This is a genomic window from Streptomyces sp. NPDC051183 (genome assembly GCF_040682455.1).
Lineage (GTDB): Bacteria > Actinomycetota > Actinomycetes > Streptomycetales > Streptomycetaceae > Streptomyces.
Window position 1 is genome coordinate 56,596 of record NZ_JBFBBA010000023.1, and the last position, 57,671, is coordinate 114,266.

Consider the following 57,671-nt stretch of genomic DNA (forward strand, 5'->3'; position numbering starts at 1 on the left):
GGCTGGTCGCCCAGGGCAAGGTGCGCTACCTGGGGCTGTGCGAGGCCAGCGAGAGCACCATCCGCCGCGCCCACGCCGTGCACCCGCTGTCCGTCGTCCAGAGCGAGTTCTCCGTCTGGGAGCGCAACCTGGAGGACGGCGTCCTGCCGCTGCTGCGCGAACTCGGCATCGGGCTCGTCGGGTTCTGCCCGCTCGGACGCGGTTTCCTGACCGGCTCGGTCGACCGGGCCGAGAGCTACCCGGAGACGGACTTCCGCAGCCACGACCCGCGCCTCCAGGGCTCGAACTACGACCAGAACATGGCCATCGCCGGACGCATCCGCGCCCTCGCCGAGGAGCACGGCCTCACTCCGGCGCAGCTCGCCATCGCGTGGGTGCTGCACCAGGGCGAGGACATCGTGCCGATCCCGGGCACCAAGCGCCGTACCTACCTGGAGGACAACCTCCGGGCCGCCTCGGTCGTGCTGGACGCCGAACTGCTCGCCCGGATCGAGGAGGTCGCGGCGCCCGGCAAGGTCGCCGGCCCCCGCTACAACGACCGGATGATGGCGCTCATCGACCGCTGAGCGGCGCCCACCCGCGCCGCGCACCCCTCCCCAACGCACCCTCCACCACACATCGGAGTGCATCGCAACCATGGCCACACTCAACGGGGCACCCTGGCAGGAACACTGGTCCGACCGCCAGGGACCGTTCGCCGAGGAATGCCGGCGGGCCCGCGCCGACCTCCTCGCCGATCTGCGCGACCCGGCCGCCGCCCAGGCGCGCGTCCTGGCCGACATCATCGAATTCAGCGCGGGTTCCCTGCACTGGAAGGAGAACGGCTACGACGCCGTGCGGCATGAGCCGGCCGCCTTCCGCAAGGTCCTGCCGATCATGCGGTACGACGACTTCGCCGAGCCCATCGAGCGCGAGACCCGCACCAAGGGCGGCATCCTCAGCTGCAGCCCCGTGCTGCGCTGGCTCAAGACCAGCGGCACGACCGGGACGCCGAAGCGGGTCCCGTACACCCTGCACTGGCTGCTCACCTACCGCATCCCCGCGATGAAGGCGATGTGGGGCACCTACCTGGAGCAGCACCCCGAGCTGCTGGCGCACCCGCACGCCACGCTGGACACCCAGACCGTGCGCGAGGACGTGCTCGACTTCGTGCACGGCGTCGAGCACCAGGCGATCAGCAACCGCCATCCGCAGATCAACAGCCTGGACTGGAACCCGCCGTGGTACGACGCGCCGTGGTTCGGGCCGCAGACGCCCACCACCCACGAGGGCCGGATGTACCACCGCGTCAGGCACCTGGCCGGGCAGGGGCTGCACTACATCTCCGCGATCAACCCCAGCACCCTGGTGTCGCTGCGGGACCTGATCGCCGTGCACGGCGATCGGCTGGTGGCGGACCTGCGCGCCGGCACGCTGGAGGGCGAGCCGTACGGGGAGCCCGACGAGGCGGCGGCCGCGCACCTGGAGGCGGTCCTGCGCGACCCGTCCTTCAGCCTCAAGGACGTCTGGCCGTCCCTGACCCTCTACAGCTGCTGGCTCTCCGCCTCGGCGGGCCTGTACCGCGGCAAGCTGGACGCCGTACTGCCCGGAGTCGACAAGCTGCCGTTCATGACCTGCGGCACGGAGGGTGTCACCACCATCCCCGTCGACGGTACGACGCACTCCCAGCCCCTCGCGGTCAGCCAGGCGTTCTTCGAGTTCGTACCGGCCGACGTGCCGCTCGGGGAGATCCTGGAGGGCGGCGGCACGGTCAGCACCCTGCTCTTCGACGAGGTCGAGGCAGGCCGCGACTACCACCTGATCATGTCCCAGGGCAACGGCCTGTACCGGCTGTGGACCGGGGACATCTACCACGTGGACCGCGTCGACGACGGCGTGCCGTGGGTGCACTTCGTACGCCGCAGCGGGGTCTTCCACTCCTTCACCGGCGAGAAGATCACCGAGGCGCAGGTCACCGAGGCGATCGAGAGCGGCTTCCGGCTGCTCGGCGTGGACATGGGCCTCTACCTGTGCGGGCCCCGCTGGGCGGAGCCGCCGCACTACGTGGCCGTCGTCGAGACGGGCGCCGAGCTCACCGCCGGGCTCGGCGCGGCGCTCTCCGAGCGGATCGACGAACAGCTCGGCCTGATCAACATCGAGTACGCGTCCAAGCGCGAGAGCGGCCGTCTGGACCCGATCGAGGTGCTGCCCGTCGCACAGGGCGCCGTCGGCACGTACTTCGAGAGCCGCCGGACCCTCGGCAACACCACGCAGTACAAGTACAAGCCGTTCCAGCAGGACATCGCCTTCGTCTCCGAGATCACCGGAGCCGCGGACCGAGACAAGGGGGAGAACTGACATGCTCGAACTCACCAGGGCGCCGCAGAGCACCCGCAGGGAGATCATCACCGTCCGCCGGCCCGGCGCGGACCTGGCCCTGCACGTCTGGCGGCCCGGCACCCTGAAGGGTGCGGTCTTCTACTTCCACGGCCTGCAGAGCCATGCCGGCTGGCTCTGGGAGGCGGGCGCCCAGTTCGCCGACAACGACATCGCCTTCTACGTCCTGGACCGGCGCGGCAGCGGCATCAGCGACGGCGAGCGCAGCGACATACCGGACGCCCGGACCCTGCTGGACGACTACGCGGCCGCCGTCGCCGCCGTCCGCGCGGAGATCGGCCCGGACGTCCCGCTCACGCTCTTCGGCCACTGCCTCGGCGGTTCGTTCATGGCCGCCCTGCTGCACGACCCGGCCTTCCAGGTCCCCTACGACGGCGCGGTGTTCTGCTCGACGTGGCTTGGCAGGCTGCACGCCACCCTCTCGGACGAGCAGCGTGCCGCGCTCGCGGCGGACGACAGCACCGACCCCTGGGACGCGGGACTGGACTCCGCCGACTTCACCGACGACCCCAAGTACCGCAGCCACATCGACCACGACGACCTCGCCGTGCGCACGCTCACCCGGCGCTCCCGAGCCGTACTCCTGCGCCTGGAGGAGTACTACATGAACGCGGAGCGCGAACTCCCCGACGTACCGACCGCGTTCGTGTCGGGGCTCGCCGACCCGATCGTGGACCTCGACGACGCGCACAAGACGTACATCGAGATGACCCGGGGCCGGGGCTCGCTCCACAAGTTCCCCACGGAGAAGCACTACCTCTTCTACACGGGCGTCCGCCGCAGACTGGTCAACTGGACTTCGGCGTTCACGCTGCTGCCGGGGCTGGAGCACCGTGGCTGAAGCGCTCCTCCACCACGTCACCCAGCCCATGCGGACGGGCTTCGACCATCCGGCGGCCCGCCGCCGGAGCTCCGACAGCCTGCTGCTGCGCCTGAGCGTCGACGGACACCACGGCACCGGCGAATGCGCGCCCCGCCCGTACGTCACCGGCGAGACGAGCCGCTCCGTACGGGCCGCCCTCGAACTCGTCGACCTGGGGCCGCTGTTCGCGCGGCTGCGCACCACCGACCCCGCGGAGCTGCTCGGCGCCCTGCACGCGGCGGGCTTCGAGCAGACCTTCGGCATCACCGGCGGCAACAACCTGCTGTGCCTGCTGGAGACAGCCGTACTCGACCTGCTCGGGCGGCGCCTGGGCACCCCGGCCGGGGCGCTGCTCCCCGGCCGGGCGGGCACCACCGACGGCACCACCGGCGGCGTCGGCCCGGCCGCGCTGCCCGTCTCGCAGGTGCTCGACCTGGGCACCGATCCGCAGGAGTTCCTCGACACCCGGGGCCCCTTCCACTTCGTGAAGATCAAGGCCTCCGAGGACCCCGCCCGCGACGTCCGGACCGTGGCCGCGGTCCGGGACCGGCTGGGCGAGTCCGTGCCCGTCATGGTCGACGCCAACATGAGCTGGACCCCCGACACCGCGGCCGGCCTGGTCGGCCGGCTGCGGGACGCGGGCGCCGACCTCTTCGAGGAGCCCCTGCCCCAGCGCTCCTGGGCCGACCTGCGGGAGCTGCGCCGCGCCACCGGTGCCACGGTGATGCTCGACGAGTCCCTCAGCGGCCCCGCCGACGCTCACACCGCGCTGCGCAGCGGTGCCTGCGACGCGTTCAACGTCCGGGTCTCCAAGTGCGGCGGGCTGCTGCGCTCGGCCCGGGTCGTCGACTTCGCCCGCGAGCACGGCATCGCCTTCCAGATCGGCGTGCAGGTCGCCGAGGTCGGACCGCTGATCAACGCGGGCCGGGCGCTGGCCTTCGCCAACCCCGACGCGCTCACCGTCGAGGCCGGTCAGAGCGACCGGTTCTTCGACCGCATGGTCGTCTCGCCCCGGCCGGCGGTCGACCGCACGGCCAACACCATCTCCCCCGTCGAGACCCCCGGGTTCGGCCTGGAGCTCGACCCGAGCGCCGGACCCTACGCGGTGCTCGCATTCACCGAAGGCAACAGACTGTGGCATCCCCCGACTCCGGACCCGCGAACGAAGGTCCGGACGTGACGGCCTACTTCTCCGACCTGGTCGTCGACTTCCTGCGGCAGCAGGACATCGACCTGGTGTCCTTCAACCCCGGCGCCTCCTTCCGCGGGGTGCACGACTCGCTGGTGCACGAGGGCAACGCCGACATCGCCCCGGGCATCGTCATGGCCTGCCACGAGGAGATTGCGGTCGCGGTCGCCCACGGCTACCACAAGGCGGGCAACCGGCACATGGCCGTCTTCGTGCACGCCAACGTCGGCCTGCTGCACGCCTCGATGGCCATCTTCAACGCATGGTGCGACCGGGTGCCGCTGCTGGTCATCGGCGGCAACGGCCCGATCGACGCCGCCAAGCGCCGCCCCTGGATCGACTGGATCCACACCTCGCAGAACATCGAGTCCGTCGTCAAGGACTACGTGAAGTGGTGCGACCAGCCCACCAGCCAGCGCGGCACGATCGAGTCGCTCTACCGCGCCTTCAAGCTCGCCCGGACCGAGGCCCAGGCGCCCGTGTTCGTGGCGCTCGACTTCGACGTGCAGGAGCAGCCCGTCGAGGAGGGCGTACGGCTGCTGCCCGCCGAGGCGACCCGCCCCGCCGCCCTGCCGGGCCCCGCGCCCGAGACCGTACGGGACCTCGTGCGGCGGCTGCACGACGCGGAACTCCCCGTGCTGATCACGGACTTCTCCGGGCGGGAGCCCCGGACGGTCGCCGAGCTGATCGCGCTCGCCGAGGCGCTGGGCCTCGCGGTCGTCGACCGGGGCAACCGGATGAACTTCCCCACGACCCACGAACTGAACCTGAGCGGCGCGACGGACACCGGCGTACTGCGGGAGGCCGATCTGGTCATCGCGCTGGAGGTGCAGGACCTGGTCGGCGCGCTGGGCTCGTTCCTGGAGCTGACGGACCAGGGCATCCCGGCGAACGGCGCCCACGTCGTCACCGTCGGCTCCAACGACCTGCTGACCAGCAAGTGGGCCGCCGACTACCAGCAGTTCGTCCCGGTCGCCGAGTCGGTTGTCGCGGACAGCCTGGGCACGCTCACCGCGCTGCGCTCGGCCGCCCTGGACCCCGAAGGCCCCTTCGCCTCCCGTTCGTTCGCCGAGCGGCGCGACGCCCGGGCCAAGACGATCGCCGCCGTCCACACCCGGGCGCGGACGGGCTGGGCCGAGCAGGCCGATGCCGCCAAGGGGCGCGAGGTCATCAACGTGGCCGCCGCGGTCGACGAGATCCACCACGCGGTGCGCGACGAGCAGTGGGTCCTCGCCAACACCGGCAGCCTGACCATCGACGGCTGGGTCAAGAAGCTCTGGCCCATCGAGCGGCCGCAGAGCTACCTCGGCCTCAACGGCGGCGGCGGGCTCGGCTACGGCCTCGGGGCCTCGGTCGGCGCCGCGCTCGCCCTCAAGGACGAGGACCGGCTCTGCATCAACCTCCAGGCCGACGGCGACCTGCTGTACACGCCGAGCGCACTGTGGACGCTGGCCGCCTACGACGTCCCGCTGCTGGTCGTCGTCATGAACAACCGGCTCTACCTGAACTCCACCCAGCACGCCGCCCGCGTCGCGGGCAACCGCGACCGCGACATCGACCGCGCCCACATCGCGACGAGCTTCTACGACAACCCCGTCGACTTCGTCACCCTCGCGCAGTCCTACGGCATCCACGCGCTGCCCCGGGTCGAGGCGGTGGCCGACATCGCGCCGGCCGTCGCGCGGGCTGTCGCGTACATCAAGGAGCACGGCAAGCCGGCGCTCGTCGAGATCCTCATGGAATGAGCGGGCCGCCTGCCCCGCACCTCCGCCCCGCCCACTCCCCCGTCACCAGGTCCGTCCCGGGAGGACGTCCGTCATGACCCCCTTCTTCGAATGCTCCTACGAGGGCAAGCGGTTCGTCTGCTTCGACGACACGCCCCCGGGCGAGCCGCTGCTCCTGTTCCCCGCCCCCGCCGACACCGCCCTCGCCCTGCTCGACGCGGGCGGCTCCCCGGACGCCTTCGCCGAGGCCGTACGGGGCTCGGGCCCCGGGCGGCTGATACCGGCCGCGGCCCGGGGCTCGGTGCGCCCGCGTCCGCCCGTACTGCCGGACGCGCCCGGCACCGCCGTCGCGGGCGGGTTCATGCAGACCCACAACGTCAAGGTGGCCGCCGAGGGCGAGGCGGCCGGTCCCGAGCACCCGAACTGGTTCTTCAAGGGGCCGGGCAGCGCCCTGCGCGTCTGCGGCGAGCCCCTGGGCGTGCCGGCCGGGTCCGTGGCCATCTGCGAGGAGGCCGAAGTCGTCCTGGTCTACCGGACCGACGAGAAGGGCGAGCCCGCCTACCTCGGCCACACCTTCGGCAACGACCTGACCGACATCGGGCGGTTCCGGCAGAACCGGGCCCACCTCTCGTACGCCAAGCTGTGCGAGGCCTCGGTCTCCCCCTGGTTCTTCCCCGGCGAGCCGCCGCGGCGGGTGACCGGGCGGGTCACGGTGGAGCGCGCCGGGCGGACCGCGTGGGAAGGGGAGTTCAGGACCGGCCTGGACGCCCTGCACTACCCGGTGGAGTCGATGACCGGGAACCTCTTCTCCCACCCCGGGCTGCGCGTCCCGGGCACCGTGCACTACGTGTTCCTCGGCGCCGACCGGAGCAGTTTCCACGCCGGGTTCACCATCGTCGACGGCGACGTGCTCTCGCTCGAGTTCCCGGACCACGGCGTCACGGTCACGAACCCGGTGCACTGGCTGTGAGGCCCGCGCACGCGCTGCGGGAACTCGACGACATCGAGGCGTCGTTCGCGTACATGCACGCCGAGCTCGGCGGCAGCACCCAGGTGACGACGCACCTCGCCGTCGCGCGCCGGTTCGGCCCGGACGAGCTCGACCGGGCCGCGGCGGCCTGGGGGCGGGGGCTTCCCGTACTGGCGCTGCGGATCGGGGAGTCGGCGGACGGCGGGCTGTGGTTCCAGGCGGGCCCGCCGCCCGGCCCGGAGCAGGTGCGCCACGGGGTACTGGCTCCGGGCCGCTCGCCCGGGCAGGTGCTGAGGGAGGAGCTCAACGAGGTACTGGCGACCGGCGGCGCCCTGTGGCGGCTGCGGGCGCTGGAGGACGTCGCTGGCGGGGTGACCCACCTCTTCTTCACCCGCAACCACGCGATCTCGGACGGGTTCACGACCGGGGTCATGGCGGGTGCGCTGCTCGGGCACCTCTTCGGCCCCGCGCCGGAACCTGCCGCGGCCCCCGCGGAACTCCCCTCGCGCGAGGTGCCGTTCACCTACCGTCCGCCGCGGTACGAGCCCGCCGTCGCCCCGGCGCCCGCCGCGGCGGCCGCGCCGCCGGTGCCCTTCGACGCGGTGGCGCCCTGGGCGGAGCGCCGGGCGGACTACGCGGCGCTCGACCTCTCGGCCGCCGAGTCCGCGGAGGTCCGGGCGTACTGCGCGGAGCGGGGCGTCACCGTCAACGAGTTCTTCGCGACGGCGCTCGCGGAGGCCTTCGCCGCCGCGACCGGCCGGACCGAGGTGGAGATGTTCACCGCCGTGTCCCTGCGCGCCCGCGGCGAGCAGGAGCGGTTCCTGTCCGACCCGGGCTGCCGGATCGGCGTCGTGCGGGCCCCGTTGCGACTCGGGGACGAGGGGCTGGCGGCCAACGCGGACCGGTACCGGTCCGCCTTCCGGGCGGCCGACACCCGGTGGCGGCCGCCCGCCCGCGGCCACGCCGAGATACGTGCGGCCGTGCGCTCCCTGGCCGAGCGGGACGGCGCACCGGGGATCTGCATCACCAACGTCGGCGTCGTCGATGCAGCCCTCGGCCCGCACGCGCACCACGTCACGCAGTTCCGGACCGTGGTGAACCGGACCGCGGCCAACTACGCGGTGGTGCTGCACCTGTCCACGCTCCGGGGCACCTTCGGCCTGTCCCTGGCCTACGGCGCCCCGAGCGTGGACCGCGCGGTCGTCCTGCGGACGGCGGAGCTGCTCAGGGCGCGGGCGCTGGATCCCCGCCGTCCGGGGCCTCCCGCAGTACGAGGTCCAGCAGTCCGGGGAACCGCTCGTCGAACTCCGGCCGCCGCAGCCGGTTGAACCGCTTGGCCCCGTTGTCCCGCTGCTCGATCAGCCCGGCGGAGCGCAGCACCGCGAAGTGGTGGCTCAGGGCCGCCTTGCGCACCGGGACGTCGAAGCTGCCGCAGGCGCGCGCCCAGTCGTCCGCCTCGCCGATCTCCCGTACGAGCGTGATCCGTACGGGATCGGCGAGGGCGGCCAGGGCGGTCTGCAGCGGGACGTCCCGGGGGTGCGTGTGCTCCGGCGGGGTGCGGTGCCGGGGCGCCGGGGGCTGTTCTGCGGTCATGGCGCCTCCTGGGCCGGATTGCTAAGTGTTCGATGGTGGGCATACACTTCTTTGTGTTCACGCTTCATCGAACAGTCTACTCGAGCGGCTTTCCGTACGCCCCTGCGCGCGATCCCCCAGGGCGTCACGACGACGAGGATCCCACCCGCCTCGCCGCCTCCTCTTCCATTCCATCCGAGGACGATTCATGTCTGAACCTCACAACCCGGAACACTCCGACGCCAGGAGCTCCGGCCTCAAGCGGCAGTTGACCCTGCTCGCGGCCTGCCTCGGCTTCGTCGTCGTCATCCTCGACGTCAGCGTCGTCAACGTGGCGACGGACGCCCTCAGCGAGGACTTCGGCGGCAGCCTCTCCGGCCTGGAGTGGGTGATCAACGGCTACACCCTCACCTTCGCCGCGTTCCTGCTGACCGCGGGGGCGATGGGAGACCGCTTCGACCCCAAGCGGATCTTCCAGGTGGGCTTCGCCCTGTTCGCCGTCACCTCCTTCGCCTGCGGCGCCGCCGACAGCCTGGTGGCGCTGGTCATCGCCCGGATCCTCCAGGGGGTGGGCGCCGCGATGATCGTGCCGTCCTCGCTCTCCATCGTGAACAAGGCCTTCCCCGACCCGGCGGAGCGCACCCGCGCCGTGAGCCTGTGGGCCGCGTCCGGCGGACTGGCCCTCGCGCTCGGGCCCGTGGTCGGCGGCTTGCTCATCTCCCAGTTCGGCTGGCGCTCGATCTTCTTCGTGAACGTGCCCATCGCCGCGGCCGGCGTCTGGCTGACGCAGACCAGCGCCCCCCGCACCGCCGCCGCGGCCGGCCGCCCCGCGCGTTCCTTCGACGTACCCGGACAGCTCCTCGCGATCGTGACGCTCGGCGCGCTGACCGCCGCCGTCATCGAGGCCAACGGGCTGGGCTGGGGCGCGCCGCTCGTCGTCGCCTGCCTGGTGGTGTTCGTCCTGGCGCTGGCGGGCTTCATCCTCGTGGAGCGGCGCAGCTCGGACCCCATGCTGCCCCTGACGCTGTTCGGCCGGGGCGCGTTCACCGCGACCTCGCTGATCGGCGTCCTGGTGAACTTCTCCTTCTACGGCCTGATCTTCGTCTACAGCCTCTTCTTCCAGAAAGCCTGGGACTACTCGCCCATCGTCGCCGGGCTCGCCTTCCTGCCCATGACCGCCACCATCATGATCGCCAACCTGGCTTGCGGGCCCCTGGTCAAGCGCTTCGGCTCGCGGACCGTCCTGATCAGCGGCAGCACCCTGGCCGCCGTCGGCTACCTCACCATGCTGCCCGCCGTCGGCTCCGCCTCCTACCCCGCCCTGGTCGCCCAGTTCCTGGTCGCGGGCGCCGGCATCGGCCTGGTCGTCCCGGCCATGACCAACGCCATGCTCTCCGCCGTCGACCCGGGCAACGCGGGCATCGCCTCGGGCGTGCTGAACGCCTCGCGCCAGATCGGCGGACTGATCGGCGTCGCCGTCATGGGGATCCTCGTGGGCGCCGCCACGCCCGGCGGCGCCTTCCTGTCCGGTCTGCGGGCCGCCCTGGTCCTGGCCGCCGTCGCCCTCGCCGTAGCCGCTGTCCTGAGCGCCACCGGTGTACGCCGCGCCGTGGGCGCCACCGCCAAGGCCGCGGCCCCGCGCCCGGCGCCGGCCGCCGCCCCTGCCACCGAGAACGCGTAAGGAGCCACCCCATGCCCCACCTCGTACTCGAATACTCCGGCAACGTACGGGAGACCCCCGACCCGGCGGAGCTGTTCACCGAACTGCACACCGCGCTCGCCGAGGCGGGCGGGTTCCGCCTCCAGGACTTCAAGAGCCGTGCCGGGCGGGCGCAGGTGTACTTCATCGGCGACGGAAGCCGTGAACAGGCCTTCGTGAACCTCGACATCCGCACCTTCGGCGGCAAGTCTCCCGAGCTGCGCACCGCCGTGAGCGAGACCGCGCTGGCGGTCCTGCGCGAGCACTTCCGCCGCGCCCTCGCCGAGACGGACTGCGACGTGTCGGTGCAGATCACCGAGCTCGACCGGCCGAGCTACGCCCGTACCCGCTCGGCCGACCTCTCCGACATCTTCGAACACACCACCGAACACACCACCGAACACGCCACAGGAGGCGCAGCATGACCACAGGATTCCAGGGCCGACGCGTGCTCGTCGCAGGCGGCACCTCCGGGGTGGGACTGGCGGCCGCCGGTGAGTTCGCGGCCCGCGGGGCCGGCGTCACCGTCGTCTCCCGCAGCGAGGACAAGGTGCGCCGCGCGGTCCAGGTCCTCGGCCCGACGGCCGACGGGCAGGTGCTCGACCTGCGCGACGCCGAGGGCATCGCCGCCTTCGCCAAGGCCGCCGGCACCTTCGACCACGTGGTCGTCTCGGCGGCCGAGACGCCGATGGGCCGCGTGGACACCCTGCCGCTGGAGGACGCGTACGCGGCGATGGACAGCAAGTTCTGGGGTGCCTACCGGCTCGCGCGCGCCGTCTCCGTGGACCCGGCGGGCTCCCTCACCTTCGTCGCGGGATACCTCTCCGTACGCCCCGGCAAGGCCTCCGCACTGCAGAGCGCGATCAACGCCGCCCTGGAGGCCCTGGTCCGCGGGCTCGCCCTGGAACTGGCCCCGATCCGCGTCAACGCCGTATCGCCCGGGCTGCTGCGCACGCCCCTGTGGGACGCGCTGCCGGCGGACCGTCGCGCGGCGATGTACGAGGCGGCGGCCCAGCGCCTGCCCGTGAACCGGGTGGGAGAGCCGCAGGACGTGGCGGCCGCGATCGCGATGGTCGCGGACAACGCCTACATGACGGGCACGACCCTCTTCGTCGACGGCGGCGGCTCCATCGCCTGACCCCGTACGGCGGCGGCTCAGAGCCGGATGCGGGCGGCGATGGGCAGGTGGTCGCTGCCCGTGGGGGGCAGCGACCAGAGCTCCGTGACGGTCGCCGACCGGGTCATGACCTGGTCGATCCTGGCCACGGGGAACGCCGCGGGCCAGCTGAACGCGAACCCCGTTCCCCCGGCCCTGAGCCGGTGGGCGACCGGATCCAGACCGCGGTCGTCCACCGTGCTGTTGAGGTCCCCCAGCAGCACGACCGCCTCGACCGGTTCGGCGGCGATGGCGGCGCCGAGCAGCTCCGCGCTCTCGTCCCGGCGCGCGGAACGGAACCCGCTCGCCGGGCCGATCCGGACCGAGGGCAGGTGCGCGACGTACACGGCGACGTCCCCCCGCCGCGTGCTCGCGGTCGCCCGCAGACCGCGGTTCCAGTCCTCCCCCACCCCGGCCGGCCGGATGTCCACCGGCCGCACGTCCGCCAGCGGGTACTTCGACCAGAGGCCGACCGTGCCGTGGACCGCGCGGTACGGGTAGTCCGCGGCCAGGGCCGCCTCGATGGGCGGCAGGACGGCGGGGGTCAGTTCCTCCAGGGCGACGAGGTCGGCGCGGACCTTCGCCAACGCCCGTGCGGTACCGGCCGGATCGGGGTTCTCGTCGCTGACGTTGTGCTGGACCGCGACGAGGTCGTGGGCCGGGCCCTGCGCGGGCAGCAGCAGGCCGCCGAAGAGGACCAGCCACGCGGTGGCCGGCAGCAGCAGCGCGCACAGCGCCAGCGCCGAGCGGCGCAGCAGGGCCAGTCCCAGCAGGACCGGGACGCTCAGGCCCAGCCACGGCAGGAACGTCTCCAGTAGACTGCCCGGCCGCCCGGCGACATCGGGCACCGCCCGGTGGAAGAGGAGCAGGCAGGCGACGAGCCCGGCGAGCGCCCCGAGCACGCGCCCCCGCCGCGGCGACAGCCACCGGGGCCCCGCCGGCGCCGCCGCCGCACGGGTTTCCGCCGGCGCCGCCGCGGCCCCTTCCACCTGTTCCACTGCCCGCCGCCTCTGCTCGGATCCGTCCGGTGGACGACGCCCGCCCGCACCCTCCGGTTCCGCCGCACGGCCGGGCAGCCGGCCGGCGGGGGTCAGCCGAGGCCCTCGCACAGCTCCAGGACCAGCCCGGCCACGGTCTGCGGTTCGCGCAGCGCCGGGTAGTGGTCGCTGGCGGCGATCCGTACGAGCCTGCAGCCCGGGATCCGCGCGGCCATGTCCTCGTTGCACCGGACCGCCTCGGGCTGGTCCTGCTCGCCGAGGGCGATCACGCACGGGACGTCCAGTTCGCCGAGCCGGTCGAAGGCGGGCGCGTCCTGCACCTGGTGGGGCTGGTTGGCGAACCAGCCGGGGATCGCGGAGCGCAGCTGGGCGGTGACCTGGGGGTCGTCGCCGACTCCCGCGTTGCCCCAGGTGCGCCGGCCCAGCGCGACCAGGCCGTCCACGTCACCGGCCTTGGCCAGTTCCCCGATCGCGGCGAACAGCTCCGGCACTTCGAGCCCTGCGTAGCCGGTGACACCGGGACAGAACAGGCCGAGCCCCGCGACGCGCTCGGGCGAGTCCAGGGCGAGGCTGATCACCGTGGCGCCGCCCATGCTGGAGCCGACCAGCACCGCCCGGCCGAGTTCGAAGTGGTCGAGCACCGCCCGCAGGTCCTCGACCAGCGAGTAGTTGGAGGTGGGCGCCGGCGAGCGGCCGAAGCCCCGTACGTCGTAGCGGATCACCCGGTGCCGCGCCGTGAGCGCCGGCAGGATCGGGTCCCAGACCGTCGAGTCGCCGACGCCCGGATGCAGCAGCACGATCGGCTGCCCGGCGCCGCCCGAGTCGTCCGCCCACACTTCGCCGTCCTTGACGGCCACCATGAGTTCCATGGTCCGAGCCTGGCCGACGGCCGCCCCGGCGCGCCAGCCGCCCACGGGCCAACCGGCCGCCGCTCCACCGCCCTACGAGGAGGACTCCAGCAGCCGGACCGCCATCTCGCGCATCTCGATCTTGCGGATCTTCCCGGTGACGGTCATCGGGAACTCCTCGACGACGTGGACGTAGCGCGGGATCTTGTAGTGGGCGAGCCGGCCCGCGCAGTACGCGCGCACGGCGGCGGCGGTCAGCGGCCGCGCGCCCTCGCGCATTCGCACCCAGGCCATGAGCTCCTCGCCGTACTTGGCGTCGGGTACGCCGATGACCTGGACGTCCAGTACGTCCGGGTGGGCGTGGAGGAACTCCTCGATCTCGCGCGGGTAGAGGTTCTCCCCGCCCCGGATGACCATGTCCTTGATCCGTCCGGTGATGCTCAGGTAGCCCCCGTCGTCCATGACCGCCAGGTCGCCGGTGTGCATCCAGCCCTCCGCGTCCACGGCTTCGGCGGTCTCCTGCGGCCGGCCCCAGTAGCCGAGCATGACGGAGTAGCCGCGCGTGCACAGCTCGCCCGGTTCCCCGCGCGGCAGGGTCCGCCCGGTCCGCGGGTCGGCCACCTTCACCTCCAGGTGCGGGCCGACCCGGCCCACGGTCGACACCCGGCGCTCGACCGAGTCGTCGGCGCGCGTCTGCGTGGACACGGGTGAGGTCTCGGTCATGCCGTAGCAGATGGACACCTCGTGCATGCCCATCCGGTCGATGACCTCCTTCATCACCTCGACCGGGCAGGGCGAGCCCGCCATGATCCCGGTGCGCAGGCTGGACAGGTCGTACGCGTCGAAGCCCGGGTCGGCCAGTTCGGCGATGAACATGGTCGGCACCCCGTAGAGGGAGGTGCAGGACTCCGCCTCGACCGCGGCGAGGGTGGCCGCCGGATCGAACGACGGCGCGGGGATGACCACCGCCGCGCCGTGGCTGGTGCAGGCCAGGTTCCCCATCACCATGCCGAAGCAGTGGTAGAAGGGCACCGGGACGCAGACGCGGTCCTGCTCGGTGTAGTGGCACAACTCGCCCACGAAGAATCCGTTGTTGAGGATGTTGTGGTGCGACAGGGTCGCCCCCTTGGGGAAGCCGGTGGTTCCCGAGGTGTACTGGATGTTGACCGGGTCGTACGGGCTCAACTCCGCCTGCGCCCTGACGAGTTCGGCGGGGTCGCCCTGTCGCCCCCGGTCCAGCAGGGCGGTCCACCCGGGGCCGTCCAGCAGCACGGTGAACTCCAGCTCCGGGCAGCGCGGGCGGACCTCCTCGATCATGGCGGCGTAGTCGGAGGTCTTGAAGCGGTCCGCCGCGACCAGGAGCCGCACCCCGGACTGCCGGAGCACGTACTCCAGCTCGTGCGAGCGGTACGCGGGGTTAACGGTCACCAGGGTCGCCCCGATCCTGGCGGTGGCGTACTGGACGAGCATCCACTCGGCGCGGTTGGGGGCCCAGATCCCGACCCGGTCGCCCTTGCGGATGCCGAGGCCGAGCAGCCCGAGGGCGAGGGCGTCGACGTCGGCGCCCAGCTCCGCGTACGTCCAGCGGCGTCCGGCGGCCATGTCGACGAGGGCGTCGCGGCCCGGGAAGCGGCGTACGGTGCGGTCCAGGTTCTCGCCGATGGTCTCCTCCAGCAGCGGGACTTCGCAGGCCCCGGACGCATGGCTCGACGAGGCAGAAGACGACGCGGCAGAAGACAACACGGACTCCCTGGACGAAGTGGACCGGCCCTCCCCATGATCCCCGCCCCCCGGTTCGAGGACCACCCCCCGGCACGGCAGACGGGTGAAAGCGGCGTCCCCCGGACGGGGTGCCCCGCGGAGTGGTGTCCCGCGCGATGGCCTGCGGATGCGGACATAGTGCCCGTATGACTCGAAACCGAACAGCACCGCGGTGCACCGGATGACCGGGCCCGCTACGGGCTGGCGGCCCGACGGCTGGGACGTACGGGTCCGGCTCGGCGTGCTGACTCCGCAGGGGGACGTGGGCCCGGAGTCCGAACTGCGCGCCATGGCGCCGGCCGACGTCGGCCTGCACGCCGCGCGCGTGCCTTTCGGCGCCATGCGGCAGGGCGGTGCGATGGATCCGACGATCCCGCTCGCCCCGGTACGGGACTTCGCGGCGCCGCCCCATGTCGACGGGGCCGCCGGGCGGTTGGCCGTGGCCCCCCTGGCGGCGATCGCCTACGCGTTCACCAGCTCCGCGTACGTGATCGGCGCGCAGGGCGAGGCGGACATGATCGCCCGGCTGAGCGCCCGCGCGCACGGACTGCCGGTGGTCGCCACGTGCGCCGCGGCCGTCGGCGCCCTGCGCGCGGCGGGCGCCGCCCGCGTCTGCCTGGTCGATCCGCCCTGGTTCGACGCGGCGCTCAACGGCCTCGGCCGGGCGTACTACGAGGCGGCGGGCTTCGAGGTGTGCTTCTCGGCCCCGTGCGCCCTGCCCAGTGACCAGGCCCGCATCCGGCCGGGCGATCTGCACGACTGGGTGGCGGGCCACGTCCCCGACCGGGCCGAGGCCGTGGTCATCGGCGGCAACGGACTGCGGGCGGTCGGGTGATCGAGGCCCTTGAGACCGCGCTCGGACGGCCCGTGTTCACCGCGAACCAGGTGCTGTTGTGGGCGGCCCTGAACGCGGCCGGCACGCACACGGGCGACATCACGGGCTACGGACGGCTGTTCGCGCTGCCCGTCGGCTGACCCCGGCTCGGGGTCGACGGGCCGGGGTCGACGGGCCGGGGTCAACCAGCCTTGGTGCGCGAGCCCTTCGCGGTCCAGGCCTCCAGCTCCGCGAAGGCCGAGACGAAGGAGGGCAGCATGGGCCGCAACCTGTCCGTGTCGTAGGGGATCAGCCCGTCGACGTGGGTGCCGCCGGGGACCAGTACGTAGCGGTGCAGCCGCGCTCGCCCGGCGACGGTGACCATGCGGTCGTAGACGTCTCCGAAGGTGGAGGGCGGGGTCAGGGCGTCGAGGGTGCCCTGGATGCTGATCAGCGGGCGCCGGATCCGGCCGGTCAACGCGACCCGCTCGACGGCCCGGTGGACCTCCGGCGGGCGCGAGGCGAAGTCGTAGTCGGTGTCGCACCCGGCGCCGGTGCCCTCCGGGCAGAGCGGGGTGCCCGCCTCGGCGGCCCCGTCGTAGCCGGGGTCGAGCTCCTCGCGGACCACCCGCTGCAGGAAGTCCCACTGGCGCTCGTGGTGGGCTCCCCAGAGCTTCTCCGATCCCTCGGGATACCCGGCCGCGAGCATCTGCGCGTGGGCGGCCGGGTCACGGTCCTTCGCGTACCGGGGGTAGGCGCGCAGGGCGGGCGGCAGCGTGGCGAGCAGGCCGCCCTCCTCGGTCCGTGATCGGGCCGGGATTCACCGCCCGGACGGCCGGATTCGCCTGCCTGCTCGGGGTGTTGACCGTCCTGGACGCCCGCGAGTGGCGGATCGTTCCGTACGCGGTGTTCGCAGCCAGGGCGGTGCTGCTGTGCGCGGTGACGGCCCTGGACGTCTCCGGGCTGTCACGGGTGCTGTTCGTGCTCGTCCCGTTCCTGGGGTACTTCGCCTTCGGCCCCGCCGCGGGCATCGCCCTGGGCGGCGGCTGCGTGGCCCTGCTGGCGGGGGCGTTCACCCTGTGGGTTCCGCAGTGGCAGTTGCGCGCCGAGTACATCTCGGACCTGCTGATGTTCTCCCTCGGCGTGGTGCTGGCGCTCGCCATGGCGGCGGTGGCCGTCCGCGAACAGCGGGCCCGCGCCCGGCTGGAGGGCACCCTGGGCCAGGTCGCCGAGCTCTCCGCGGCCCGCGAGCGCAACCGGCTGGCCCGGGAGATCCACGACAGCCTCGGTCACCATCTGACGGCGATCGGGATCCAGTTGGAGACGGCTGAGGCGTTCTCCTCGATCGATCCGGCCGGTTCCGCGAAGGCGCTCTCCAGCGCCCGCTGGTCCGCGGGGCCGAAGTACGGGCCTCCGTGCACACCTTGGGGCGCGGTGCGGAGTCCGGGGCGGAGTCCGGGGCGCTCGGCCTGGACCGGGCGCTCGCCGACCTCGTGCACCACCTCGACGGCGGGGAGCGGCGCATCTCCCTCGCGGTGTCGGGCACCGAGCGCAGGCCGCTGCTGGTGCTCTACCGGGCGGTCCAGGAGGGCCTGACCAACGCCTGCCGGCACTCCGGCGCCACCGAGATCGACGTCGCGGTCTCGTACGACGAGCAGGGCGCGCGGCTGCGCGTCGCGGACAACGGCCGCGGTTTCGGCGGGGCCGACGAGGGCTTCGGGATCGCGGGCCTGCGGGAGCGCGTGCGGCTGGCCGACGGGACCGTGGACATCCGCAGTTCGGCGCGCGGCACCGTCCTCACGGTGGGGGTGCCCTGGTGACCGGTCGGAGCGTACGGGTCTACGTCGTCGACGACCAGGACCTCGTGCGGGAGGGCATCGCGGCCCTGCTGGGCATCCAGCCGGGCATCGAGGTGGCGGGCAGTGCCCGCGACGGCGCACAGGCCGCCGAGGAGGCGCCCGCCTGCCGGCCCGACGTGGTGCTGATGGACATCCGCATGCCCGGGCTCGACGGCGTCTCGGCGACGGCTCTGCTGCGCCGCCGGCTGCCGGAGTGCAAGATCGTGATGCTGACGACCTTCAACGACGACGAGTACGTCAGCCGGGCCCTGAAGGCCGGTGCGGTCGGCTACCTGCTGAAGAACCTGCCGGCCGCCGAGCTCGCCCGGGCCGTCCGGCTGGCGCACGCCGGGATCGCCCAGTTCGACCAGACAGTGCTCGCGGGGCTGGCGGCCGGGCTGCCGGCCCCCGACGCGCTCACGCCCCGCGAGACCGAGGTCCTGCGCCTGATCTCGGCGGGGGCCACGAACAAGGAGATCGCCTCCCGCCTCCACCTCAGCGAAGGCACCGTCAAGAACCACATCTCCCGGGTCCTGAGCAGGCTGGGGCTGCGCGACCGGACCCAGGCCGCCCTCTACGCCCGGGACAACGGCCTCATCTGAGGGGACCTCGTGGGTTACGGCCGGCCTACCAGCGCACCGGGAGCCGGCTCACCCCTCGCATCAGGCTGCCGGGCAGCCACAGCGGCGGGCCGCCGGCGGGGTCGTCGGCCAGGTCCGGGAACCGCTCCAGCAGGCCCCTGAGTGCGATGCGGCCCTCCATCCGGGCGAGCGGGGCGCCGATGCAGAAGTGCAGCCCGTGGCCGAAAGCCAGGTGGCCCTGCGGCGCGCGGTGGATGTCGAAGGTGTCGGCGTCCGCGAAGCGGGCGGGGTCGCGGTCGGCGCCGGCCAGCGAGACGAGCACGGTGGCTCCGGCCGGGATGGCGGTGCCGGCGATCTCCAGGTCCTCGCGGGCGAAGCGGAAGGTGGAGTTCTGCACGGGGCCGTCGTAGCGGAGCATCTCCTCGACCGCCCCGTCCAGGAGGCCGTCGAAGTCGCCGCGCAGCTCCGCGAGCTGCCCGGGGTGGGCCAGCAGGGCCCGTACACCGTTGGAGATGAGGTTGACGGTGGTCTCGTGGCCGGCGACCAGCAGCAGGAAGGCCATGCCGATCAGCTCGTCCGGGGACAGGGAGTCGCCGTCCTCGTCGCGGGTGCGGATCAGCGCGCTGAGCAGGTCCTCGCCGGGCGCCTTGGCCTTGGCTTCGACGAGCTCGGCGAGATAGGAACTGAGGTGCTGGTGCGCGTTGTTGTCCAGGGCGCCCGGAGTGGGCGCGACGACCTCGTTGGACCAGTAGCGGAAGCGCTCGCGGTCCAGGTCGGGGACGCCGAGCAGTTCGCAGATCACGGTCATGGGCAGGGGGAACGCGAGCGACTTGATCAGGTCGGCGCTACGCTCCGGCCGCGCGGCCATCGCGTCGAGGAGCTCGTCGGTGATCTGCTGGATCCGGGGGCGCATGGCCTCCATCCGGCGGGCGGTGAACTCGCGGGCGACCAGCCGCCGCAGCCGGGTGTGGTGCGGCGGGTCCGACTCCAGCATGTTGGAGTTCGCCGCGGTGGCCAGCGCGTCCGGGAACTTGCCGGAGCCGGCCCAGTCCTTCGACAGGGCCGGGTGGTTGAGGGCCTGACGGGCCGCTTCGTGGCCGACGACGAGCCAGCTCGGTTCGAACTCGGCCGCCGAGGCGATGACCTCGTGGACGGGTCCGGCCTCGCGCAGCCTGGCGTAGAACGGGTAGGGATCGGTGTTGAAGTCCTCGGCGCTGGCGCTGATGTCGACTACGGGCATCGGTCCACAGTACGTCGGCCCCTCGCCCCCGCACGTGGCGATTTCCGGTCACTCGCCCGGGGGCCGTAACCACGGCGGAGGCCGGTCGTTGAGCAGGCCGGTCAGCGAAGTGCAGAAGAAGTCCCGGGCCCGCCTAGCGGGCCCGGGGCTTTGCCGTCCGGTCCGCGGGCGCCGGGTCCGCCCGGTACGTCCGGCGGGCGACCTCCGCGCGCAGGGCCGGCAGCGCCTCGTAGAGCCTGCCGCCCGGACAGGCCGTCGCGTTGACGTCCCGGTGGCTGGAGATCACCGGGACCGTGAGCTCCTCCCCCGCCGGGTGCGGGTTCGTGCCGGCGCCGCCCGCGGAGGTGAGCCGGGTGGTACCGGTGGGGTCGAGGCCGTACTGGCCGAGCTTCCAGGCGAGGAGGTCGGCGACGCTCTCCAGCATCGCCCGGGTGGGGCGCGGGTCCGGGCCCGATTCCTCGCCGCCGTCACCGTTGTCCGGTTCGAAGTTGCCGAGCAGGGCGACCGAGAAGGTGTCGGTGTTGAAGCCCGTCGCGTGGCCGCCGAGGATCGCGGGCACGTCACCGCCGGGGTGCATCTCGACGGATCCCTTGCGCCCCTCCCAGACACCGCCGAACCCGTCCACGACGAAGCGGTAGGGGAAGTCCCCGTATCCGAGGTTCTCGATGTGGTGGACGTAGATCCCGTTGATGACCTGCGGCACCTGCTCCCGGGTGTAGCTGTTGTTGCCGGTCACCGTGTGGTGCACGAGCACGGCCCGGAGCGAACGCTGGAGCTTCAGGCCCGGGTCGGCCAGAGATTCGTCCGCGGCCCAGTCGGCGCGGGCCGCGATGGCGGGCTGCGACACTTCCCCGACGCGGCGCGGCAGCGCGGGGGCGGCCGGTTCCGGGTCGATGAGGGAGAGCCGCAGGTCCGGCGGGAGCGGGCCGGCCGCCGAGGTGAACCGGAGCTCCACGCCGTCGGTTTCGCCGGTACGGCCCGCGTAGAAGGCGGGCGCCCCAGCGCGGCGCGCCTCCTCGGCCACCCCCTCCTCCAGTTCGAGCGGAATGGTCCGCCACTCCTCCCACGCCCCGCCGCGGCGGAGGCGGGCCTCGGCGGTGAAGTCCGGGCGGGCGGCGCCCGGCGCCTTGCGCCAGCTCAGGCCGATGGAGGAGAACCGGGTGCCCGTCAGTTCCCCCGTGGAGAACGTGTGGCCACCGGTGTCGGCGAGCGCCGCGGCCGGTGCGCCGTCGGCGTCGGTGAGCGCCGCGCCGCCGTCCGGGGCGTCTTCGAGGGCCGTGCGGCCCGGTTCGGCCGCGCCGGCCCTCGTACTGTCGGCGCCCACCACCAGGGGCACCACCAGGATCGGGGTCGAGGCCGGAAAGATTCATCACCAGCCGTGACGGATCAGTGACGCTCAGATCACAACGCCTCGCCAGACTGGCCGCCAGCCGACAGTGAGAGGGGACCGGACGTGCCCGTCAGCCCCACCTTCCCGGGTGTGTACATCCACGAGGTCAAGAGCGCCGTGCACACCATCACCGGGGTGCCGACCTCGGTGACCGCGTTCGTCGGGGCGGCCGTGCGCGGGCCGACCGACCGGCCGGTGCACATCACGAGCTTCGCCGACTACCAGCGGCTGTTCGGCGGGGTCGTCCCGCGCAGCCCCCTCGGGTACGCCGTCTACCAGTACTACGCCAACGGCGGGAGCGAGGCCGAGATCGTCCGGCTCGTCCACACCGGGGACAGCGACGACACCAAGAACGCCAAGACCTCCACCATCGAGCTCGCCGGCTCGCGGACGGTCACGCTCGTCGCGCGCGGCCAGGGACTGTGGGGCGACTCCCTGCACGTACGGGTCGACCACGACACCAGCGAGGTGCCGGCGGCCGGCGGCACCCGGACCCAGTACAACCTCACGGTCCTCGACAAGGGCACCGGGGCGCTGGAGCGCTACCTCAACGTGAGCTCCGACCCCGAGGACGCGAACGCGCTCGACAAGGCGCTCAGTTCGTCGGCCCTGGTCACCGTTCCCGCCACGAACCCGGTGCTCGACGTCGTCCCCACCGCGCACGAGGTGATCGCACCCACCGACGCGAGCCAGGACCCCTTCGACGACGCCAAGCCGAACCGCTACGAGAAGGCCTCGGGCGGAGCGGACGGAGGCGCGCCCGCGCTGGCGGACTACCAGGGCGGCGCGACCGGGCAGGCCTCCAAGACGGGCCTCTACCAGCTCCTGAAGACCGACATCTTCAACCTCCTCTGCCTGCCCGGGGCTCCGCAGTCCGCGCTGGCGCCCGCGGCGGCCCTCTGCGGGGAACGGCGGGCCGTCCTCATCGTCGATCCCCCCACGGGCTGGACGGGCATCGACGCCGCCGTCACCGGGATGGCGACTCCCCCGGTGACCGGCGACGCGGCGAAGAACGCCGTGGTCTACTTCCCGAACCTGCTCATCCCCGACCCGGCCGCCGGCGGGGTCCCCACGACGGTCCCGCCGTGCGGCACGGTGGCCGGCGTCATGGCCCGCACCGACGTGCAGCGCGGCGTGTGGAAGGCGCCCGCCGGTACCGACGCCTCGCTCGCCGGAGTGACCGCGCCCACGGTGGCGATGACCGACCTGGAGAACGGCCGGCTCAACCAGCTCGGCGTGAACTGCCTGCGCTCCTTCCCCGTGCTCGGCCCGCTCGTCTGGGGCGCGCGGACGCTGCGGGGCGCGGACCGGCTGGCCGACGAGTGGAAGTACCTGCCGGTGCGGCGGCTCGCGCTGTTCGTCGAGGAGAGCCTCTACCGCGGCACGCAGTGGGTGGTCTTCGAGCCGAACGACGAACCGCTGTGGGCCTCCATCAGGCTCAATGTCGGCGCGTTCATGAACGGTCTCTTCCGGCAGGGGGCCCTGCAGGGCACGACGGCCCGGGAGGCGTACCTCGTCAAGTGCGACCGCGAGAACAACCCGCAGAACGACATCGACCGGGGCATCGTCAACATCGTCGTCGGCTTCGCGCCGCTCAAACCGGCCGAGTTCGTGATCATCCACATCGAGCAGCTCGCCGGGCAGCTGCAGGTCTGAGGAGCGAGACGATGGCAACCACCGCGCGGGTCGACCCGCTCAAGAACTTCCGTTTCCGCGTGCGGTACAGCGACAGCACCGTGCCGTTCCTCGGGGTCCACAAGGTCTCCGGGATGAAGAGGACCGTCGAGGTGGTCAAGCACCGCGACGGCGGCGCCCCCTCCAACAGCGCCAAACTGCCGGGGCGGGTGGAGTTCGACCCGATCGTCCTCGAACGCGGGGTCACCGTGAACGGCCTCGAATTCGAGAAGTGGGCCAACAAGACCTGGAGCTACGCCAATTCGCCTGGCGGGCGGGAGACCTCCCTCAAGGACTTCCGCCGGGACCTCGTCATCGACGTCTACGACGAGACCGGCCAGAAGGTGCTCTCCTACCACGTCTTCAACTGCTGGGTCTCGGAGTACCAGCCCTTCTCGGACCTGGACGCGAACGCGAACGCGGTGCTCGTCCAGCACATCCGTCTGGAGAACGAGGGCTGGGTGCGCGACATCGCCCTGCCGCCCGCGGCCGAGGTCTCGTTCGACGACCCGGCGGTGTGACGGGTGCCGGTACTCACGCAGGCCCAGCTCCTGCAGGGGTGGGAAGGCGCCGCCGGGCAGGGACCGGTGGCGCGTGCCGTGGCCCTCGCGGCCGCGGCGGGCGGGGGATCCATCGCCGAGGCCGGCGAGCTGCCGCTCGGCGCGCGTGACGCGCTGCTCGTCGGGCTGCGGGCCGCGTGCTTCCGCGGCGATGTGGAGTGCCTGGCAGACTGCCCCGGCTGCGGGGCGGAGTTGGAAGTGGCCGTACCTCTCTCGGACCTGCGTCGTCCCGGCGGCGGGGCGGACGGGACCGGGGAGGGCGAGGTGTGCGCCGACGGTCGGCGTGTCCGGTTCCGGGCGCTGACGAGCCGGGACGTCCTGGCGGTGGCGCCGGGCGGCTCGGCCTCCAGCGACGCGCGGCGGCGGCTCGTCGTCCGGTGCGTGCTCGCGGTCGACGGGGAGCCCGTGGACGGCGAGGCGCTGGGCGCGGAGGCCTCGGGCGGGGCGGCCCCGGACCACCCCGGGTTGACGGACGAGGTGCTCGCCGCCGTCGCGGCCGCGCTGCCTTCCGTGGACCCGGGAGCGGACATCCGGCTCGACCTGACGTGCGCCGTGTGCGGGCACGCCTGGGCCGCTCCGTTCGACGTCCCGGCGCACGTCTGGGCCGATGTCGACGCCTGCGCCCGGGGCCTGCTGGCGGACGTGCACGCGCTGGCCCGGGCGTACGGGTGGCGCGAGGAGGACGTCCTCGCCCTCAGTGCTGCCCGGCGCCGCTACTACCTGGAGGCGATCGGGACATGAGGGACTTCGTCGACCGCGTCCTGGGCCTGCCCGATCCTTCGGCGGTCCGGCCCAGGATCCCTTCGTTCTTCGACCTGCCGCCGATGCTCGATCCCCCGCTGCCCGCCCTCGACGCCGAACGCGACGCCGCCGTGCGGCTTCCCCCGGCCGAGCACCCGGCGCCGCAACCGCGAGCGGGCGCGGACCGGGCGGGTGGCGGTGCGGACCGGGCTCCGGCTCCGGCCGCGGTCCCGTACGTCCCCGCCCCGGCCGGCGAGGGCCCCGGGCGCGGAACCGGCCGGCCGGAGCACGACTCGCCGCCCGATGCCCACCGGCCCGCGAGCCGCCGGGCCGGAGCGGGCCCGGCGCGTGGACCCGGCGGCGAGGCGGCGGCCTCCCCGGCGCCGCGCGCCGCCGCACCGGGGAGGCCCGCCGAGGCCCGGCTCCCCGCCCCCGCACCCGAGCGGCCGCTCCGCGCCGCGGTCCCGCCCGTCGATCCGCCGCCGCGGGCGCCCCTGGAGGCGCGGGCCGGCCTGGCGCAGCGGTCGCGCGGGCCCGCCGCCGCGCCCGCGCCGCAGGAGACCACCGTCCACATCACCATCGGCCGGCTGGAGATCCGCTCCGGTCCGCCGCGGGCCGCCGCCGCCGAACCCGCCGCCACCCGCAGGCCGCCGCGCGAGCCCGCCGTACCGCTGGAGGACTACCTGCGCCGGCGCTCGGGCGGTGCGCGATGAGCGACGCACGGGCCATCGAAGCGGTCACCGAGACGCTGCGGGCACTGGTCGACGACGGCATCAAGACCGTCCTGCCGGGGGCCACGGCCGTGGTCCGCCCGCCGGACAAGGTCAACGCGACCGCGCAGGAGGCCCAGGTCAACCTGTTCCTCTACCAGACGGGGATGGCTCCGGAGCTGCGCAACGAGCCGCCGCAGCAGGTGCTTCCCGGGGAGAGCGCGGAGCCGGCGCTGCCCCTCGTACTGCGCTACCTGCTCACGCCGTACGTGCCGGACCACAACGACCTCGTGGCCCACCGGCTGCTCGGCGGCGCCCTCCAGGCGCTGCACACCCGGCCCGTGCTGACCCGGGGCGACCTGGCCGAGACCGCGCCGTACAGCGACATCGCGCGGCAGATCGACAGCATCCGGATCACCTGGCACGCCTTCGAGGAGAAGGACATCTATTCGCTGTGGAGCGTCTTCCAGACGCCCTACCGGCTGACCACGGCCTTCGAGGTGCGGGCCGTCCTCATCGACTCCCGGCGTCCGGCGCGCACCCCGGCGCCGGTTCTCACCCGCGGTGCGGACGGCCGCGGTCCGCGGGCCGGCGCCGATGTCCGGTCGACGACGCCGCGGATCGAGGGCGTGCGCTACCCCGGCGACCAGAGCGCGGCCCGGGTCGGGGACTCCGTGGAGCTGTACGGCGCGAACCTGTCCGGGGTCAGCGCCGTCCGGCTGACCCATCTCGTCTCCGCCCTCTCCGTCGACGTCCCCGTCCCCGCCGGGGCAGGCTCCGCGCAGGGCCTGGCGCTCACCCTGCCCTCGGGGCTGCCCGCGGGCATCTGCGCGGTGACGCTGATGTCCGGGTCCCCGGCGGCCGAACTGCCGGTCGGGCCCTGGTACCTCGCGCTCGCCCCGCGGATCACCAGTCCGATGCCCGCCACCGTCGCACGCGACGCGCAGGGCGACGCCGAGGTCCTCCTGCGCGCCGACCCTCCCTTCGCCGCCGGCCAGCGGGTGTCCCTGCTGCTGGGCGGCGACGCGCACGCCGCCCGCGAAGTCACCGGGAACACCGCCCGGTTCACCGTCGAGCGGGCCCGCCCCGGCGACCACCTCATGCGGCTGCGCGTGGACGGCGTCGACAGCCTACTCGTCCTCGACCGCGCCGCGAACCCGCCCGTGTACGACCCGACCCAGCTGCTGACGGTGACCTGATGCACGCGACCGACGGCGACAACGCGCGGTTCCTCACCGCCTCCCTGGACTGGCTGCGCCTGGTGCTGCGCCGGCACGCCGAGGACCGGCCCGGGCCCGAGCGCCCCGGCCACCCCTCCCGCTCCGAACCCGCGCCCGCGCCCCCGCCCGTGGGGGCCGAGGGGCGGCCGCCGCTGCCCTGGGGGCGCAGGCACCACGCGCCGCCGGCCGCGACTCCGGCTCCGGCTCCGGCCCCGGCCCCGGTGGGCGCGCGGGCGGGCACCGCCGGCCGTTCCGCGGCCGACCGGCCCACGGCCGACGAGGTCGCGGCGGCCGCCGCGCGGATCGCCGAGGCGGAGGCTGCCGTGCCGCCGCCCCCGCTGGTCGCGCTCGCCCGGCAGCTGGGCCTGAGCCGGTTCGAGCGCGACGTCCTGCTCATGTGCCTGGCCGAGGAGCTGTCGCCGGCCATGGGGCCGCTGTTCGCGGCCGCGCACGGCAGCGGGGCGATGGCCTTCCCCACCTTCGGGCTGGCCCTCGCCGTGCTGCCCGAACCGTCGTGGGAGGCGGTCTCCGCGCACGGCCCGCTGCGGTTCTGGCGGCTCGTCGAGATCAGCCATGCCGCGGGATCGGCGCTCGTGACGAGTCCGGTCCGCGCCGACGAGCGGATCGTCGACCACGTCAAGGGCCTCCAGCACCTCGACGAGCGGCTGTCCGTCCTCGTCACCCGGCTCCTGCCCGCGGCGCAAGCGGCGCTGCCCGCCTCCCAGCAGGCCGCCGTCGCCCGGTGCGCGGCGGCCTGGGAACACTCCCCGGCGCCCGTCGTCCACCTCGTCGGGAGCCAGCCGGGCAGCAAACGGCTGGTCGCGGCGCGCGCGGCGGCCGCATTCGGGCTGACGGCCTACCGGCTGCCGGTGGCGCTGCTGCCCGAGCGGGCGGCGGACGCCGACCGGCTGGCCCGGCTGTGGGAGCGGGAGGCCGGACTGATGCCCGTAGCGCTGTACGTCGACGCGGACGACGATGCGCACGGCGGGTACGACCCCTCGGCGCTGGGGCGGTTCCTCGCCCGGGTGAACGCCCCCGTCTTCGTCAGCTCCCGCGACGCGGGCCAGGGCCTCGGGCGTACGACCGTCGTCGTCGACGTCGCGCCGCCGACCTCGCGCGAGCGGGCCGCGGCCTGGCGGGAGGCGCTCGGCCCGGCGGCCGGCTCCGTCCCTGTCGATCTGCTCGCCCGGCAGTTCGCGATGGACGTGCCCGCGATCGTGGAGGTGGCGGAGGCGAGCGGGCCGGACCGGGTCTGGGAGGCGTGCCTGGCCCACAGCCGGCCACGGCTCGACGGCCTGGCCCAGCGGCTGCGCCCCGAGGTCGGCTGGGACGACATCGTCCTGCCGGAGCACTCCGCGGCCCTGATGCGGCAGATCGCCGACCAGGTGGCGCGGCAGGAGACCGTCTACGACACGTGGGGTTTCGGCGAGCGGCTGACCCGCGGGCTCGGGGTGACGGCGCTGTTCACCGGGCCGAGCGGGACGGGCAAGACGATGGCCGCCGAGGTGCTGGCCCGGGAGCTGGGCCTCGACCTGTACCGCACGGACCTGTCGGCCGTCATGAGCAAGTACATCGGCGAGACGGAGAAGAACCTGCGCCTGCTCTTCGACGCGGCGGAGGCGGGCGGCGCCGTGCTGTTCATGGACGAGGCGGAGTCGCTGCTCGGCAAGCGCAGCGAGGTGAAGGACGCCCACGACCGGTACGCGAACGTCCAGATCGACTACCTCCTCCAACGCATGGAGTCCTACCGGGGGCTGGCCATCATGGCGACCAACATGCGCTCCGAGCTCGATGCCGCCCTCGTCCGCCGGCTGCGGTTCGTCGTCGAGTTCCCGTTCCCGGACGTCGCGCAGCGCCGCGAGATCTGGCGCAAGGCGTTCCCGGAGCACGCGCCGGGACGCCACGAGCTGGACTACGACCGTCTCGCGCGGCTCGACGTCAGCGGGGCCATGGCCCGCAACATCGCGCTCAACTCCGCCTTCCTCGCCGCGGCGGACGGGGGCGGGATCACCATGCCGCTCGTGCTCCAGGCGGCCCGGGAGGAGTTCCGCAAGCTCCAGCAGCCGGTGCGGGAGCGGGACTTCGCCTGGTCGCGGCCCGTCGATCCGCACAGTGAGGTGTCGTCATGAGGGTGGAAGTGCACATCGAACGGCTGGTGGTGGACGGTGCGGACTTCGGGGAGCGGCTCCCGGGGCACCGGCTCCCGGCACACCAGGAGGAGGCCTTCAGGGCCGCGCTCGGCGGCGAACTCGCCGCGCTGCTCGCGGCGCCCGGCGCGGCCCCGTCGTGGGCGCCGCGCGAGGCCCGGTCGGTCGTCGTACCCCTGGCGCGGGCCGAGGGCCTGGGCGGGGCGGAAGCGATCGGCAGGGCGGTCGCCCGTTCGGTGCACTCCGTACTCGCTCCGGGCGCGGGCCGGGGGCGGGCATGACAGGGTTCCCCGGGGTGCCCCGGGTGGTCCGCGGGGGCTTCGTGCTGCTGGACGCGGACACGGGCCGACCGGTGCGGACGGTCCCTTTCCAGTTCAACCCCGACTCCCTGACCCGGACGGTCCAGCCGCAGGGCATCGGCCCCGAGCCGGGCGACCGGCTGGAGGCCCAGCGGCTGAAGGGCCCGCCGCACGAGACGTACAAGTTCGAGGCCGAGTTCGACGCCACCGAGCAGCTCGACGACCCCGACGCGCACCCGGTGGAGGCGCAGAGCGGGCTGTTCCCTGTCCTGGCGGCCCTGGAGAGCGGCTTCTACCCGAGCGTGGCGCAGCTCCTCGCCGAGGACCGGATGGCCGGCCTCGGCATGATCGAGGTGGCGCCGGTCGAGGCTCCGCTGACGGTGCTCGTGCTCGGGCGCAGCCGGGTCCTGCCGGTGCGGATCACGGAGTTCACGGTGGCCGAGGAGGCGTTCGACTCGGCGCTGAACCCGATCCGGGCCAAGGTCTCCGTGGGCGCCCGGGTACTGACGGTCGACGATCTCGGCTTCCGCCACAAGGGCGGGCTGCTCTACCTCCAGCACCACCGGGCCCGCGAGCGTTTCGCCGGCCAGGTCAACCGTACGCCCACCGATCTCGGCCTGACGAGTCTGTGAAGGAGTCGGCATGTTCTCCGCCACGAGCCGCTACCAGAACGTCCCGACCGCCGAGCTCACGCTCCCCGGCGGCCGGACCGTCACCTACGTGCGGCGCCGGTTCCCGCCGGACCCGGACACCCTGACCACGCTCACCACGCACGCCGTCGCCGCGGGCGAGCGCCTCGACCACATCGCCGCCCGGGAGTTCGGCGACCCCGAGCAGGCGTGGCGGATCGCCGACGCGCACCGGGTCCTGGCCCCCGAGTCGCTGACGGCGGTCCCGGGGCGGCGGCTGCGGATCACGCTGCCCGCCGGGATGCCGCAGGGCGCGAGCGTCCTCGACGCGGGTGGGGGCCTCGGTGGCTAGCGGCCTCCAGCTGATGCTCCTGATGGGGCCGATGATCGCCGTCCCGGTGCCCGCCCCGCTGACCGACGCCCTCCAGTCGGTCCGGGTCACCACCTCCTCGGGGCAGGCGAGCGGCTTCCAGCTGACCTTCGCCGTGAGTGCCCGCTCGGTCATCCAGCAGTCGCTGCTGCCGCTGGGGTTCTTCGACCCCGGCATCCGCGTGGTCCTGGTCGCGGTCGTCACCGGCACCCCGACCGTGCTCGCGGACGGGGTCATCACCCAGCAGGAGCTGTCGCCGAGCTCGGAGCCGGGGGCCTCGGTGCTGACCATCACCGGTGAGGACCTGTCCGTGCTGATGGACATGCGGCACGAGCGGGAGTGCTTCCCCGGACTGCCGCACCAGGCGCGGGTCCTGGCGATCTGCGCCCGGTACGCCACGTACGGGATCGTCCCGGTCGCGGTGCCGCCCGTGCTCACCGACGTGCCGAACCCGCTGGTGCACATCCCGATCCAGGCGGGCACCGACCTGGAGTACCTCAAGGCCATGGCCTCCGAGGTCGGTTACGTCTTCTTCCTGGAGCCCGGGCCGGTCCCGGGGACCAGCCTCGCCTACTGGGGGCCCGAGGTACGTACCGGGCTCGTCCAGCCGGCGCTGACGCTCGGGGCCGGCGCCGCGGCCACCGCCGAGTCGCTGTCGTTCACGTACGACGGGCTCTCCCGAACCCAGTACACGGTCGCCATCACCGAGCCGACGAGCAAGGTGCAGATCACCCTGCCGGTCCCCGACGTCAGTCTCCTGCACCCCCCGCTCGCGGCGCGCCCGGCGGTGACGCTCAAGGAGGAGCCGGTGCCCGACCTCAGCGACCGGTCGGTGGCCGAGGCGCTGCTGCTGGGGCTGAGCCGCAAGTCGACGTCGGCCGACGCGATCCGCGGAACCGGGAAGCTCGACGTGCTGCGCTACGGGCACGTGCTGCGCGCCCGACGGCTGGTGGGCGTGCGCGGCGCGGGCCTCGCGTACGACGGGCTGTACTACGTCTCCAGCGTCACCCACGACATCAGACGCGGCGAGTACAAGCAGAGCTTCACCCTCACCCGCGACGGCCTCGGCTCTCTGACCCCGGTGGTGATCCCGTGACGAAGGATGCGAAGAAGTACCACGGCCTGTACCAGGGGGTCGTGGTCTCCAACCTCGACCAACTGCGGTCCGGACGGCTCCTGGTGCGGGTCGCGGACGTCCTCGGCAACGACCCGTGCATCTGGGCGAGCCCGGCGACGCCGCTCGCAGGGCTGGCGAGCGGGATGTACGTCGTCCCGCTGATCGACTCGGGCGTCTGGGTGCAGTTCCTGGACGGCGACGCGGACCGGGCCGTGTGGACCGGGTTCTGGCGCGGCGGGGCCGGCGAGGTGCCGGCCGCGGCGCAGGCCGCGCCGGACGGCGTACCGCAGGTCGTCATCGGGACGCCGGCCCAGAGCTGCCTGCTGATCTCCGACTTCGCCGGGCCCTCGGGGGGCATCCTGTTGCAGCTGAAGGGCCCGGCGGGTCCGTACATCCGGCTCTACGAGGGCGGGATCGAGATCGGTGCCTCCGCCGCCGGACCGACGATCAAGGTGACGCAGGCCGGGATCGACCTCGGCAACGGCGCGCTCACCGTGCTGCCGGGGTGAGCCCGATGCCCGGTGTGATCGTCACGACCGCGACCGCGGTCACCTGCGGGCACCTCGCCAAGGTGCAGGACACCCCCGCCCAGACGCGGGTGCTGGTCGGCGGCGCGCCGCTGGCGACCGCCCTGGACCAGTTGGTCGTCACCGGCTGTCCGGGCGTGTCCGGTTCGCCGCCCTGTACGAAGGTGCTCTGGACGGGACTCGCGGCGCGGGTGCTGGCCGGGGGCCGGGCCGTGCTCGTCCAGGAGATCCCGCCGGCCGGTCCGGTGCCCGGCTCGGGCGTGTGCGTCGGGCCGCCGCCGACGACTCCGATGGTCGTCGCCGGCCAGCTCCGTGTGACGGCGGGGTGAGCGCCGTGGACATCGACTTCCCGTTCGGGATCGCCCGTACCGGGCGCACGCGGCTCACCGGCCCCGAGGACCACGTGCGCGACATGATCGAGCAGGTCCTCTTCACCAGTCCCGGCGAGCGGGTCAACCGGCCCGATTTCGGCTGCGGTCTGCTCGACCTGGTCTTCGAGCTGAACAGCCCCGATCTCGCGGCCGCCTTGCAGGTGACCGTCCAGGGGGCCCTGCACCGCTGGCTCGGTGACGTGATCGCCGTGCGCTCGCTCGACGTCGCGGCCGAGGACTCCACGCTGCGGATCGAGATCGGATACGTACTCCTGGCCACCGGCGCCGTCCGGACCGAGACCTTCGACAGCGGGGTGATCAGGTGAGCGGCGAGCGCGCCCTCGCGGCACGGGCACGGGACGCCCGCGCCGCCGGCCTGGGCGGGATCGAGGCCGTGACGGTGGACGAGAGCCGGACCCGGCTCGCCGTCACGCTGTTCGGTCCGGCGCCCGAGGGGCTGGTGCCGGCCAACTTCCGGGTCGACGGCGGGGTCGTCGCCCGGGACCTGCGGGTGGTCTCGGTCGAGGCGGGTCCCGATGACGATCCGGATCCCGAGCTGCCCGGCCGGCTGCTGCTGGAGCTGGACCGTCCGGGCGACATCTCCACGTACTGCCTCCGGCTGGTGCGGACGGACCCGTTCGGGCGGCCGGGCACGGAACCCCCGGCGGGGTTCGACCCGTTCTTCGCGTCCGTCGACTTCACCTTCGGCCAGGACTGCCCGGCGCTGGTGGACTGCCGGCCCGAGCCGTGCGGGCCGGAGGCGTTCCCCGAGCCGGTCCTGGACTACCTCGCCAAGGACTACGCCAGCCTGCGCCGGGTGCTGCTGGAGCGGCTCGCCCTGACCATGCCGGAGTGGGGTGAGCGGCACGCCGCCGACTTGATGATCACGCTGGTCGAGCTCCTCGCGTACGCGGGCGACCAGTTGAGCTGCGAGCAGGACGCCGTCGCCGCCGAGGCCTATCTGGACACCGCCCGGCTGCGGACGTCGGTACGCCGTCACGTGCGGCTCGTCGACTACCCGATGCACGACGGCTGCGCAGCGCGGGCGTTCGTGTGCCTGTCCGCGGACTCGAAGGTCACCCTCCCGGCCGGGACCTTCCGCTTCCGGGCCGGCGGGCAGGTCTTCGAGCCCGTGCCCGCGGAGCCCGTCACCGTCCGTCCGGCGCACGCCCGGATCCGGCTGTGGGCCTGGGGGGAACCTGAGTTCTGCCTGCCGGCGGGGGCGACCTCCGCGGCGCTGCGGGACGGGGAGGGCGAACACCGGCTGCACCTCGAACCGGGGGACGTGCTCGTCTTCGAGGAGGTCCTCGGGGCGGTGACCGGGCTGCCGGCCGACGCCGACCGGGGCCACCGGCAGGCGGTACGGCTCACCGGGGTCCGGCGCCGCGTCGACGCGCTCTACGAGCAGCACCTGCTGGAGGTGGAGTGGGCCGAGGAGGACGCACTGCGGTTCCCGCTGCGCGTCAGCGCCGTCGGCGGGCCCCGGTGCACCCCGCTGGAGGTCGCCGTGGCCCGGGGCAACGCCGTACTCGTCGAGCACGGCGCGAGCCGCACCTGGTGCGGGGCGGACCCGGAGCGGGTGACCTGGCCCGAGGAGCCGGCGGGCGTCCCGGGGTGCCCGTGCCCGCCGGAGTTCGGGTGCGCCGGGACCGGCGGGCCGGAGTTGCTGCCCGCGTACCCGCCGCTCTCGGACCGGTTCATGCCCCGGGTGCCGGGCGACGGCGGGGCGACGCCGGTCACCTGGACGGTGCCGTTCCCGCTGCCGGCGGACGTCGCGCGGGCCCAGGCCGGGCGGCTCGACGGGGTCGCCGGCCGCGCCCGGGAGCGGCTGCTGGCCCTGCTGCGCGCCGCCGAGGAGGGCAGGCGCCCCGACGACAAGGCGCTCGCCTGGCTGACGACCGTCTTCGGCGCGGCCGTGCTGCGCCGGGTGCGCCCGGCGGCCGACCCGGTCGCCGCGCTGCGGACCCTGGCGGCCCGCTTCGACGAGCTGCTGGCGCGCAAGCTCGCCCGGCTGGGTGAACTCGCCTGCCGGGCCCGGGCCGGGTACGTACTGGCGGCCGCCGACGAGGGCTGGGAGATCGGGCAGACCTGGGGCGACGCCGAGGGGAACGCGCTCGATCCGGGACGCGCCGTCTTCCGCGGGCCTGCCGGGCGGGCCCTGGCGCCCGATCCCCGGGAGGCGCTGCCTGCCGTGGAGGTCACCGCGGTCGGCGGGGAATCGGGTGCGTGGCTGCCCCGGCGGGACCTGCTCGACTGCGGTCCCGCCGACCGCGCCTTCGTGGGCGAGCTCGACGACGAAGGCGTGCTCGGCCTGCGCTTCGGCGACGGCCGGGCGGGCGCCCTGCCCGCCCCCGGAGCCGCGCTGCGGCTGCGCTACCGGCTCGGGAACGGGACGGCCGGCAACGTCGGGGCGGAGGCGGTCGACACCGTCGAGCTGTGCGGGGTGTCGGGGGTCTCGGTACGGGTGCGCAACCCGCTGCCGGCCACCGGCGGCGTCGCCCCGGAGCCGCTCGCGCAGGTGCGCCGGCGGGCTCCCGGGCACGCGGCCCGGCGGCTGTTGCGGGCCGTCACCGAGGCGGACTACGCGGCGCTGGCCGGCGAGGTGCCCGGCGTACAGCGGGCCGGCGCCCGGCTGCGGTGGACCGGCTCCTGGTACGAGGCCCAGGTGGCGGTGGACGCGCTGGGCGCCGACGTGGCCCCCGACCGGCTGCTGGAGGAGGTGCGGGAGCGGCTGTACCGGGTGCGGCGGATCGGGCACGAGGTGCGCGTCGGGCCGGCCCGGCAGGTGCCGCTGCGGCTCGCGCTGTGCGTCGAGGCCGAGCCGTCGGCGGTGGCCGGGCACGTGCGCGCGGCCGTGTCGCGGGTGCTGGGCCACGGGGTGTCGGCCGACGGCGCGCCGGCGTTCTTCCACCCCGATGCGCTGACCTTCGGCACTCCGGTGCGGGTGAGCCGGATCATCGCGGCGGTCGCAGCGCTGCCCGGTGTCCTGTCGGTGTCGGTGACCGCGCTGGAGCGGTTGTTCGAGCCGTCGCCGGATGCGCTGCGCGACAGGGTGCTGCTGCTGGGGCCGGACGAGATCGCGCGGCTCGACGCGGATCCGGCGCGGCCGGAGAACGGCGTACTGGAACTGCGGATCGGGGGCGGGCGATGAACGGGCACGGTGCGTGCGGGGGCGGCTTCGGCGGGGGGTGCGGGTGCGGGTGCGAAGGGGGGCTGCCGACGCCCGCGTCCACGTACAACCCGCCCGGCCTGTCGGCGCTGGACTACCGCATCGGCACGCACGGCCGGTTCATGGCCTCGATGCTCGAACGGCTGGCGAGCCGCCCGGAGTTGGCCAGGCTGACGGCCCGTACGGCCGACGATCCGGCCGTCGCGCTGCTCGACTGCTGGGCGGTGGTCGCGGACATCCTGACCTTCTACGGGGAACGCCACGCGCAGGAGGGCTACTTGGCCACCGCCGTGGAGCCGGAGTCGCTGGTCCGGCTCGGGCGGCTCGTCGGCCACCGGCCGCGCCCCGCCCTGGGCTCCGGGGCGTACCTCGCCTACACCCTGGACCCCGGCGCGCGGGCCGTCGTACCGGCCGGGTCGCAGGCCAAGAGCGTGCCCGCGCAGGGCCAGCTGCCGCAGACCTTCGAGACCTCCGAGGACCTGTCGGCCGACGCCCGGTGGAACGCCCTGGCGGTACGGATGACCGCGCCGCCCCGGCTGGAGGCCCGGACGGCGGAGCGGCTGGAGCGCCTCACCTTCACCGGTCCCGCGCTGGGCATCAAACCCGGCGACCGGCTGCTGCTGCTGTTCGGCACGGCCCACGAGCCGGCCGTCCGGGTCGCGGCGTCCGCCACCGCCGACTATCCGGCCGCGCTCACCGTCGTCGACCTCGTCCCGCTCTCCCCCGCCGACCCCGTCGAGGCGGCCCGGGACGCGCTCGTGGCCGCCTCCGACAGCGGCCCGTCGGTACCGGCCGCGGCCGTGCTGCGGGCGGCCCTCGCTGCGGCGCTCTACCAGATCGCCCCCGACGGCGGTCCCGTGAGCCACGGGTACCGCAGGCTCGCCGAAGCCTCCCGGCTGCTCACCGAGGGCGTCGCCTTCACCACCGCGCGGGCGAACGCGGCGACGGCCGGGTGGCTGGCCGACGAAGTCGCCGCCGCGGTACGGGCGCTGCGCGCGGCGCTGGTCGCCGTGGCCGCCGAGCGGCGCCGGAGCCTGCCCGAGGTCGAGTACCTGCGCGAGCTCGCGCACAGCCTGGCCTGCCCCGACCTGGGCGATGACCGGGCTGGGGCCGGGGAGCGGAACCCGGCCGCGTCGGACGGCAGCCAAGCTGCGGGCCGGGGCGGCTGCGGCTCCCCCGACTGCGACCGGGCGACGGCCCTCGTCGCCACCGCCGCCGTGCTCCCCGCTCTGCGCCGTACCCCGCCCCGGCTCCCGGCGGCGGGCCGCGATCTGGCCACCGGGCTGTGCGAGCTGTGGGACGCGTCCTCCGACTCCGTACCCGGGCTGCTCGCCGCGGCCGATCCCCGGCTCGCCGGCGGGGTGCACCAGGCCTGGGCCACGCAGCGGATCGCCCCGCCCCGGCAGGCGGCGGGCGTCCAGGTACTCCGGGTCAAGGCGCGGCCCCTGGACCCGGCGGTCGACCCGCAGCACGGGACGGCGCCCGAGGGCACCGAGTACCTGTACCTGGAGGGCCACCACGACGCTGTGCTGCCGGGCACCCGGGTGGTCGCCGAACAGGCCCGCGCAACGCAGCCCCTTCGGGTGGTGGGGGTCGTCGACGCCGCCCAGCTGCGGGTGCGCTTCCCCACGCCGGCCGGGGCGCCGGCGGTCTTCGTGCCCGTCACCCGGCTCACCGTCGACGGCCCTTGGCACGCCCGGGACGACCGCGCCGTCCCGTACGGGGACATCACGGTGTGGGGGGCCGGCGAGGACCTCGCCCTCGCCGAGGACCCGGTCACGGACGACGTCGAGGGCGACCGGATCGAGCTCGCGCAGGTCTGCCCCGGGCTGCTGCCCGGCCGTCGGCTGGTCGTCTCCGGCGAGCGCACCGACGTTCCGGGCACCACGGGCGTACTCGGCAGCGAGCCGGCCATGGTCGCCGCGGTCCGCCAGGGCGTCGGCTCGGACACGGGCGGGGACACCGTGCACACGACGCTCCTCCTCGCGGCGCCGCTCACCTACTCCTACCGCCGCGACACGGTGACCGTCCACGGCAACGTCGTGCCCGCCACGCAGGGCGAAACCCGCTCGGAGGTGCTCGGCAGCGGGGACGCCGCCCGGCCCGGGCAGTCCTTCGCGCTGCGCCAGGCCACGGCGGCCGCGCCGCTGACGTACCTGCCGGCGGACACCCCCGGCGGCGCCGAACCCGCGCTGACCGTACGGGTGGACGCCGTCCGCCGGCACCGGGCCGAGGACCTCTCGCTGCTCGGGCCGACGGACCAGGCGTACGCCCTCGAGGAGGCCGCGGGCACGGCGACGGTCTCCTTCGGCGACGGCGTGCACGGGTCCCGGCTCCCGACCGGGGTGGAGAACGTCACCGCCGTCTACCGGGTCGGTGCGGGCCCGGACGGCAATCTGCCGCCCGGCCGGATCACCCAGGCCGTCAGCAGGCCGCTCGGGGTGAGCGCGGTGACCAATCCGCTCGCCGCCACGGGCGGCGCGGCCGCCGACGGGCCGCGCGACACCCGGGCCGGGGTCCCGCTGCGCACCCGGGCCCTGGACCGGCTGCTGTCCGTACGGGACTACGCCGACTTCGCGCGCGGCCGCGCCGGGATCGGCCGGGCCGCGGCCGCCCGGCTGTTCGACGGCCGGCGCGAGATCGTCCACGTCACGGTCGCGGGCGCCGGCGACGTGCCCCTGTCCGTCGGGGATCCGCTGATGGGGAGCCTGTCCGCCGCGCTCACCGATTTCGGGGACCCGCACGTCCCGGTCCGGGCCGACGTCCGCGAGCTGGTGCTGCTGGTGCTGTCGGCCGGGCTGAAGGTGCTGCCGGACCACTCTTTCGAGACCGTGGAGCCGGCGGTGCGGTCCGCCGTGCTCGGCGTACTGGGCTTCGCCGCGCGCGACCTCGCCGAGCCGGCCCGCCTGAGCCGGGTACTGGCCGCGATGCAGGCGGTTCCGGGGGTGGACTACGTCGACGTCGACGTGTTCACCGGGATCACCGCGGCCGCCGATCCGCTGGCCCTCGTCGACCTGGTCTCCGACCTGCGGGGCGCCGCGCGCACGGTGGAGGCGCTCCCGGCACGGGCCGAACCGCTGGTGCACGTCGTCGGCTACGACCCGACCGGCACCACCGACACGCTGACCTCGATCGCCGTGCGGTACGGCGTACGGGTGGAGGAGCTCGTCGCCCTCAACCCGGGCTTGCGCTCCCCGGTGTTGCCGCGGGGCCGGCGCCTCGTCGTCGCCACGGCCGTCCGCCCGGCCCAACTCGCCGTCATGACCCCCGACCTGCCCGAGACGCTGATCCTGCGGAGGCTGCCGTGACCACCGGTGCGGAGCGGACCCTGTACGAGCTGCTGCCGGCGCTCCACCGCCGCCGGGACACCGAGGAGGGAATGCCGCTGCGGGCGCTGCTGGCGGTCGTGGAGGAACAGCGCGCCCTCGTACGGGAGTCGGTGCGCCGGCAGTACGCCGACTGGTTCGTGGAGACCTGCCAGGACTGGCTCCTGCCCTACATCGGCGCCCTGGTCGGGTACGAGGCACTGCCCGGTTACGAGGAGGCGCTGGCCCGCGGGGGCGAGGGGGCGGCGCGGCTGGCCGCCGTGGTCGCGCCCCGGCGGGACGTGGCCCGCACCCTAGCGAACCGGCGCCGCAAGGGCACCCTCGCCGCGCTGGAGGACCTGGCGCGCGATGTCGCCGACTGGCCCGCGCGGGCGGTGGAGTTCCGTACGACGCTCGGCCACGACCAGCCCGTACGGCGGTATTCGGCGTATCCGCGGGACATCGAGGACCGCCTGCGCCTCGGAGGTCTGGCCGATCTGCGCCGGGGGGAGGAACTCGACCTGGTCGACGGGCCGTTCGACCGGCTGTCCCACACGGCCGACGTACGCCGGATCGAGTCGGCGCACAGCTCCGGGCACGAGGGCGTCGCGGGCGTCGGGCTGTTCGTGTGGCGGCTCGGCGCGTACCCGCTGACCCGGGCGCCCGCGTACTGCGTCGACCGCGACCGCAGCCACTACACCTTCAGCATCCTCGGCAACGACACCCCGCTGGTGACCCGGCCCGTGCGCGAGCCGGCGCCGACGCACATCGCGGACGAGACGAACGTGCCCGCCTTCATCCGGCGCCGCGCGTTCGAGGAGCGCACGGCCCACTACTACGGGCCGGGCAAGAGCCTGTGCATCTGGACGGACGGGGACACGCCCGTGCCGCTGTCGGCGATCGTCGCGGCGGACCTCTCCGACTGGGGCCAGGCGCCGCGGCGCGGGCAGGTCGCCGTGGACCCGGTCCTCGGCCGGATCGCCTTCCCGGCCCGCTCGGCCCCCGACTCCGGGGTGCGGGTGAGCTACCACCACGCCTTCTCGGCACCCATGGGCGGCGGGGAGTATCCGGTGGCCGCCCTGCCCGCGGGACCGGACGCGGCCCTCTACCGGGTCGGGCCCGGGCAGGAGTTCGAGCGGCTGATGGACGCGGTCTCGCGCTGGTACGAGGAGAAGCGCGCCCACCCGGCGCGCCGCGAGGCGGTGATCGAACTCGTGGGTTCGGTGGCGTTCCAGGAGCAGATCGAGATCCGGCTCGACCACGGCGACCGGCTCACCGTCCGGGCCGCGCCCGGCAGCCGCCCGGTGTTGCGGCTGCTCGACTGGTACGCCAACCGGCCCGACGCGCTGCGGTTCATCGGCACCGGCCGGGGCCGGGGCCCACTGCCCTCGGTACGGCTCGCCGGGCTGCTGGTGACCGGCCGGAGCGTACGCGTGCAGGGGCCGGTCGGCCGGGTGGAGGTCAGCCACTGCACGCTCGTGCCCGGCTGGTCGCTCGGCGAGGACTGCTGCTGCGAGCACCCCGGGGAGCCGAGCCTCGAACTCGTGCGGACCCCCGCCTGCCTGGAGGTCCGCCACAGCATCACCGGGGCGGTCGTGGTGGAGGCGGACGAGGCATGCACCGGCCCGAACCGGATCTTCCTCTCCGACTCGGTCCTCGACGCCACCTCGGCGGAGCTGCCCGCGCTCGGCGGTCCCGACGACGGGTGCGCGTACGCCGAACTGTCCGCGCGGCGCACGACGGTGATCGGCTCGGTGCGCACGCACGAGGTCGGGCTCGTGGAGAACTGCCTGCTGGACGGCCCCGTGCACGTCTCGGTGCGCCAGCGCGGCTGCATCCGGTTCAGCTACCTGCCGCCTTGCTCTCAGACGCCCGCGCCGTTCCACTGCGAGCCGGCCACCTCGGGGGATCCGGCCCGCGTCGTACCCCGGTTCACCAGCACGGCGTACGGGACGCCCGGTTACGGGCAGCTCTCCGCGGCGTGTGCGCGGGAGATCCGGCGGGGGGCCGAGGACGGCTCCGAACTCGGCGCGTTCCACGACCTGTTCCAGCCCCAGCGCGAGGACGGGCTGCGCGGGCGGCTGGCGGAGTACACCCCGGCGGGCGCGTCGAGCGGCGTCCTGTTCGTCACCTGACACCGCGTCATCCCACATCGCGTCACTGAGGAGGAACATCTTGTCCGTCGACATCTCGCGCGTCTCGTTCGACCCGTCGAAGCACTACTCCCGGATCGTCCACCAGCAGGGCCGGGTCACCCTCGACGCGGACGCGAACGAGCAGACCGCCGTCCTGCTGCACTATCTGCGCACCGTCGTCGCCGACGTGCTCGGGCCGGCGGCCGCGCCCCTCGGCGCGCCGGGATTCGCGGTGACCCGGATCGCGCAGGACCCGGACCGCGACCTGGCGATCGGCGCCGGGCGCCTGTACGTGGACGGCGTGCTCGTGGAGAACGACGCCCCGACCACGTACCTGACCCAGCCCGAGGGGTACGTCGACCCGGAGACGGCCCCCGTGCCGGAGGGGCCGGCGCTCGCCTACCTCCGCGTATGGGAGCGGGAGATCACCGTCATCCAGGACCCGGCGATCCGCGAGATCGCGCTCGGCGGCACCGGCCCGGACACGGCGGCCCGGACCAAGGTCGTCTGGCAGGTCGCCCTGCACGCCTTCGGGGAGCAGCAGGACCCCGGGAGCGCGGAGGCGTCGTCCTGGTTCCGGTTCTGGCGGGAGGGGCTGTACGCACCGGGCGGGCTGTTGGCCGCGCGGGCCCGGCACGAGCCGAAGGGGCCGGTGGACGCGTGCGTCATCGCGCCCCGGGCGCAGTTCCGGGGGCCGGAGAACCAGCTCTACCGGGTGCAGATCCACACCTCGGGGGTCGGTCTGTTCCCCGGTGACGAGCTCGGGCAGCGGGTGGTGCGGCCCCGCCGCAGGGGCTCCGGCAAGGACAAGCTGCCCGAGGCGCCCGTGGCCACCTTCGTGTGGTCGCGGGAGAACGCCTCGGTGGCCCTGCCGGTGGCCTCGGTCGCCGGGCCCGTGGTGTCGCTGGAGGTGTGGGGCCGCGACCACCGGCTGGGGCTGGACGTCGGTGACTGGGTCGAACTCGTCGACGACGCCACGGCGGTGCACGCCGCGGACGAGGTGCCGGGGGCCCCGCCGCAGCGCATCCACCAGGTCGTCGCCGTCGACGTGCCCGGCCGGACGGTGACGCTCGACTCCGATCCGGCCGCGGGCCCGCCCGGCGGGCAGCCGCCGCTCAGTGTCGGCGGGGACCCGGAACTGCACCCGTACCTGCGGCGCTGGGACCACCGTCCGCAGGGCGGCGCGGACGCGCTGCCCGTGGTCCTCGACACGTGGATCGCGCTGGAGGACGGGGTGGAGGTCCGCTTCAGCGGTCCGCAGGAGCCCGATCCGACGCGCAAGGACAGGAAGGAGCGGACTCCGGTGCACTTCCGGCGGGGCGACCACTGGCTCGTGCCGGCCCGGACGATCCCCGGTGACGTGGTGTGGCCGCAGGACGAGGAGGGGCCGGCCGCCGTCGCGCCGCACGGCGTGGTCTACCACTACGCTCCGCTGGCCTACCTGCCCGCCGGGGCGGGTGACCCCGTCCCGCTCGTGACGACGTTCGCGCCGCTTCCCCCCGCGGCGGGGTGAGCGGTGGCCGCGCGCGAGGTGCCCGCCGCCCCCGCCCGGGCCGAACGGCGGGTCCTGTGGCGGGCCCGTGACCCCGAGGGCCCTGCGGCTCCGGAGCCCGACGGACGGCTGGAGGCGGCGGCCGACCGGTTCGCCGAGCGGTACGAGTCCCTCGCGCACGGGAGCGTACGCCCGATGCCGCGCCTGGACCCGGCGGCCTCTCCGACCGGCGGCGCGGGGGCTCCCCTGGACTCCGCGACGCGGGCGGCGATGGAGCCGCGGCTGGGCTGGGACCTGTCGCAGGTACGGGTGCACACCGGGCGCGGCGCCGCCGACTCGGCGGCGGCCCTGGGGGCGCAGGCCTACACGGTCGGCCGGCACATCGTCCTCGGGGACGGCGTCCGGCCCGGTTCGGGCGCGGGGCAGCGGCTGCTGGCGCACGAGCTGGCCCACGTGGCGCAGCAGGCCCGCGGGGAGGGGCTGGGCAGGCTCCACATGAAGCGGCTGCCGCCGGCCGGGACGAGGCCGCCGAAGCCCAAGGGCAGGGGCAAGGGCCAACCGTTCTGGGTGGACGTGACGCAGGAGCTGAACCCGGCGGAGCTGCTGCGCGCGTTCGTCTCCCAGTACTACCAGAGCAAGGACGAGGCGGAGACCAGCCGTCGGCTTCCCCTGTGGCACTGGAGCAGGCCGGGCGGGCTGTCGGCGACGGCCACCGACGTACGCAACGGCGGGCTCTGGCTGAACGTCACCGATGTCACGCAGACCGCCCTCGACCGGCTCCCCCAGGCCGAACGGGACCAGATCAACGCGGAGGCGGACCAGCGCTTCTGGGAGCAGAACGGCCTGCCGCCGGACACGAAGCTGGGCACGGGCCCGGAGGACGCCCACCTGCGCGCCCGGTGGCTCGGGGTCCGCGCCGACGTGGCGGGCGAGCACGAGCTGCTGCGGGAGATCCATGCCCTGCCCGAGGATGTCAAGGCCGTCCTCTTCGCCGGGCAGAAGCCGCTGGTCCCGGGGGACTACGAGGACGTACTGCGCCTCGGCCGCAGGCTGAACGCACTGACCCCGGCCCAGCGTGCGGTGTACCGGGACAAGATCACCGGGACGACGACGGACTGGAAGGAGCTCGACGCCGCCATCACCCGGTTCGAGGCGCAGCAGCGCGGGCGCGAGCTCGACGCGGAGGCCACCGAGGCGGCGGCGGCCACCCTGTTCGGGTGCGAGGACCTGTACCGGTTGTGGAAGCGCAGGAACGCCACGCGCCTGGAGAGCGCCCGCACCGCGGCGTACTACGCCTATGTGCCCGGACCCGCGCGCGCGGCGGCGGAGGCGAGCGCCGAGTTCGACGCGGCCCTGGTGCGTCACGGGTTCGCCGACGAGTCGGCGTTCCTGCGGGCGGTGGAGAACTACCGGGTGCGGTTTCGCGACGAGGCGGTCAACATCGCGCTCGACGTCCTCGATCACTACGACCACCTGCTGTATGTGGAACGGGGCAAGCTGCGCAGTCCCGGCTACGTCGCCGGCCTCGTCTCCCGCATCGCGGAGTCGGGCGCGGCCGGTCTGTACAAGCGGTCCTCCGAGGCGGAGGAGATGGCGAGCCTCACCCGGTCCAGCGCGGACCCCGAGTCCCGGTACGAGAAGAGCCGGGCCGCTTCGAAAGCCTCCGAGTACCAGAGGGAGGCCGCCGGCCTGCGGAGTTCGGCCGAGACTGCCGTGATCACCGCGGGCGGTGACGATCCGCTGGTCGATCCCGGGAAGCTCGGCCGGGACACCAGCCGCGAGAAGCTCGCACGGCTGGACGAGGCCGGCGCGCGGCAGTACCTGTTGGAGGTGATCGACGCGCGGCTGGCGGACACGGCCAAGGCCCGCCACGAGTTCACCACCGACCCCGAGCGCGTCTTCAGCCTGGACGGGCTGGTCCAGGCGACGAAGCAGAGCCAGGGAGCGGATGCCGGCACGGTGTACGGCGAGATCGTGGACGACCACGTCAAGGCCGTGCGCGACGCGCACGTGTTCACGGCCGTGGTCCTCACGATCATCGCCCTCGTCCTCGCCGTGCTCGTGCCGGTCGGCGGCTGGGTCGCGGCGGCCGCGCTGGTCGGCAACACCGTGCTCAGCGTCTACCAGGCGATGGAGGCGGTGCAGGAGTACCGGAAACAGGCCGTGGAGTACCGGCTGTCGTTCATCGCGGACAGCCCTTCGCTGGCCTGGGTCGTGGTGGCCGTGGCGGCGGCCGCGCTGGACCTGGGCACGACCACGGCCGAGCTGCTCAAGCTGTCGGCGAAGGGGCTCACCAGGCTCGAAGGCCCGCTGCGCGAGTTCGCCGCCGCGGCGGACGCGGAGGGCGCCGCAGCGCGCCTGGAGAAGCTCGCCGCGAAGATCGACGAGGCCGAGGGGCTCGACCAGGGGATCAAGGAGGCCCTCAAGACCCACGCGGCGGCCAAGGCGGGGCTGGAGCAGGTGCTCGGCAAGGTCATGGGCCGGCCGATGGCCTTCGCCGGGGCGGTCGACCCGGTGCTGATCATGAGGGGCCTCTTCCACTTCGTACGGAAGGGGGTGAGCACGCTCACGAAGCTCCGCAAGGAGAAGCAACTGCTCGATCTCATGGGCGACGTGACGAAGCTGACCGGCGCGGGCAAGGCCGAGCTCGAAGCCGCGTTCAAGGAGGTCCAGGAGATCGTCAAGGTCGGCAAGGCCCGCAGGATGGACGACGACACGATGCTGGTGTTCGTCGACCGGGCCGCGGCCGCCCGGAAGGTCGGCGCCGCGAGCGAGTTCGAGTCGATCGTGGCGGACATGCGGGGCTGGCATCCCCCGACGCCGGAGCAGATCGCGGCGGAGAAGGCCTACATCGAGGCCTGGGAGCAGCTCCAGTCCCTGCGCAAGCTCAAGGCGCAGGCCCAGGCCGACCTCAAGGCCGGGCCGAGGACACCCACCGGGGCGACGGACCACGAACGGATCAAGGAGCTCAAGGAAGAGCTCGAGGGCCTCGACGATGTGGTCCACGCGGATCGGGACGGCAGGACGTGGACGGAACCCGGCCTGATCCCCCAGGCGAAGCGGGACTTCCTGGCGGCCGAGGCCCTCGCCGAGGCCGCCCGGGTCAGCCCGGTCAAGCGCATGCGGGCGGTCTTCAACAGCTCTGCCGAGCGCGCCGAGATCGCGGGGGCGCACGCGGTCGACCAGGTCGGAACGCTGCGGAAGGCCTCGGGGGGCCTGGAGGTCGACCACGTCGTCTCGCTGGACCGCATGTCCCAGATGGAGGGCTTCAACAAGCTGAAGGCCCTGGAACGCCAGCAGCTCGCGGTCCGCAAGGACAACCTCGTCCTGATGGACGCCTCCGCGAACTCCTCCAAGGGGCCGCGCAGCTGGTCGGCGTGGGAGAACGCCTCGAACTACTACACCGATCCCGCGGACATCACGAAGTGGATGGCCAAGGACGCCGAGCTGACCGCGACGATCCAGAAGTGGATCCTCAACACGGTCCGCGGCCGCTGATACCTGTACGAACGTCCACCGGCGGAATCGTCCACCGGCGGGTCGCGACACCACCCGGACGAGTGCGTTCGTCCGCCCGTGAGCAGGGAAGGGAGAGGGGGCACAGGGAGAGGGGACCGATGCCGTACGACACGTCGCTGCCGACGCCCGTACTGCGGCTGCTGGGGACGTTCCGGTTCGAGGCGGCCGGTGGCACGGTCGCCGTCGAGGCTCCGGGGCAGCGGCTGCTGGCCTTCCTCGCGCTCAACCGGAGCGTCAGCCGCGGGGTCCTCGCCGGGACGCTGTGGCCGGAGGCCGGGGAGGTGCATGCGCAGGGCAGTCTGCGGACCGCCCTGTGGCGGCTGCGCCGCGGCGGCCACCACGTCGTCGACAGCCGCGGCGAGATGCTCTCGCTCCGCGAGGAGGTCACGGTGGACGTGCACGCCTTCCTGCGTACGGCGCTGCGCGTCGTGGACGCCGACGGCGACCCGGGAGACGATCCCTTCCTGGGCCTGCTGTTCGCCGGGGACCTGCTGCCGGGCTGGGACGACGAGTGGGCGCTCTTCGAGCGCGAGCGCCTGCGGCAGCTGCGGCTGCACGCGCTGGAATCGCTGAGCGCCCGGCTGACCCGGTCGGGGCGGCACGCGCTCGCCCTGGACGCGGCCCTCACCTGCGTGAGCATCGAGCCGCTGCGCGAGAGCGCCCACCGGGCGGTGGTGGCGGTGCACCTGGCCGAGCACAACGCGGTGGAGGCCGTCCGCCAGTACGGGGCCTTCCGGCGCCTGGTGCGGGCCGAACTCGGCCTGGAGCCGTCGGCGCGGTTCACGGCGATGCTTCCACCGGGGTCGGCCGGCGGGTGGTGACGCCGGGGACGGGAGCGCTCGCACGCGCTCCCCTCCCCCACGCCCCGGGCACCCTGGGTGACTACTCGACCACGAGCTCGACGTCGATGTTGCCGCGGGTCGCCTTGGAGTAGGGGCAGACCTCGTGCGCCTGCTTGACCAGCAGGTTGCCGGTCTCGCCCGCCAGCGCCTCGGGGAGCTCCACGCGCAGGACGACGGCCAGGCCGAAGCCCGTCGCGTCCTTGCCGATGGCGACCTCGGCCGTGACGGAGACCTCGCTGGTGTCGACCTTGGCCTGGCGGCCGACCAGGCCGAGCGCGCTGGCGAAGCAGGCCGCGTACCCGGCCGCGAAGAGCTGCTCGGGGTTGGTGCCCTGGCCGCTGCCGCCGAGCGCCGGGGGCATGGCGAGCGCGAGGTCGATCTGGCCGTCGGAGCTGACGGTGCGGCCTTCGCGGCCGTTGGCGGTGGCGACAGCGGTGTAGAGCGCGTCCATCTCGGGTGTCCTCTCACGGGGCGGAGGCGGGGCGGCCGGTCGGCGACTCCGCTCCATGAGGATGACACACAATTCAGTTGTGCACAATTTAATTGCTGGTCGAGGCATCCGAGGTACAGTGGCACCATGACCGAGCAGCAGACCGACACCCTCCGCGACCAGGACTTCCTGCGCCTCGACGGCCAGATCTGCTTCGCGCTCAACGCGGCGACCCGCGCCTTCGGGGGCCTCTACCGCGTCGTCCTGAAGGACCTCGGGCTGACCTACCCCCAGTACCTGGTGATGCTGGTGCTCTGGGAGCACGGCGAACTGCCGGTCAAGGAGATCGGCGGACACCTGCGGCTCGACTCGGGGACGCTGTCCCCGCTGCTCAAGCGCCTCGAAGCGGCCGGTCTGATCCGCCGCGAGCGCAGCCCCGAGGACGAGCGCTCCGTACACGCCCACCTCACCGAGGAGGGCCTCGCGCTGCGCGCCCGCGCGGTGGAGGTGCCGCGGCGGATCGCGACCGCCACCGGATTCGAGCTCGGCGAGATCCGGGACCTCCAGATCCGCCTGCACCGGCTCACCGCCGCCCTCGACGCGGCGGCCGTGGAGCCCGGGACCGCGGAGTCTTAGACCCCGCCGCGGGCCGCGATGGAGCGGGCCGGTTCGGGGTGAGCACGCGGTTCGGCCAGCGCTCTCATATCAGTGGCCGGATATGGACCTTAATTGGATCTACGCTCCGTGCTTGGATGGCGCCGCAGCCGCAATTCGTTTACGCGTGAACGTTTTTGACGGTCTGACCGTAACGCCCCGAAGCGCCGAAGTGACGGAGAAGAGACGAACGCCGGGCAAGTCGTAAACAATCCCGGCTGCGACTCGACTTTCACAAGATCCGTTATGTAGGGTTCCATTCATTCACCGACCCAACGAGGACGCAGGCCACCCATGCCGCGCCTCCTGCGAATACGTGACCCGACACGGGGGACCAGTCATGCGGTTCCAGCTTTTGGGGCCCTTGAGTATTGCGCACGGCCCGGAAACTGTTGTTCTGAAACCATCCAAACCGACGAGCCTTCTCGCCGCTCTTCTCCTCCATCCCGGAGCGGTCGTCTCCACCGGCTATTTGCTGCACGCCGTTTGGGACGAGGAACCGCCCGCCACCGCGCGGGCCGCGCTGCAGACCTGCGTGCTGCGGCTGCGCCGGTTATTCGAGAAGTACGGCATATCCGCGACCACCATCGAGGCCGTGCCGGGCGGTTACCGGATGCCCAACGACAACCGGACCCTGGATCTCGTGCAGTTCCGCTTCCTCGCCGAGGAGGCTTCCGCCTCGGCGGACCCGCAGGAGGAGCTCTACCGGCTGCGGGAGGCCCTGTCCCTGTGGCACGGGCCGCCGCTCGCCAACGTGGCCTCGCTGATGCTCCGGCGCGACGCCGTTCCGGCGCTCGAACAGGAGCGGCTGCGGGTGCTGGAGCGGGTCTGCGACCTCGAACTCGCCGCCGGGAACTGCCATCAAGTGCTCGTCGACCTGTACGAGGGCGCCCGCCGCCATCCGGTGCGCGAGCGCTTCACGGAACAGCTCATCGAGGCGCTCTACCGCACCGGGCGGCAGGCCGAGGCCCTCGCCGAGTACCGGACCGTACGGGAACGGCTGCGTGACGAGCTGGGGGTCGACCCCGGGGCCGGGCTGCGCCGCCTGGAGATGGCGATCCTGCGGGCCGAGGAGATCGGGCCGCCGCCGACCGCCCGGCCCGCCGTGCACCGGGCGGACGTCCACCGCGCGGACCTCCACCGGGCCGACGTCCACCGGGCCGACCTCCACCGGGCGGGCTCCCCGCACCCGGCCCTGCCGGCCCCGGCACCGCCCGCCCCGGGCCGCGTCGCCGAGCGCGGCGCGCTGCCGCCCGTCCCCGGCTTCGCCGGGCGTGCGGCCGACCGCAAGGCCATGGTCGGGCAGCTCGCCTCCGCGGACGGGCCGCGGCTGGTCATCGTCTCGGGGGCACCCGGCATCGGCAAGTCCGCCCTGGCCCACCAGTGCGCGTACGAGGCCCAGGGCGCCTTCCCCGGCGGCGTGTTCAGCATCGCGCTGGCCGGGCCCGACGGGGACGGCCTGAGCACGGACGAGGCGCGCGGGCTGCTCCCGGAGCCGGACCGCGACGGGGGCCGGCAGCTGCTGGTGCTCGACGACGCGGCCGGGGCCGGTCAGGTGCTGTCACTGCTCCCCCGGGCCGGGGACGCGGCCGTGCTCGTCACCAGCCGGCGCGGGCTCGCGGCCGTCGCCGCCACGCACGGCGGGGCGGTCCACCGCCTGGACGTGCTCGATCCCGCGGAGGCGTACGAGCTGCTCGCCGGGCTGGTCGGAGCCGGACGGATCGCGGCCGAGGACCGGTCCGCCCACCGCCTCGCCGCCGTCTGCGGGCACTTCCCGCTCGCCCTGCGGATCGCGGCGGGCCGGCTGCTGACCCGGCCCGGGCTCTCCGTCGCCGACTGCGCGGCCTGGCTGGCGGAGGACGCGCCCGGCCGGCTCGCCCTCGCCGAGGACGTCCGGCTGTCGGTACCCGAGGTGTTCGGGCGGGCGCTGGACGCGCTCCCACCGGAGCAGCGGGACGCGTTCCTGCGACTCGGCTCGCTCGGCCAGGAGGCCGCCCTCACGGCCGTGGCGGGCGAGGGCGTACTCGAACAACTGGTGGACGCCGGGCTGCTGGAGGACGGGCCGCCGGGCCCTCATCCCTACCGGCTCCATCATCTGCTTCGCGTCTACGCGCGTTGGTACACCGAGCGGCGGCTGGACGCCGTACTGCCCGCACCGCCCTGACCTCCTCCGCCTTCCCGTTCTCCCCTCCCCCCTCCCTTCCCCGTTCCCCCATCGCTCCCAGACCGCAATCAGGGGTGCCCCATGTCCCAAGCCAGCTATGAGTCCGTCGCAGCCACCCGGCCCAGGATCCGCCGGGACGTGCTGTTCACGCAGACGCCGGACGGCGTGCTGTTCCACAACTCCGACGGCGGTTTCCGCCTGGCCGCCAAGACGGCGTACCGCTTCGCCACGCTGATCGTCCCGCACCTCACCGGCGAGCACACGGTCGCCGAGATCTGTCGGGGCATGGGCGATCCCCAGCGGGCGATGGTCGGCGAACTCGTCCGGACCCTGTACGACCGGGACTTCGCGCGGTCGGCGCGGGAGGACACCGGCCGGCCGGTGCTGCCGCCCGACGTGGCACGGCGGTTCGCACCGCAGATCGCGTACGTGGAGCACTACGCGGACGACGCCGAGGCCCGCTTCCTGCGCTTTCGCGGCGCACGGGTCGCGGTGCTCGGCGACGACGCCGTCGCCCGCTGGTGTTCCCTGAGCCTGGTGCGCAACGGCTGCGCGGTCGTCGGAGTGCTGCCGCAGGCGGACCGGGAGGTGCTGGACATCGATGTCACGGAGGCCGTCGCCGACGGCTGCCCGGTGGAGGTACGCATCCTGCCGGGCGGCGAACAGGACCTCGACTGGGCGGCGTTGGACGAGTACGACACCGTCGTGGTGACGGGCGGACGCACGGCCCCGGCGCGCCTGCTCCCGCTGCTGCGGGCCGGCATCCCCGAGGGCCGCACGCTGCTGCCCGCCTGGACCTACGGCTCCGACGCGGTGATCGGCCCGCTCATGACGCCCGGCACCCCGGGCTGTTGGGCCTGCGCGGCGCTGCGGATGGGCGCGGCGCGCGGGGAGTCGGGAGCGGCGGCGGAGCTGTGGAGCTCCCTGGCGCTGCCGGGCGGCCCGGAGGCCTCCGGGCCGGTGCCGGGGCGTCCGCTGGCCGCGATGATCGGCAACCTGCTGGGATACGAGGTGTTCCGCGCGGCTTCCGGGGCGCTGCCCGCCGAGACGGCCGAGCGGCTGCTCGTCCAGGACATGGAGTCGCTGGACGTCACCGCCGAGCCGCTGCTCGCGCATCCGCGCTGCCCGTTCTGCGCCGATGGCGGCGCGCAGGCACAGGCCGAAGCGGTGGACCTCACCGCCGCGGGCACTTCGGCCGTGCCCGCGCTGCCGACCCTGGAGACGGCCCGCGAGGCGGACGCGCTGGTCGAGGAGCTGAACCGGCGCTCGGAGCTGGTGCGCCCCTACGCCGGGGTGTTCACCCGGTTCGCCGACGAGCCGCTGACCCAGATACCCCTGAAGCTCGGCGTGGTCGAGCTGGGCATCGGGCATGCCGGGAAGCGCTCGATCGCCGCCTTCGACGTCCATCACGTGGCCGGGGCGCGGATGCGCGCGCTGGACGCGGCGGCGCTCGTGTACGCCGAGCACGTCGTGCCGGCGCGCGGGCTGGTGACCGGGGCCGCGGCGGCCGGCGGGGCGTCGCAGGAGCTGGCCCTCTCCACCGGCTCGACCGCGACGGCGGCCGCGACCGGCCCGCACCAGCAGGCCGTCTCGCTGCTCACCAAGGAGCCCGTGCTCGTCCCGGCCGGCGCGGTGCGTCCGTTCGGGCCGCACAACGGCGACCGGGCCTTCGAGCGCACCCGGGCCGGGGCGGGCGCGGGCCCGACCCCCGCGGACGCGGCCGCCGCCGGGCTCGCCTCGGCGCTCGGGTACGACGCGCTGCTGCGCGCCGTACGGGGTGCGGCGGCGGGCCCGGTGCCGCTGCCCGCGACCGGTGCGGGGGCCGACTCCGACGCCGAGCTGGTCTTCCTCGTACGGTCGGCGGAGCGGCTGGAGCTGCCCGTCGAGCTGCTGGACCTCGGGGAGGGCGCGCGCAGCGGCGTACACGTGCTGCTCGCTCGCTCCGGCGGGCGATGGGCCCTGGGCAGCGATCCCGTGCGCCGGTCGGCGGCCGTCGGCGCGCTGCGGGAGCTGCTGGGCGCGGTGCAGTTCGAGCGCGACGAGGCCGGCGGCCGGGGCGCGGGGGCCGCGGCCGATACCGGTGACCCGCTGCTGCGTGACCTCGACCCCCGCGCGCTGGCGGTGTCCGGCGCGGCCGACCCGGTCGGCACGGCCGACGACGACCGCGCCGCCGTCGGCTGGGCGGAGGTGCTGGACCGTCTCGCGTCGGCGGGCCGGGACGCGTACGCGGCCCCGACGGGCTCGCCCGACCTGGCCTCGGCGGGCATCCACACGGTGCGGGTGCTCCTCACCGAGACCACCGCCGCCCGGGAGCCGCGCGGATGACGCGCAGCACCGGGGGGCTCGGGGGCGCTCTCGCCGACGGGCTCGGGGGCGCGGCCGTCGCCGAGCGGTTCGCCGGGCTGCTCGCGCGGGCGCTGACGGCCCTGGACGGCCCGCGCGCGGAGCTGTCCGTGCTGGGGCTGCGCGACGCCTTCGCCGAGGAGCCGGGCGGCAGCGGGGACGGGGCCGTGCCGGTGCACCTGTACGGGCATCAGGCCGTGGTCGGTCCGCTGCCCGCGCACGGGCCGGGCTGCGGCCGCTGTCTGGAGCGGCGGTGGCAGGCCGTACGGTCCGTCGCGCTGCGGGACGCGCTGGAGCTGGGCGGGGGGACCCGGGCCGCGGGCGAGTGGCCGTACGCCCACGCCTTCGCCGCCGAGGCGCTGGCCGCGCTGGTGACGGCGGCAGCGGCGGCGCCGGCTCCCGGGCCGTTCCCCGACGTACGGGTGCTGGACCTGCGCAGCGGCCGCGTACGCCGCTATCCGCTGGTGCCCGACCCGGAGTGCCCCCGGTGCGGCAGGCCCGGAGCGGACGCCCCGGTCGCGCTCGATCCGCCGCCGGCGCCCGCGTACCGGCCGGGGGCGTTCCGTACCCGGCCCGTCGAGGCGTACGGCATCGACATCGCCGCGTTCGCCAACCCCCTGTGCGGGGCCCTGGGGCCCTCGCTCGTCCAGGACGTCTCCTCGACCTCCACGTCGGCGACCATCGGCTGCTTCTCGATGCGGTCGGGCGAGTACCTGCGCGAGACGTTCTGGGGCGGGCACACCGACTCCTTCGACCGCAGCGCGCGGGTCGGGGTCCTGGAGGGGCTGGAGCGGTACGCGGGGATGCGCGCCCGCTCACGCAGGACCGGCGTGTTCGGATCGCTGGACCGGTTCCGAGCGGACGGCGCCGTCGATCCGCGCGAAGTCGGCCTGTACAGCGAGGAGTTCTACCGGGGCAACCCGCGGGTACGGCCCTTCGCGCCCGACCGTGAGATCCCCTGGGTGTGGGGGTGGTCGCTGCGCGACCGCGTACCGCGCCTGGTGCCGGAGATCCTGACGTATTATCACGCGCCCGGTCTGGAGAACCGGTTCGTGCAGGAGAGCTCCAACGGCTGCGCCTCCGGGGGGAGTCTGGCCGAGGCCCTCTACTTCGGCCTGCTGGAGGTCGTGGAGCGCGACGCCTTCCTGCTGGCCTGGTACGGGCGCCAGGCGCTGCCCGAGATCGACCCGGCGACCAGCAGCCGCGCGCGGACCCGGGCCATGGTGGACCGCCTCGCGCTGTACGGGTACCGGGCCCGTTTCTTCGACACCCGGATCAGCTTCCCGATCCCGGTGGTGACCGCGGTCGCCGAGCGCTTCGACGGGGGCCCCGGCCGGATGTGCTTCGGCGCGGGCGCCGGGCTGGATCCGGAGGCCGCGCTCGCCTCCGCACTGTGCGAGATCGCGACGGACGCGGTGAACCTGACCGGGCGCACCGAGCGCGACGGGGCCCGACTGCGGGCGATGGCCGCCGACTTCGGCCTGGTGACCGCGCTGCACGACCATCCGCTGGTGTACGGGGTCCCGGAGATGGGCCGGCACGCCGACTTCCTGCTGCGCGCTCCGGACCCGGGTCCGCTGCGGCCGGTGGCCGCCCTGCGCCCGCCCGACGCCGCGCGCGGCGGGGCCCCGGACGACGTACGCACGCACCTGGAGCGGTGTGTCGCGGCCGTGGCGGCCGGCGGGTTCGACGTCGTGGCCGTCGACCAGACCCTGCCGGAGCAGCGGGCCCTCGGCCTGCACACGGTGAGCGTGCTGGTGCCGGGGCTGCTGCCGATCGACTTCGGCTGGTCGCGCCAGCGGGCGCTCGGCATGCCCCGGATGCGGACCGCGCTGCGCGCGGCGGGGCTGCGCGGGCGCGATCTGGAGCCATGGGACCTCAACCCGGCCCCGCATCCCTTTCCCTGACCCCGATCGACCCTCGAACGCAGGAGGACACCCGTGGGCTACGCCCATGACTACGCCAACGCCATCATGCATCGAGGCCGGGTCCCGATGGAGCCCGCCGACTTCGTGCCCGACTGGACGGACCGGCCGCGGAAGGCGAAGTTCTACCCGGGCGCGGAGACCCTGCCCCTGCCCGACCCCGCGGCCGCTCCGTCGCCGGGGGCCGCGGGGTCGGCGGGGGCCCCGGGCAGCGGGTTCACCCTGCCGCTGCTCTCCGGGATGCTCCAGGACTCGTACGGGCTGACCGGGCGCCGGCTGGGCGTGCAGGCCAACACCGACCTGGCGGCGCTCCCCCACTACACGCAGGCCAACTGGTCCCGGGGCACGGCCTCCGGCGGCGGTCTGTACCCGATCGGCGTCCACTGGGCCGCGGGCGCGGGCGGACCGCTCACACCGGGGCTGTACCACTACGCCCCGCACCAGCACGGGTTGCGCCGGCTGCTGACCGGGGACGTCACCGGTGACATACGCGAGGCCCTGGGTCCGGACGGGCCCCGGGCCACCCAGTACCTCGTCCTCGGGGTCAAGTACTGGCAGAACGCCTTCAAGTACAACAGCTTCTCCTTCCACGCCGTGAGCATGGACGTGGGCGCTCTGCTCCAGACCTGGCGGCTGTGGGCGCGGCCGTACGGGCTGCGGATCGCGCCGGCGCTGTGGTTCGACGAGGAGCGGCTCGCGCGGCTGCTGGGCGTGGCGCCCGAGGAGGAGGGGATCTTCGCGGTCGTCCCGCTGGAGTGGGCGGGAGCACCGGCGGACTCCGCCCTCCCCGCCTCCGGTCCCGCCGCTGCCTCTGCGTCTGCGTCTGCATCTGCGTCTGCATCTGCCTCTGCCCCTGCCACTGCCTCGGTGCGCCGCCGCGACGCTGAGCGCTCCCGTACCGTCCTGACCTTCGAGACCCTGCGCCGCGTCCACGACGCCACCCTCGGCCGGGCCGTCGACCGCCCCGCCCCCGGCGCGCTCGACGCGGCCGCCGCGTACCCGGTGCGCGGCGCCGACCCGGTGGCGCTGCCCGCGCCCGCCGCCGCGCCCGTCGGCGTACGGGAGGCCCTGCGGGCCCGGCGCAGCAGCTTCGGGCGCTTCGACGCCACCCGGCCGGTCACGGCGGAGCAGCTGGCCGCCGCGCTCGCCGACTGCGCGGCCACGGCGCCCGGCAGCGAGGCCGAACGGCCGGACGGGCCGCGGCTGACCTCCCTGTACGCGTTCGTCAGCCACGTCGAGGGGGTGGACCCCGGCACGTATGCGTACGATCCGGCGGCCCACGCGCTGCGCCTGGTGGTCCCCGGCCCGCCCGGACCGTTCCTGCAGCGCAACTACTTCCTCTCCAACTACAACCTGGAGCAGGCGGCCGCCGTGCTCGTGCCGACCGTGCGGACCACCGCCGTCCTGGACGCGGTGGGCGACCGCGGCTACCGGCTGGTGGGCGCCGCCGTCGGCGCCCTCGCGCAGACCTTCTACACCACCGCCGCGGCCCACGGGCTGGGCGCGGGGGTGGCGCTCGGCTTCGACAACATCAGTTACGTCGAGGAGCTGGGGCTCACCGGCACCGACGAGGCACCCCTGCTGATCATGCTGCTCGGCCACGAACGGCCGCGGCCCGCCGACTTCCGGCACGAGATCGCGTGAAGGGGGCCGGATCGATGAACACCACCGAATGGCAGCTGGGCGAGCGCTTCATGCTGCGCGTGGCCGGGCTGCCGCTGTCCGCGGCCGAGGCCCTGCGCTGCGGTGACGCCGGGCGCTGGGCCGCGGACGTGCTCGCCGCCGAGGCGGCGCTGGCCGCGGAGGCCGGGCGGCTGAGCGAGCTGCTGCACGAGGCCGTCGGCGCGACCGATCCCGCGCCGGGCGGGCCGGGTGCGACGCGCCGCCGCGAACTGCTGCGCCTGCGCCGCGAGATACACAACAACAAGCTGCCGGCCGCCACGGGCGCGGCCGTCGAGGCCCTCGCCGCGGTGGGCGAGGAAGCGGGTGAGCGCCTGGCCGGGTGGCTCCACCGGCGCCGCCATCTGGAGAAGCTGCTCGCCGAGGGCGACGCTCTGCTGGCCACCGACCTGGCCCGCAGCCGGGCGGCGCTGCGCGGCCTGCTCGCGGACGACCGGCTGCGGCACGGGCTGCTGCTGGCCTCGCCCGTGCTCGAAGGCCAGCTCGACGCGTACGCGGCGGCCACCGGGGCGGGCGGGGTGCCGAGCGGCCGGGTGCGCAAGGTCGAGCGCTCGCTCCTGTCGTACCTGTACCGCACCGCCTGCAAGACCAGCCCGTTCAGCACCTTCACCGGGGTGGCGACCGGCCGCTTCGCCCCCGGGGCCGTCCCCGGGGGGATCCGGGTACCGGACGACTGGACCAGCCACGTCCGGCTCAACGTGGTGGTGCTGGCGCGGCTGGCCGAGCTGATCCTCGCCGACCCGGTACGGCGGCGCGACCTGCCGCTGCGCCCGGCCCCGGGCTGGGGCCGGGACGAGGACCGGATCCGCTACGTGCGCCGCTCGGTGACGGCCGGCGACGACGCCGCGGCCGTCACCTTCGACGCGGTCAAGGACCGGCTGTTCTTCCTGCGCCGCAGCGGCACGCTGGAGCGACTGCTGAGCCTGTTCGCCGAACGTCCCGAGCTGCGCCACCAGGAGCTGGCCGACTGGCTCGCGGCGGAGCACGGTGCGGCCCCGGCCGACTGCGAGGCGTACATCGGCGCGCTGCTCCAGCTCGGCATGGTGCGCGTCCCGTGTCTGGACACCGAGGTGCACGACGGCGACCCGCTGCGCGCCTTCCAGCGTTCCCTGGCGGCCCTGAGCAGGCCGTGGGCCGACCGGCTCTCCGCGCTGCTCGACGCTCCCGCCCGGGCCCTGGATCGGTATCCGGCGGCCGGGCACCGCGAGCGCACGGAACTGCTGCGCGCACTGCGCTCGGGCCTGCACCTGGCGCAGGAGGAACTCGGCTGCCGGGAGCCGGTGTTGCCGCAGACCCTGTTGTACGAGGAGGTGAGCGCGGGCCGCGACCTGACCTGTCCGCCGCTCGCCGAGGACGGCGGCGCGCTGCGCTCGGTGGAGCGGATCCTGCCCGCCTTCGACCTCACCCTCGCCCAACGGATCACCTTCGAGGGGTTCTTCACCGCCCGCTACGGGCAGGGCGGCCGCTGCGAGGACCTGCTGGGCCTCGTACACGACTTCCACGAGGACTTCTTCGACCAGTACCTCTCGTTCACCGCGCGCCGGACCCCCTTCGACGCGCGCGGGGAGTACGTGCCCGAGGAGAACTGGCTCGGCCTGCCCGGGATCCGGGCGCTGGACTCGGCCCGGCGCGCGTTCGTCGGCCGGATGCGGGCCGCGTGGCAGGTTCACGAGGAGAAGGGGTCGGTGCACGACGGCGAACTCCGGCTCCAGGAGGCCGACCTGGCGGCCGTGGAGGCCGAATTGCGCCCGGTCGCGGCGCGCTTCGCGCCGCGCTGCCACCACGTACAGCTCGCGGACGACCCCGCAACGGGGCAGCCGCTGACCGTGCTCAACCGCTCGTACGGCGGGCTGTCCTTCCCGTTCAGCCGTTTCACCCACCTCTACGAGGCCGCGCCCGCGCTCGCCGGCGAACTGCGCGAGAGCGCCGCCCGGGTCACGCCCGAGGGCGCGGTGTTCGCGGAGGTCACCGGCGGCCCGGTCACCACCAATCTCAATCTGCACGGGCGGCTGACCGAGTACGAGATCGTCTGCCCCGGCGAGAGCGGCACCCTCCCGGAGGACCGCAGGCTCCCGCTGGAGGACCTGTACGCCGAACACGTCCCCGGCAACGGGCGGGTGGTGCTTCGCTCGCACCGGCTCGGCCTGGAGGTGATCCCGGTCTACCTCGGCTACCTGGTGCCGCTCGCCCTGCCCGCGATCCCCCGCACCCTGCTGCTGCTGTCCCCCTCCTCGATGTCGCCGCTGGACGTCTGGGCGGGGGTCCCCGAAGGCGCCCCGCGGGCCGGGGTGCACGCGCGGCCCCGCGTGGTGCACGGGAACCTGGTGCTCAGCAGGCGCAGTTGGAGCACGACGGCCGGCGCCCTGCCGGTCCGCGGCGCCCCCGACCCGCAGAGCGCCGGGCAGTTCCTGGAGTGGCAGCGCTGGCGCGGTACGCACGGGCTGCCCGAGCAGGTGTTCGCGACCGTCTCCGCCGGGCCGTCGGCGCTCGGCGCGAAACCGCAGTACGTCGACTTCGCGAGCCCCCTGTCGCTGTCCGCCTTCGCGTCGCTGCTGCGCGACCCCGGCCACCGGGTGGTCTTCCGCGAGGCGCTCCCCGGCCCGGACGGCCCGCACCCGAGGTCGGCGCGC

At 74.3% G+C, this 57,671-nt stretch carries 48 protein-coding genes (2 of these 48 only partly in view); 40 read left to right on the top strand and 8 right to left on the bottom strand.

The window, feature by feature from the left end:
- The 7 genes from AB0M99_RS21170 to AB0M99_RS21200 form a co-directional block, all read left to right on the top strand.
- A protein-coding gene (locus AB0M99_RS21170) for an aldo/keto reductase (protein WP_365922568.1) crosses the window boundary here: on the top strand, positions 1-566 show its 3' portion. 424 nt of this gene lie to the left of the window's left edge; 566 of the gene's 990 nt are visible here — the last part of the coding sequence; its start codon lies beyond the left edge, outside the window; the stop codon is at positions 564-566.
- 70 nt (positions 567-636) lie between these two features.
- Positions 637-2,337, top strand: a complete 1,701-nt coding sequence (locus AB0M99_RS21175; RefSeq protein ID WP_365922570.1) for a GH3 auxin-responsive promoter family protein — start codon at positions 637-639, stop codon at positions 2,335-2,337.
- A gap of 1 nt (position 2,338) precedes the next feature.
- Complete coding sequence (locus AB0M99_RS21180; RefSeq protein ID WP_365922572.1) at positions 2,339-3,217, top strand: alpha/beta fold hydrolase; 879 nt, start codon at positions 2,339-2,341, stop codon at positions 3,215-3,217.
- Positions 3,210-4,418, top strand: coding sequence for an enolase C-terminal domain-like protein (locus tag AB0M99_RS21185; RefSeq protein ID WP_365922574.1), 1,209 nt, complete (start codon positions 3,210-3,212; stop codon positions 4,416-4,418). The genes AB0M99_RS21180 and AB0M99_RS21185 overlap by 8 nt, the downstream gene beginning before the upstream one ends.
- Positions 4,415-6,172: a thiamine pyrophosphate-dependent enzyme gene (locus tag AB0M99_RS21190; protein ID WP_365922576.1), complete on the top strand. Its 1,758-nt coding sequence runs from the start codon at positions 4,415-4,417 to the stop codon at positions 6,170-6,172. The genes AB0M99_RS21185 and AB0M99_RS21190 overlap by 4 nt, the downstream gene beginning before the upstream one ends.
- A 73-nt stretch (positions 6,173-6,245) precedes the next feature.
- Positions 6,246-7,121: an FAH family protein gene (locus AB0M99_RS21195; RefSeq protein ID WP_365922578.1), complete on the top strand. Its 876-nt coding sequence runs from the start codon at positions 6,246-6,248 to the stop codon at positions 7,119-7,121.
- A complete protein-coding gene (locus AB0M99_RS21200; protein ID WP_365922580.1) occupies positions 7,118-8,449 on the top strand; it encodes a hypothetical protein in 1,332 nt (443 codons plus the stop codon). The genes AB0M99_RS21195 and AB0M99_RS21200 overlap by 4 nt, the downstream gene beginning before the upstream one ends.
- On the opposite strand, the gene AB0M99_RS21205 is transcribed toward AB0M99_RS21200, so the two are convergent.
- On the bottom strand, positions 8,346-8,714 hold the full coding sequence (locus tag AB0M99_RS21205; protein WP_365922582.1) for a transcriptional regulator: 369 nt from the start codon (positions 8,712-8,714) through the stop codon (positions 8,346-8,348). The genes AB0M99_RS21200 and AB0M99_RS21205 overlap by 104 nt on opposite strands.
- A gap of 187 nt (positions 8,715-8,901) precedes the next feature.
- Here AB0M99_RS21205 and AB0M99_RS21210 point away from each other — a divergent pair, with 187 nt between their 5' ends.
- Genes AB0M99_RS21210 through AB0M99_RS21220 form a run of 3 tightly spaced genes read left to right on the top strand, consistent with a single transcriptional unit; the run spans position 8,902 to position 11,530 of the window.
- A complete protein-coding gene (locus AB0M99_RS21210; protein WP_365922584.1) occupies positions 8,902-10,374 on the top strand; it encodes an MFS transporter in 1,473 nt (490 codons plus the stop codon).
- Positions 10,375-10,385: 11 nt separating this feature from the next.
- The gene (locus tag AB0M99_RS21215; protein WP_365922586.1) at positions 10,386-10,817 is read left to right on the top strand and encodes a 5-carboxymethyl-2-hydroxymuconate Delta-isomerase; all 432 of its coding nucleotides are present in this window, start codon (positions 10,386-10,388) and stop codon (positions 10,815-10,817) included.
- Positions 10,814-11,530: an SDR family oxidoreductase gene (locus AB0M99_RS21220; protein WP_365922588.1), complete on the top strand. Its 717-nt coding sequence runs from the start codon at positions 10,814-10,816 to the stop codon at positions 11,528-11,530. The genes AB0M99_RS21215 and AB0M99_RS21220 overlap by 4 nt, the downstream gene beginning before the upstream one ends.
- 17 nt (positions 11,531-11,547) lie before the next feature.
- Here AB0M99_RS21220 and AB0M99_RS21225 read toward each other — a convergent pair whose 3' ends face one another.
- From AB0M99_RS21225 to AB0M99_RS21235, 3 genes are all read right to left on the bottom strand, one after another.
- Entirely contained in the window at positions 11,548-12,471 is a 924-nt protein-coding gene (locus tag AB0M99_RS21225; RefSeq protein WP_365922691.1) for an endonuclease/exonuclease/phosphatase family protein, read from the bottom strand.
- Between the two features lie 167 nt (positions 12,472-12,638).
- Positions 12,639-13,415: an alpha/beta hydrolase gene (locus AB0M99_RS21230; protein ID WP_365922590.1), complete on the bottom strand. Its 777-nt coding sequence runs from the start codon at positions 13,413-13,415 to the stop codon at positions 12,639-12,641.
- A gap of 72 nt (positions 13,416-13,487) precedes the next feature.
- Positions 13,488-15,134: an AMP-binding protein gene (locus tag AB0M99_RS21235; RefSeq protein WP_365922592.1), complete on the bottom strand. Its 1,647-nt coding sequence runs from the start codon at positions 15,132-15,134 to the stop codon at positions 13,488-13,490.
- 202 nt (positions 15,135-15,336) lie between these two features.
- On the opposite strand from AB0M99_RS21235, the gene AB0M99_RS21240 reads away from it, so the two are divergent.
- A complete protein-coding gene (locus AB0M99_RS21240) occupies positions 15,337-15,990 on the top strand; it encodes a maleate cis-trans isomerase (protein ID WP_365922594.1) in 654 nt (217 codons plus the stop codon).
- Entirely contained in the window at positions 15,987-16,130 is a 144-nt protein-coding gene (locus AB0M99_RS21245; RefSeq protein ID WP_365922596.1) for a hypothetical protein, read from the top strand. Before AB0M99_RS21240 ends, AB0M99_RS21245 begins: the two co-directional genes overlap by 4 nt.
- Before the next feature lie 41 nt (positions 16,131-16,171).
- Here AB0M99_RS21245 and AB0M99_RS21250 read toward each other — a convergent pair whose 3' ends face one another.
- A complete protein-coding gene (locus AB0M99_RS21250) occupies positions 16,172-16,678 on the bottom strand; it encodes a hypothetical protein (protein WP_365922598.1) in 507 nt (168 codons plus the stop codon).
- A 95-nt stretch (positions 16,679-16,773) separates the two neighbouring features.
- Here AB0M99_RS21250 and AB0M99_RS21255 point away from each other — a divergent pair, with 95 nt between their 5' ends.
- The 3 genes from AB0M99_RS21255 to AB0M99_RS21265 are packed head-to-tail and all read left to right on the top strand — an operon-like array spanning position 16,774 to position 18,409.
- On the top strand, positions 16,774-17,565 hold the full coding sequence (locus AB0M99_RS21255; protein ID WP_365922600.1) for a histidine kinase dimerization/phosphoacceptor domain-containing protein: 792 nt from the start codon (positions 16,774-16,776) through the stop codon (positions 17,563-17,565).
- Positions 17,505-17,789, top strand: coding sequence for an ATP-binding protein (locus AB0M99_RS21260; protein ID WP_365922602.1), 285 nt, complete (start codon positions 17,505-17,507; stop codon positions 17,787-17,789). The genes AB0M99_RS21255 and AB0M99_RS21260 overlap by 61 nt, the downstream gene beginning before the upstream one ends.
- Positions 17,786-18,409 (top strand): response regulator transcription factor, encoded by a 624-nt coding sequence (locus AB0M99_RS21265; RefSeq protein ID WP_365922604.1) that lies wholly within the window; start codon positions 17,786-17,788, stop codon positions 18,407-18,409. Before AB0M99_RS21260 ends, AB0M99_RS21265 begins: the two co-directional genes overlap by 4 nt.
- A 25-nt stretch (positions 18,410-18,434) precedes the next feature.
- On the opposite strand, the gene AB0M99_RS21270 is transcribed toward AB0M99_RS21265, so the two are convergent.
- On the bottom strand, positions 18,435-19,628 hold the full coding sequence (locus AB0M99_RS21270) for a cytochrome P450 (protein WP_365922605.1): 1,194 nt from the start codon (positions 19,626-19,628) through the stop codon (positions 18,435-18,437).
- A gap of 133 nt (positions 19,629-19,761) precedes the next feature.
- On the bottom strand, positions 19,762-20,964 hold the full coding sequence (locus tag AB0M99_RS21275; protein ID WP_365922607.1) for an N-acetylmuramoyl-L-alanine amidase: 1,203 nt from the start codon (positions 20,962-20,964) through the stop codon (positions 19,762-19,764).
- 117 nt (positions 20,965-21,081) lie between these two features.
- Here AB0M99_RS21275 and AB0M99_RS21280 point away from each other — a divergent pair, with 117 nt between their 5' ends.
- The 19 genes from AB0M99_RS21280 to AB0M99_RS21370 all read left to right on the top strand — a co-directional run bounded on the left by AB0M99_RS21280 (position 21,082) and on the right by AB0M99_RS21370 (position 45,824).
- Entirely contained in the window at positions 21,082-22,674 is a 1,593-nt protein-coding gene (locus tag AB0M99_RS21280; RefSeq protein ID WP_365922609.1) for a phage tail sheath C-terminal domain-containing protein, read from the top strand.
- 11 nt (positions 22,675-22,685) lie between these two features.
- Positions 22,686-23,213 carry a phage tail protein gene (locus tag AB0M99_RS21285; RefSeq protein ID WP_365922611.1) on the top strand — a complete coding sequence of 176 codons (528 nt, stop codon included), beginning with the start codon at positions 22,686-22,688 and terminating at the stop codon, positions 23,211-23,213.
- A gap of 3 nt (positions 23,214-23,216) precedes the next feature.
- On the top strand, positions 23,217-23,993 hold the full coding sequence (locus AB0M99_RS21290) for a hypothetical protein (RefSeq protein ID WP_365922613.1): 777 nt from the start codon (positions 23,217-23,219) through the stop codon (positions 23,991-23,993).
- Positions 23,990-24,706: a hypothetical protein gene (locus AB0M99_RS21295; protein ID WP_365922615.1), complete on the top strand. Its 717-nt coding sequence runs from the start codon at positions 23,990-23,992 to the stop codon at positions 24,704-24,706. Before AB0M99_RS21290 ends, AB0M99_RS21295 begins: the two co-directional genes overlap by 4 nt.
- On the top strand, positions 24,703-25,902 hold the full coding sequence (locus tag AB0M99_RS21300) for a DUF4255 domain-containing protein (protein ID WP_365922617.1): 1,200 nt from the start codon (positions 24,703-24,705) through the stop codon (positions 25,900-25,902). Before AB0M99_RS21295 ends, AB0M99_RS21300 begins: the two co-directional genes overlap by 4 nt.
- A complete protein-coding gene (locus tag AB0M99_RS21305; RefSeq protein ID WP_365922619.1) occupies positions 25,902-28,052 on the top strand; it encodes an ATP-binding protein in 2,151 nt (716 codons plus the stop codon). The genes AB0M99_RS21300 and AB0M99_RS21305 overlap by 1 nt, the downstream gene beginning before the upstream one ends.
- Complete coding sequence (locus AB0M99_RS21310) at positions 28,049-28,351, top strand: hypothetical protein (protein WP_365922621.1); 303 nt, start codon at positions 28,049-28,051, stop codon at positions 28,349-28,351. The genes AB0M99_RS21305 and AB0M99_RS21310 overlap by 4 nt, the downstream gene beginning before the upstream one ends.
- Positions 28,348-29,001 (top strand): hypothetical protein, encoded by a 654-nt coding sequence (locus AB0M99_RS21315; protein ID WP_365922623.1) that lies wholly within the window; start codon positions 28,348-28,350, stop codon positions 28,999-29,001. The genes AB0M99_RS21310 and AB0M99_RS21315 overlap by 4 nt, the downstream gene beginning before the upstream one ends.
- Before the next feature lie 10 nt (positions 29,002-29,011).
- Positions 29,012-29,350: a LysM domain-containing protein gene (locus AB0M99_RS21320; protein WP_365922625.1), complete on the top strand. Its 339-nt coding sequence runs from the start codon at positions 29,012-29,014 to the stop codon at positions 29,348-29,350.
- Positions 29,343-30,464, top strand: coding sequence for a hypothetical protein (locus AB0M99_RS21325; RefSeq protein WP_365922627.1), 1,122 nt, complete (start codon positions 29,343-29,345; stop codon positions 30,462-30,464). Before AB0M99_RS21320 ends, AB0M99_RS21325 begins: the two co-directional genes overlap by 8 nt.
- Positions 30,461-30,994 carry a phage baseplate assembly protein V gene (locus AB0M99_RS21330; protein WP_365922629.1) on the top strand — a complete coding sequence of 178 codons (534 nt, stop codon included), beginning with the start codon at positions 30,461-30,463 and terminating at the stop codon, positions 30,992-30,994. Before AB0M99_RS21325 ends, AB0M99_RS21330 begins: the two co-directional genes overlap by 4 nt.
- Before the next feature lie 5 nt (positions 30,995-30,999).
- Positions 31,000-31,341, top strand: a complete 342-nt coding sequence (locus tag AB0M99_RS21335) for a hypothetical protein (protein ID WP_365922631.1) — start codon at positions 31,000-31,002, stop codon at positions 31,339-31,341.
- Between the two features lie 5 nt (positions 31,342-31,346).
- Positions 31,347-31,709 carry a GPW/gp25 family protein gene (locus tag AB0M99_RS21340; RefSeq protein ID WP_365922633.1) on the top strand — a complete coding sequence of 121 codons (363 nt, stop codon included), beginning with the start codon at positions 31,347-31,349 and terminating at the stop codon, positions 31,707-31,709.
- Positions 31,706-34,534: a putative baseplate assembly protein gene (locus tag AB0M99_RS21345; protein ID WP_365922635.1), complete on the top strand. Its 2,829-nt coding sequence runs from the start codon at positions 31,706-31,708 to the stop codon at positions 34,532-34,534. The genes AB0M99_RS21340 and AB0M99_RS21345 overlap by 4 nt, the downstream gene beginning before the upstream one ends.
- The gene (locus tag AB0M99_RS21350; protein WP_365922637.1) at positions 34,531-37,860 is read left to right on the top strand and encodes a putative baseplate assembly protein; all 3,330 of its coding nucleotides are present in this window, start codon (positions 34,531-34,533) and stop codon (positions 37,858-37,860) included. Before AB0M99_RS21345 ends, AB0M99_RS21350 begins: the two co-directional genes overlap by 4 nt.
- Complete coding sequence (locus tag AB0M99_RS21355; RefSeq protein ID WP_365922639.1) at positions 37,857-39,992, top strand: hypothetical protein; 2,136 nt, start codon at positions 37,857-37,859, stop codon at positions 39,990-39,992. The genes AB0M99_RS21350 and AB0M99_RS21355 overlap by 4 nt, the downstream gene beginning before the upstream one ends.
- A 40-nt stretch (positions 39,993-40,032) precedes the next feature.
- Positions 40,033-41,505 (top strand): DUF6519 domain-containing protein, encoded by a 1,473-nt coding sequence (locus AB0M99_RS21360; protein ID WP_365922641.1) that lies wholly within the window; start codon positions 40,033-40,035, stop codon positions 41,503-41,505.
- 3 nt (positions 41,506-41,508) lie between these two features.
- Positions 41,509-44,982, top strand: a complete 3,474-nt coding sequence (locus AB0M99_RS21365) for a DUF4157 domain-containing protein (protein ID WP_365922643.1) — start codon at positions 41,509-41,511, stop codon at positions 44,980-44,982.
- A gap of 119 nt (positions 44,983-45,101) precedes the next feature.
- Positions 45,102-45,824, top strand: coding sequence for a BTAD domain-containing putative transcriptional regulator (locus tag AB0M99_RS21370; protein ID WP_365922645.1), 723 nt, complete (start codon positions 45,102-45,104; stop codon positions 45,822-45,824).
- 61 nt (positions 45,825-45,885) lie between these two features.
- Here the strand turns inward: AB0M99_RS21370 and AB0M99_RS21375 are convergent, their stop codons facing one another.
- A complete protein-coding gene (locus AB0M99_RS21375) occupies positions 45,886-46,296 on the bottom strand; it encodes an organic hydroperoxide resistance protein (RefSeq protein ID WP_365922647.1) in 411 nt (136 codons plus the stop codon).
- 126 nt (positions 46,297-46,422) lie between these two features.
- Here AB0M99_RS21375 and AB0M99_RS21380 point away from each other — a divergent pair, with 126 nt between their 5' ends.
- The 6 genes from AB0M99_RS21380 to AB0M99_RS21405 form a co-directional block, all read left to right on the top strand.
- Positions 46,423-46,911, top strand: coding sequence for a MarR family transcriptional regulator (locus AB0M99_RS21380; RefSeq protein WP_365922649.1), 489 nt, complete (start codon positions 46,423-46,425; stop codon positions 46,909-46,911).
- Positions 46,912-47,269: 358 nt separating this feature from the next.
- Positions 47,270-49,093, top strand: a complete 1,824-nt coding sequence (locus AB0M99_RS21385; RefSeq protein ID WP_365922651.1) for a BTAD domain-containing putative transcriptional regulator — start codon at positions 47,270-47,272, stop codon at positions 49,091-49,093.
- 81 nt (positions 49,094-49,174) lie between these two features.
- Entirely contained in the window at positions 49,175-51,418 is a 2,244-nt protein-coding gene (locus AB0M99_RS21390) for a TOMM precursor leader peptide-binding protein (protein WP_365922653.1), read from the top strand.
- Entirely contained in the window at positions 51,415-53,343 is a 1,929-nt protein-coding gene (locus AB0M99_RS21395) for a TOMM precursor leader peptide-binding protein (protein ID WP_365922655.1), read from the top strand. Before AB0M99_RS21390 ends, AB0M99_RS21395 begins: the two co-directional genes overlap by 4 nt.
- Before the next feature lie 33 nt (positions 53,344-53,376).
- The gene (locus AB0M99_RS21400; protein WP_365922657.1) at positions 53,377-55,005 is read left to right on the top strand and encodes a SagB family peptide dehydrogenase; all 1,629 of its coding nucleotides are present in this window, start codon (positions 53,377-53,379) and stop codon (positions 55,003-55,005) included.
- A 14-nt stretch (positions 55,006-55,019) separates the two neighbouring features.
- Positions 55,020-57,671, top strand: the 5' portion of a protein-coding gene (locus AB0M99_RS21405; RefSeq protein WP_365922659.1) for a lantibiotic dehydratase. It continues 96 nt past the right edge of the window; only the first 2,652 of its 2,748 coding nucleotides appear in the window; its start codon is at positions 55,020-55,022; the stop codon falls past the right edge of the window.

What these genes read in the sequence shown, in the direction of transcription:
- AB0M99_RS21195 (WP_365922578.1), top strand. Translation starts at nt 6,246, where the DNA reads ATGACCCCCTTCTTCGAATGCTCCTACGAGGGCAAGCGGTTCGTCTGC.
- AB0M99_RS21180 (WP_365922572.1), top strand. Translation starts at nt 2,339, where the DNA reads ATGCTCGAACTCACCAGGGCGCCGCAGAGCACCCGCAGGGAGATCATC.
- AB0M99_RS21175 (WP_365922570.1), top strand. Translation starts at nt 637, where the DNA reads ATGGCCACACTCAACGGGGCACCCTGGCAGGAACACTGGTCCGACCGC.
- AB0M99_RS21205 (WP_365922582.1), bottom strand. Translation starts at nt 8,714, where the DNA reads ATGACCGCAGAACAGCCCCCGGCGCCCCGGCACCGCACCCCGCCGGAG.
- AB0M99_RS21295 (WP_365922615.1), top strand. Translation starts at nt 23,990, where the DNA reads ATGAGGGACTTCGTCGACCGCGTCCTGGGCCTGCCCGATCCTTCGGCG.
- AB0M99_RS21220 (WP_365922588.1), top strand. Translation starts at nt 10,814, where the DNA reads ATGACCACAGGATTCCAGGGCCGACGCGTGCTCGTCGCAGGCGGCACC.
- AB0M99_RS21315 (WP_365922623.1), top strand. Translation starts at nt 28,348, where the DNA reads ATGACAGGGTTCCCCGGGGTGCCCCGGGTGGTCCGCGGGGGCTTCGTG.
- AB0M99_RS21335 (WP_365922631.1), top strand. Translation starts at nt 31,000, where the DNA reads ATGCCCGGTGTGATCGTCACGACCGCGACCGCGGTCACCTGCGGGCAC.
- AB0M99_RS21215 (WP_365922586.1), top strand. Translation starts at nt 10,386, where the DNA reads ATGCCCCACCTCGTACTCGAATACTCCGGCAACGTACGGGAGACCCCC.
- AB0M99_RS21380 (WP_365922649.1), top strand. Translation starts at nt 46,423, where the DNA reads ATGACCGAGCAGCAGACCGACACCCTCCGCGACCAGGACTTCCTGCGC.
- AB0M99_RS21270 (WP_365922605.1), bottom strand. Translation starts at nt 19,628, where the DNA reads ATGCCCGTAGTCGACATCAGCGCCAGCGCCGAGGACTTCAACACCGAT.
- AB0M99_RS21300 (WP_365922617.1), top strand. Translation starts at nt 24,703, where the DNA reads ATGAGCGACGCACGGGCCATCGAAGCGGTCACCGAGACGCTGCGGGCA.
- AB0M99_RS21375 (WP_365922647.1), bottom strand. Translation starts at nt 46,296, where the DNA reads ATGGACGCGCTCTACACCGCTGTCGCCACCGCCAACGGCCGCGAAGGC.
- AB0M99_RS21210 (WP_365922584.1), top strand. Translation starts at nt 8,902, where the DNA reads ATGTCTGAACCTCACAACCCGGAACACTCCGACGCCAGGAGCTCCGGC.
- AB0M99_RS21305 (WP_365922619.1), top strand. Translation starts at nt 25,902, where the DNA reads ATGCACGCGACCGACGGCGACAACGCGCGGTTCCTCACCGCCTCCCTG.
- AB0M99_RS21350 (WP_365922637.1), top strand. Translation starts at nt 34,531, where the DNA reads ATGAACGGGCACGGTGCGTGCGGGGGCGGCTTCGGCGGGGGGTGCGGG.
- AB0M99_RS21310 (WP_365922621.1), top strand. Translation starts at nt 28,049, where the DNA reads ATGAGGGTGGAAGTGCACATCGAACGGCTGGTGGTGGACGGTGCGGAC.
- AB0M99_RS21395 (WP_365922655.1), top strand. Translation starts at nt 51,415, where the DNA reads ATGACGCGCAGCACCGGGGGGCTCGGGGGCGCTCTCGCCGACGGGCTC.
- AB0M99_RS21250 (WP_365922598.1), bottom strand. Translation starts at nt 16,678, where the DNA reads ATGCTCGCGGCCGGGTATCCCGAGGGATCGGAGAAGCTCTGGGGAGCC.
- AB0M99_RS21370 (WP_365922645.1), top strand. Translation starts at nt 45,102, where the DNA reads ATGCCGTACGACACGTCGCTGCCGACGCCCGTACTGCGGCTGCTGGGG.
- AB0M99_RS21385 (WP_365922651.1), top strand. Translation starts at nt 47,270, where the DNA reads ATGCGGTTCCAGCTTTTGGGGCCCTTGAGTATTGCGCACGGCCCGGAA.
- AB0M99_RS21240 (WP_365922594.1), top strand. Translation starts at nt 15,337, where the DNA reads ATGACCGGGCCCGCTACGGGCTGGCGGCCCGACGGCTGGGACGTACGG.
- AB0M99_RS21230 (WP_365922590.1), bottom strand. Translation starts at nt 13,415, where the DNA reads ATGGAACTCATGGTGGCCGTCAAGGACGGCGAAGTGTGGGCGGACGAC.
- AB0M99_RS21320 (WP_365922625.1), top strand. Translation starts at nt 29,012, where the DNA reads ATGTTCTCCGCCACGAGCCGCTACCAGAACGTCCCGACCGCCGAGCTC.
- AB0M99_RS21285 (WP_365922611.1), top strand. Translation starts at nt 22,686, where the DNA reads ATGGCAACCACCGCGCGGGTCGACCCGCTCAAGAACTTCCGTTTCCGC.
- AB0M99_RS21390 (WP_365922653.1), top strand. Translation starts at nt 49,175, where the DNA reads ATGTCCCAAGCCAGCTATGAGTCCGTCGCAGCCACCCGGCCCAGGATC.